Origin of the sequence: Cupriavidus sp. 2TAF22, from assembly GCF_052115045.1 — a bacterium.
Taxonomy (GTDB): Bacteria; Pseudomonadota; Gammaproteobacteria; order Burkholderiales; family Burkholderiaceae; genus Cupriavidus.
In genome coordinates, this window is sequence record NZ_JBFRFX010000011.1 from 169,169 (window position 1) to 212,535 (window position 43,367).

Sequence of the window (43,367 nt, forward strand, 5' to 3'; positions counted from 1 at the left end):
ACGGTTTCGGCACCGGGGTGGAAGTCGGGCATGCCATGGTGCACGGCGGTCCGTATCCGGCCACCTCCGATGGCGGCCGCTCCACCTCGGTGGGCAGCCTGGCCATCGCGCGCTTCCTGCGCCCGGTGTGCTACCAGGACATGCCCGCGGGGCTGCTGCCCGCCGCCTTGCGCGAGGACAATCCGCTGCAACTGAGCCGGCTGGTGGACGGCCGGCCGGCGCCCCGGCCCGCCTAAGCGCAGCCCGCAAGGCCCGCGAGCCGGGCCTTGCGAAGCCCGCGCTAGGCCGGCCTGGCGCGCAGCGCGTCGATCAGCAGGCTCATCGACGCGGTAGGCGGCCGGCCCCGCCGCGTCACGATGCCGTAGGGCCCCAGCTTGCGCGGCAGCGGCAACGGCAGCACGGCCAGCGCGCCCAGCCCCGCGTAGAACGCCGCCACCGAGGCCGGCAGCACGGCAATCAGCTCGCTGTCCGCGAGCAGGGAAGTCGTCATTAGCACCGCCGCCGTCTCGATGGTCGAGGGCGGCGGCGCCACGCCCGCGTCCTCGAACGAACGGTCGATCAGCGCCCGCATGGGGCTCGGGCGCGGCTGCATGATCCACGGAAACGTCGCCAGCTCCTCGAAACCCGGCTTGCGGCGCCCGAGCAGCGGATGCAAGGGCCCGACGACGATCGCCAGGCTCTCCTCGCCCAGTTGCTCGAACTCCAGGCCGCTACTGTCCCAGCCCTCCGGCACCCGGCCCAGCACGATGTCGAGCTGGTCGCGCTCCAGCAGCGGCACCAGCAGATCGCTGGTTTCCACCTGCACCACCACCTCCAGCCTGGGATGCTCGCGGTTCAGGCTGCGGATCACGTTGGCCAGCAGCACCGGCGTCGGCGCCATCACCGCACCCACGCGCACCCGGCCCACCTTTCCCGATTCCAGCGCCGCCAGCTCATCACGCAGGCCTGCCATATCCGCGAACACCAGCCGCGCGAACTGCGTCGCCGCCAGGCCAAACCGCGTCGGCCGCAAACCGCGCGCATGGCGCTCGAACAACGACACGCCCAGCATCGATTCCATGTCCTGCAGCATCTTGCTGACCGCCGGCTGGGTCAGCATCACCGCCTCCGCCGCCTGCCGCAGCGAACCGCGCTCCTCGATCGCCAGCAGCAGGCGCAGATGCTGCATCTTGATGCGGCTGTAGAGGGTGCTGATGGGCGGGATTAGCGAAGGGCGGGGCATGCGCGGGGGCTCGGGCCAGGCAGACGGTGACCGATGGTGTTTATCGGTTCTTGGAGAAGGCGTCAATGGGTGGATGTGGCCGGAGGGCCGCCGCGTGCGGCTCAGGCTGCGAGTCCTGCTCCAGGGCGGACGCCGATCCCGTAGCCTACTTCGCGCGCCTTGGGCCTGCCTTTCGAGCGGACGTATTGAGCGCGACCGCGGCACGGACAAGCGCCCTGAACGCGTCCGCGTCGATCTCGTCTGCCTCGAGGATGTCAATCGCGCGCCTGACGTTCCCGTCGAGGCTTGAGTTGAAGAGCCTGGCCGGGTCCTCCAGCGCAGCGCCCTTGGCGAAAGTCAGCTTCACCTTTGCCTTGTAAGACTCGCCGGTGCAGATGATCCCGTCGTGCGACCATACGGGAGTGCCCATCCACTTCCACTCCTCCACGACGTCCGGATCAGCCTCTTTGATGAGCTTGCGCATCCTGCTCAGCGTCGCCCCGCGCCAGTCCGCGAGCTCGGCGATTCTGTTGTCGATCAGCCCGGATGCCGGCAGCCCCTCGGTCGAACCCGATTTTTTCATGTTCTCCTCCTGAAACTTCCTGAAACTTCCTGACTCTTCCAGACGCTATCAGCCCATGAATTCGCCGAACAGGATGATGACATGGCAAGGGCTTGCCGGAAATCCCAGCGCGCGGCTCCATGTGGCCGCGGCGCCTCGCCCGCGGGCGGTGAAACTTCCGTCCCGTCTGCGTGTCGTTCCTTGCATAATCGCGCAAGCCGCGATGACATAGGACGACCGACCGATGAACATGGCAATCCTCCTCGCCCACCCCTGGTTCGGCACATGGGCGGCGGCCCTGATCGCCGTCGCCGTCGCGCTGCTGGCGCATCGCCTCGGCGGGCTGCTGCTCTTGCGCATTACCCGGCCGGCCCCGGTGCTGCATGCGATCGTGAAGAAGGCGCGCGCGCCGTCGACAGTGGTCTTGCCCTTGCTGGCCTTGCAGGCGGTCTGGCAGGCCGCGTCGGATGATCTGCCCTGGATCGGCAGCGTGCGCCATTTCAATGGCCTGTTGATGATCGCCGCGGCCACCTGGCTCGTGGCGCGCATCATTGCCGGCATTGCGCAGGGTATCCTGGACACACACCCGGTGGACGTGCAGGACAACATGAATGCGCGCCGCATTCACACGCAGACACGCGTGCTCTCGCGCACCGCGATGACGCTGGTGGTGGTGATGGGTGCGGCGATGGTGCTCATGACCTTTCCCGGGGCGCGGCAGGTGGGCGCCAGCCTGTTGGCCTCGGCAGGCGTGCTGGGCCTGATCGCCGGCTTTGCCGCCAAGCCCGTGTTCAGCAACCTGATCGCCGGTCTGCAGCTCGCCCTGACGCAGCCTATCCGGCTCGACGACGTGCTCATCGTCGAAGGCGAGTGGGGCCGCGTGGAGGAGATTACCGGCACGTACGTCGTGCTCCGGATATGGGACGACCGCCGTCTCATCATCCCGCTGCAGTATTTCATCGAGAAGCCCTTCCAGAACTGGACCCGCAACAATGCCGAGATCATGGGGTCGGTGTTCTTCCACGTCGACTACGGCATGCCGCTGGCGCCGCTACGCGAGGAGCTGGAACGCATCGTGCGCGCGGCGCCGGAGTGGGACCAGCGCTTCTTCAATCTGGTAGTGACCGATGCCACGGAGCGGACGATGCAACTACGCGTGCTGTGTACCGCGGCTTCCTCCGGGCTGGCGTGGGACCTGCGCTGCGTCGTGCGCGAAGGGCTGATCGACTTCATGCAGCGCGAATTCCCGCAGTTCCTGCCACGGCTGCGCATCGAGGGCGACCAAGGCGACGAAGGCGCGCCGAAGCGAAACACACCGTCGCCGCCCTGAGCGCGTATCAGGGCGTCCTGTTCCTCAGCGAAACCTGCTCGTTCAGCGTCCAGAAGTCATACAGCACGCCGATCAGGAACAGGCCGCCGGTGAGCAGGTAGATCAGGCCGGTGATCCATTTGCCGATATACATGCGATGCACGCCGAAGAAGCCGAGGAAGGTCAGCAGGATCCACGCCACGTTGTAGTCGGTCCTGCCGGCGGCGAAGCGGTAGTCCGCCTCGCGGTCCATGCCCGGGATCAGGAACACGTCGATCAGCCAGCCGATGCCGAGCAGGCCCAGCGTGCAGAACCAGATCGTGCCGGTGATGGGCTTGCCGTAGTAGAAGCGATGGGAGCCGGTAAAGCCGAAGATCCACAGCAGGTAGCCGATGACTTTGCTGTGCGTATCGCTCGGTGGAATGCTCGGTAGATTGCTCGATGGATTCATCGTTCGCCTCGTGCAGTGGTTTGGCGCGATGATGCCATAGCTTGTGGCGCCGCAGCTACCCGGCCGCCGCCGGCAGGGGGCGGCTGTCTACCTGCCACAAGGAATCCCGCCCTCCGGGTTGCGCGACCGCATGCCCGCCGGCAGCATCGCCGGCCCCACACTACAATGGCGCATCGCCCGGCCTCCCGCCGGGCCGGACCCGGGAGTCGAAGATGCGTATTCTGGTAGTCGGGGCGGGCGCCATTGGCGGCTATTTCGGCGCGCGGCTGTTGCAGGCCGGGCGCGACGTGACATTCCTGGTGCGCCCCCGGCGCGCCGCCCAACTGGCCGAGCATGGCCTGCGGGTCAAGAGCCCGCACGGCGACCTGCATTTCCCCAACCCGCCACTGGTGCAGGCCGAACAGATCACGCAACCGTATGACGTGGTGCTGCTGAGCTGCAAAGCCTACGACCTGGACAGCGCCATGGACGGCTTCGCGCCCGCCATGGGCCCCGGCACCGTCGTCATCCCCATGCTCAACGGCATGCAGCATCTCGACAAGCTCGATGCTCGCTTCGGCGCCGGGCGCGTGATGGGCGGGCGCTGCATGATCTCCAGCACGCTGGACGAACAAGGCACGATCCTCCACCTGTCCGCCTTCCATGTATTGTCCTTCGGCGAGCGCCCCGCCGGCAGCAGCGACCGCGCGCTGGCCCTGGCCGCGGCGCTCGACGGCGCCGGTTTCGATGTACAGCGCAGCGAAGCCATGCTGCAAGACATGTGGGAAAAGTGGCTGTTCCTGGCCACGCTGGCATCGTCCACCTGCCTGATGCGGGCAGCCATTGGCGACATCCTCGCCGCCCCGCGCGGACGCGAGACCATCACGGCCCTGTTCGACGAATGCGCGGCCATCGCCGCCACCAACGGCTACCCCGCCCGCGCCCCGGCACTGGAACAGGCGAAGACCACGCTATTTACCGCAGGCTCGCCGCTGATGGCCTCGATGCTGCGCGACATCGAACGCGGCGCGGCCATCGAGTCTGACCAGATCGTGGGCGACCTGCTGGCACGCCGCGGCCAGACGCCTGCGCCGACGCTGGAAATGGCACTGACAAGCCTGAAGGCCTACGAGGCACGGCGCGCACGCGGCGGCTGAGAGGGAATCTGGCAGGTAGCCGGCCTGGCGCAGCTGATCCTCGCACGCCGGCTTTCCAAGCCAAGCCGCTATAACAAAGCGAATGGAGACACAACATGGCAGGACCGACGATTGATTTCTGGCAGGCGCGCTTCGAGGCCGGCCAAACACCGTGGGACCGCGGCGCGGCCAGCCCGCAGCTCAAGGCATGGCTGGCCAGCGGCGCCATCCGTCCCGGCGAGGACGTGATCGTGCCCGGCTGCGGCAGCGGCTGGGAAGTAGCCGCGCTGGCGGAGCAGGGCGTGCGCGTGCGCGGCATCGACTACGCGCCGGCGGCGCTGGCGCGCACCGGCGAGCTGCTCGCGCAGACCGGGCTCAAGGCGACGCTGGAACAGGCCGATGTACTGGAGTGGCAGCCGCCCGCGCCCGTGGATGCGGTGTACGAGCAGACTTGCCTGTGCGCGCTGCATCCGGATCACTGGGTTCGCTACGCCGAGCAGCTTCATGCGTGGCTGCGGCCTGGCGGGCAGCTGTTCGCGCTGTTCATGCAGATGCGGCGCGAGAGTGCCGCGGAGGGCGTTGTCGAAGGGCCGCCTTATCACTGTGACATCAATGGGATGCGGGCTTTGTTTCCGGCGGACAAGTGGGAGTGGCCTAAGCCGCCGTTTGCTGCCGTTTCGCATCCTATTGGGGCGGTTGAGTTGGGGGTGGTTTTGGGGAGGTTGTGAAGTCCGGCCTTCCCACCTGCGATGGCTCTTGGCTTGGCAAGCGACAGCCATGATCAAAGCGCGGCCGGCCGGCCTCGACTGCATATTTAATCGGTCGATGCAACACACTGCACACCGCGTGAGCAGATGCCATCGGTGGGCCGATGGCATCTTGATCGCTTAAGTCGGCTCGAAGCAATAGGTACAGATCTTATTGCCATCGGGGTCCCTGACATATGCCGCATAGGCAGTAGGCGTAAAGCTGCGCGGGCCCGGCGCGCCTTCATCATTGGCGCCGAGGCTGAGTGCGGCCTCGTGGAATGCATGTACGGCATCCCGGCTAGGTGCAGCAAAGCTTACTGTGCCGCCATTGGCATAGGTCGACGGCAAGCCATTGCCGGGCTTGGTGACCATGAACTCTGGCCCGAAGGTGCCCCATAGCGATGCTGTTTCGAAGTCTAGGACACGCTGGATGCCGAGTCGGCTCAGGACGGCGTCGTAGAATGCGCGCGAGCGCTCCAGGTCATTGGTGCCGACCACGATATGTGTGAAGATTGCCACGGTGTATCTCCTTGATAGTTGGAGGTAGGAAGAAATTTGGGTCCGTGCTGTGTGCCAGCGGCGACCGAATCGGGGCCAGGAGCGTAAAGCCCTCACGAAGCCCCTCGCATCCATGAAGGCATCAGCGCCAGGGTGCAGTGTTCAGATATCAGTTCCATGGCCGCGTCCTAGTACAGCACCACGGACCGGATCGACTCGCCATGCTTCATGAGGTCGAAGCCCTCGTTGATGCGCTCCAGCGGGAAGCTATGGGTGATCAACTCGTCAATGTTGAGTTTTCCTTCCATGTACCAGTCGACAATCTTCGGTACGTCGGTGCGGCCGCGAGCCCCCCCAAAGGCCGAACCTTTCCATTCACGCCCAGTCACGAGCTGGAATGGCCGCGTCGAGATCTCCGCGCCGGCTTCGGCGACGCCGATGATGATGGATTTGCCCCAGCCCTTGTGACAGCACTCCAGCGCCTGGCGCATGACACGCGTGTTGCCGATGCACTCGAAGCTATAGTCGGCGCCGCCGTCGGTCAGTTGCACGATGTGGTCGACGACGTTGTCGGTATCGCGCGGATTGACGAAGTGCGTCATGCCGAAGCGCCTTGCCATGCCTGCACGAGCGGGATTGAGGTCGACTCCGATAATCTTGTCGGCGCCCACCATGCGCGCGGCCTGGATCACGTTCAGGCCGATTCCCCCGAGTCCGAACACGACAACATTGGCACCCGCCTCGACCCTGGCGGTAAAGATGACCGCGCCGACGCCGGTCGTCACGCCGCAGCCGATGTAGCAAATCTTGTCGAACGGCGCATCCTGCCGCACCCTGGCGACCGCGATTTCCGGCACAACGATGTGATTGGCGAAGGTCGAGGTCCCCATGTAGTGAAATAGAGGCTTGCCGCCGATGGAAAAGCGAGAGGTGCCGTCCGGCATCAGGCCGCGGCCCTGCGTCTGCCTTATCGCCTGGCACAGGTTGGTCTTGCGTGACAGGCAGAACTTGCACTGGCGGCATTCAGGCGTATATAGCGGAATCACGTGGTCGCCCGCTTTCAGGCTCGTGACGTTGGGTCCGACATCCACCACAATGCCAGCGCCCTCGTGGCCGAGGATCGCCGGGAAGATGCCTTCAGGGTCGGCGCCGGACAGCGTGTAATAGTCCGTATGGCAGATGCCGGTCGCCTTCACTTCGATCAGTACCTCGCCGGCGCGCGGCCCGTCGAGGTCAACTTCCTCGATCGCCAGCGGCGCACCGGCTTCCCATGCGACTGCGGCTTTGGTCTTCATTGCATCTCCTCCCTTTTCTCGCTGAGTTTGAATCGCCTTATCGGCCAAGATAGTGTTCAATGCGCTGTCGCAGGCCCGGCTCGGCGGCCGAGCTGACCAGTGCCGCCATGTCCGCGTCCGCGGTTGAAGGCAGCACCGCGGCGTACAGCGCGGTACGGGCGCGGGAGGAAAGCACGCGAGAGGCACCACCATCCTCGACCAGCCGGGCCGGCCAGTCGGCCTGCCCCGCCAGGCGAGAGACCAAGCCAATCCGTGCTGCCTCTTCGGCAGGAATGTCACGCGCCGTCTGCAGGATTTCGCGGGCCGGCTCGGCGCCGACCAGTGCCGCGAAGCGACGCGAGCCGAGCACCAGGTCGAACAGCAGACCGGGCATCCGGAAGTGCGAGTCGACCGTCGCATAGCGGCGCTTGCATGCGGCAAACAGGTCCACACCAGCGCCGAAGTTGCGCCCGTGCGCATATGCCGTGGTCAGGCAGGGCGAGTACGCGACCATCTGCAGCAGCGTTTCGATCCTGACCAGGCGCAGCAGCAAGTCGGCATCGGTCTGCTGGTCGAGGTCTCCCAGGTCGAACCCCGCGCAAAAATTCCGTCCTGCGCCTTGGAAGCGGATCATCGTGGCATCGTCGTCGTGTGCCTGCCGGACCGCGGCGATCAGGGCTTCCACCAGTCCCGGGCAAAGCGCATTGAGCTTGTCTGGACGGTTCAAGGTGAGCGAGACATGTCCGGCCTCGCGTTCGACGATGAGCAGATCGCTCATTGCGCTATCTCCTCACTGGAGGGGACCGCCGAGCCCAGCACTTCGGCATTGTGCTCGCCCAGCGCGGGCGGACCACGGCGGATCGGCAGATTGACCCCGGACAGGCGGATCGGCGAGGCGAAAGTGCTGGTTTCGATGCCATTGGGCAGCGTGAGGGGCTGCACCCATTGCATATGTTCCACCTGCGCGTCGGCGAGCACATCGGAATATGTATTGATTGGTGCGCAGGGCACGCCCGCTTGCCGGAACCGGCTCAGCCAGGTGGCAGCGTCTTCCCGGACGAACTCCGCTTCGAGCATCTCGCGCAGTTCGCGCTGGTGCCGCGCGCGCAGCGTCGGATTGGCGAAGCGATCGTAGGACAGCCATTCCTCGTGCGCCATGACGGCGCACACTGCCCGCCACAGGGTATTGTTGCCGGCCGCCATACCGAAGTAGCCGTCGCGGCAGGCGAACACCTGGTAGGGCGCGTTGCGTGGATGGGCGCTGCCCAACTTGACCGGATCCTTGCGGCTGCCAAAGTACTCGGAGGTCTGCAGTGCAGCGATGCCAAGGGTGGCGCCCAGCATGGAGATATCGACGTGCGTGCCCTCGCCAATGGCCTGTGCCTGCCGCAAGGCGCATACTGCAGAGAATGCCGCATAGAGTCCGGCGGAGAAGTCGGCAATCGGAACGCCGCATTTCACCGGCGCGCCGCCGGGTTCACCGGTCACGCTCATGATGCCGCTCATCGCCTGGAGCGTCAGGTCGAAGCCGCCTTCGCTAGCGCGCGGGCCTGACTGGCCGTAAGCGGAAATCGAGCAGTAGACCAGGCCGGGACTCCCGCCGCGCAGGGCGTCATAGCCGAGACCAAGGCGATCCATGACGCCCGGCCGGTTGTTCTCGATCAGCAGGTCGGCCGAAGCGATCAGGTCGCGGGCGCGGGCGGCATCGTCGGGATCCTTCAGGTTCAGGGTGACAGAGCGCTTGTTCCGGTTCAGCGATGCGAAGTTCTCGCTATAGCCCCCCGAGATCGGCGGCCAGCTCCGCAGCGTGTCGCCCGTCTCGGGATGCTCGATCTTGATGACGTCAGCGCCCATGTCGGCAAGCAGCATGCCGCAGTAGGGACCCGCAGCCACGTTGCAGATTTCGATGACGCGGGTGCCCTCGAGGGGCAGGGCCGGTTTTGCAGGAGTTTTCATTGTCTGGAGGAGAAGTGAAAGGTCGGGAAGCGGGCTGGCAGACGGGATGCGCCCGCCGGACATTGCCGTCAGGCGCCGGTGTGGGGCACGACCAGCAGGTAGAGCAGACCGAAGAAGGTCCCGGCGGTGATGAAGCTGACCAGCGTGAAGCCGAGCACCCGCTGCACTCCGACGCCAGCGATTGCGACCACCGGGATGGCCCAGAAAGGTTGAAGCAGGCTGCCCGCCAGTTCGCCAGCGGCCACTGCCATCGAGGTGCCGGCCAGGGTGGAACCGAGCTGTTGGGCGGCCGGGATAGTGAAGGGGCCTTGGACGGCCCAGTGGCCGCCGCCGCTGGGAATGAAGATGGTAATGACAATGGAGCCCAGGTAGCTCCAGAACGGCAGGGTGTCGCCGGACGCGAAGCGGATGAAGGATGCCGACGCGACTTCCGCCAGCCCGGTCGCATGCATGATGCCCATGATGCCGCCGTAGAAGGGGTACTGCAGCAGCATGGGGCCGGTCACCTTGGCGGCTTCCGTCACGGCATGAACATAGGCCCCGGCGCCGCCGTGCAGGCACAGACCGCCTAGCAGGAAGATGAAGATCACTGTGTTGATGTCCAGCCGGATACCGGTCGCGCTCCATTGCTGCACAAGGTAGGCAGCGCCCGCCACGACGAAGACCAGTGCGCACAGGCGTGACCGCTCGAGCAGGCCGGCCAAGCCGTTGCGGCGCTTCGGCTCAGTCGCCGCGGCTTCGCTGGCTTCAATGGCCTTGGGGTCGGCGGCGATGATGTCGCTGTCGGACGGACGCATCATCATGAAGACCAGCGGCAACAGCAATGTCGCAATCAGGCCAGCCGCGAGATTCCAGATGGAGAAGACCGTATGCGAGAGCGGCACCACGGCGTGCGTATGCTGCTCGACGATATTGAGCGGATTCCCTGGCGTGGCAATGGAAAGGGCAATCGAGCTCGACATGCCGGTGAACGCCCACAGGACCCAGGCCGTATAGCCAGCAGCGACGAGCCAGGCAAAGTCGACCCGTACGCGCTTGGCCACCTCCTTGGCTAGCATGGCGCCGACCACCAACCCGAAGCCCCAATTTAGGAAGGTTGCGAAAGCACCGACGATCGAGACCAGTGCAACGGCCGAGAGGGGACCGGTGGCGAGCATTGTGAGGCGTTGCAGGCCACGCTTGATCATGGGTGCGCTGGCCAGCGCGTAGCCTGTCACCAGCACCAGCACCATCTGGAAGGCGAAGGTGAAGATGCCGAAGATTCCCTTGTACCAGCCGGCCAAAATGTTCGTGACGGTGCCACCTGGGGCAAAGGCGGAGGCACAGGCGGCCGTCATCACTGTCAGGAGAATAACAATGACAAACGGGTCGGGCATCAGCCGCTCGAACAGATATACGCATGAGCTGATCGAGCGCTGCATCCACGTCTTCTGTGACAGCGGTCCGGAAAGAGCGAGTTCCTGTGCTTCCATGATTTGTCTCCACACCAGAATGTTGCGGGCCCGTCTGAGGCCTCTGTAGGCTATTTCTTGCGCGCTATGCGACGGCCGCAGTGGTGGGCAGCGGATGAATCGGGATGACGGACTTCTCCTCCAGTCGCTCCTCCCGCTGCATGGTCATCAGGATCTGGCGCGCGCGGCGCAGGGCCTTGTCGGTCTTAAGGAACAGCTCGGAATAATCGTCCTCCGGATAGGCGAACATCGCCTGCTGCCGTTCCAGTGCCCACTGGTCCTGCGCGACCACGGCGGGGAACATCTCGGCAACCTTGTGCGCAGTTGGGATATCTGGGTCGCTCAGCGTGGTATGGCCCTTCGTGCACGACACGTTCCAGCGCCAGACGAGGTTTTCCTCGTCGACCGGGTAGTGCAGGTGCAGCAGCGTGTATCCGCGTTCCATCTCGGTGCCGAGTTGGCCCTCAGGTGCTACATGCATCTCGACACGCGTCAGGCCCGGGCTGACCATACAGTGCGTATGCAGGCGCTCGACTTCCTCGTAGTGGAACCACTCACGCAGGTAGGGTGGCTGCTTGTAGCCGTGCACGTGGCGGAGCGTCTTGACGTACTCATAGCCCGCGTCGATGCCTTCCTGCAGTTGCACGGGAATGAGGCTATTCTCCTTGTCGCCGATGTTGCCGTCGTGCAAGGGATAGAAGTGCGTGATGTCGAGCAGGTTTTCGATCAGCAGCAGGTAGTTGGCCGGCACTTCTAGCGGCTGGGGCGAGCCGACCCCCACCTTGCCGGGATCAGTGACCTCCGGTGTGCGGGGGGGCTCAATGTTGGCAGCAGCCTTCTGTTCGCCTGGCCAGACCCAGACGACACCGTCCCGCTCGCACACCGGCACCCCATGCAGGCGCGCCTGGGGCGGGATCTTGCCCGGCTGGGACGGAATCTCCACGCATTGCCCGCTCGCGTCATAGCAGAGGCCGTGATACGCGCATTCGAGCCGGCCATCGTCAAGCAGCTTGCTCTGGGAGAGAGGGAAGCGCTTGTGACAGCAGCGATCGTCGAAGGCGACCACCTCTCCATCGTCCGTGCGCCACATGACGACTGGCTTGCCGGCGATCTTGAAGCCCTTGAGCTCATGGACGGGAAATTCCCGCGCGAAACCGATGGGATACCAACAATTCTTCACGTACTCGAACTTGCTCATTTCAGTTGTCTCCACGTTTTTTGGGGGGAATGACGAACGAGCGCGGCGCACGCCGGCTCAGAGGTCGAGGGTCAGGGTCTGGCTCTTAGCGCGGCTGCAGCAGATCATCACGAACTCCTGCTGATCCTCCTCGTCGAGGACGCTATCGCGATGAACGGGATCGCCGTCGAGATAGCGCGTCATGCAGGTCCCGCAGTAGCCTTCCTCGCAGGACACGTCGACTTCCACCGCGTTTTCCCGCAATACCTGGACGATGGTCTTGCCGGGCGGCACGGTGAAGGTCTTTCCGCAGCGTGAAAGCGTGACGTCGAAGGGTTGCTCTGCCTCAGCAGGTACGCTGGCCGGCTTTGACGCCGGCGCCGAGAAGCGTTCGCAATGCCGGGTGCCTGCGTGCCAATGCGCAGAATTGGCTTCCACTGCGTCCATGAAGCGTGACGGGCCGCAGTAATAGAGGTGCGCGCCGTCTGGCTGCTCCCGCAGGACGGCGCTCAGGTCGAGGCCTTTGGCGGGATCGCCGCCATCATGGTGGATGTGGGCGATGCCGGCGTGCACGAGCGGCGAGAGATCGTCGAGGAAGGCCGTCCGCCGTGGGGACCGGGTGCTGTAGTACAGCGTGAAGGTGTCGCGCCGTGCCAGTGCCGCCGACATCATGGACTTGATAGGGGTAATGCCGATGCCACCCGCTACGAATACATGGTGCGAAGCGTCATCGGCCAGCGGAAAATGATTACGCGGCCTGGAAATGGTGATGCGGTCGCCGGCGGCAAGCTGGTGGATCGCGGCGGAACCGCCTCGCCCCGCTGGTTCCCTGAGGACGGCGATGACGTAGCGGCTGGTGTCATGCGCGCTGCTGCAAATCGAATACTGGCGAATCAACCCGCCCGGCAAATGGACGTCAATATGGGCGCCTGCAGAGAATGCCGGTAGTGGCATGCCGAATAGGTCTGCCAGCTCGAACGCCCGGATATCTTCGGCGAGCTCGCTGACAGAGCGGATCGAAACGGGGATTTTTCCGGCGACCCGGTCATTTGCGGTGACGGTATCGCGTCTGCTTTCGACGATGAGGTCCATCGCGGTCTCCTGGAGGGTGCCCCGACCGCGTCGCTTGAGCAAATCGCGGCGGTCAGGTCGTCGTGGTTTGCTCAAGCATAGATTTTCGACTGTTTAATTCAAGCGATATTTTCAGGCACTATAACATCAATAAATTTGATGTGTCTGGAGAGAGAGGGACTTCACGTTTTTATGGTGAGAAACGGTGAATGATTCGGAAAAGTCGGTTGTAACGCGCTTTATCAAGCGTATTTGTGCCTTGCCCAGGGATTTCTACACGGCCGACGGTGGAAACCCTTACTTCTGAAAATCGCTGATATGTCCGGCGAGTTCGGCAATCGTGCTCGGGAGGGAATAAGTGTGTTCAGGCGAAACAGCGGCGACAAACTCGACGGGCTCAAAAGGATCTCGGACTCCGATAATCTCGAGTTGCCCACCGTCGAGTTGCCGGCGGTAATTGGGAATCGGCAAATAGGTAATTCCCATTTCGGCCATCGCGAGCGAAGCCGCGACGCCCATGCTCTTGCAGCGCGCCAGATAGCGGCAATGGGCGTGATCACGCTGAAACCAGGCGTTAATGGCGGCGCTATGGAAAGACTGGGGCTTCAAACCGATCAGCGGGTATTGCGCAAGCTCCGACGGCGCATAAGTCTTGTGTGCCATTTTCAGGCCCGGGCTCGCCATCCAGGCGAATTCGACTTTGCCGAGTGGGATTGTGGAGACGTCCTGCATGCGTGTGTGCCCGGGAGCCAGCACCAGATCCAGCTCGCCCTGCGTGAGGGCATCCATCAGGTCGCTGGTGAGTGCCTCGTCGATTTCCAGCCTCACTTGCGGATACTGCCTGGCTATGGCCTTGATCAGTGCGGGGAGCCACGTAGTGGATACGACTTCAGCAACCCCCATGCGGACGGTGCCACTCACTGCGCTCGGCGCCGCAACGCGATGCGAGAGTTCCGCTGAAAGGTTCAGGATGCGTGCGGCATAGTCGAGCACCTCGCGTCCATGCGGCGTCAGCCTTGCCTTGCGTTGCGTCCTGTCAAAAAGCTCAACCCCGAGGCTACGCTCAAGCTCGCGCAATCGCATGGAGACGGTGGACTGCGTAGCGCAAAGTCGCTCGGCTGCCGCCGCAAAACCGTCGAGCTGAACAATCCAGTAGAACGTTTCGAGTTGCTGTAGCGTCACGGCTTTCTGTCGCCTCCTGTAAGTGCATTGCAGGAGAAAGGATACAGGACGCCAGGGGCCTAACGGCTGCGCCCGTTCGATGGCGGCTCCTTGCAATTGACGGTCGTCGTCGGCTAGTTGGAGGTGGCGCGAGCGGGTCATGCGGATGCCCCCTGTGCTTGACGCTCCCACCCAAGGCATGGCTCACCATGGCTCACCCTAGAGGAGGCAGGCCGCGCCCAACGATTGGACTACTCCCGGCTATCGAATCAACGTAGAACTGCTTGGGGCCCTCATAGCAACACCTGGGGCATATTGAGACTGTTGCGCGCTTTGGGGTGTCGAACCAACGGCTCTTACGGCCCCCAGCGTAGCGACCGTCCCCCCCCTCTTCGACCTCTCATTCCGAGGCATCCCCGGCGCGTTTCGCTCAACGACGCCTCGCATGGTCACTCTGGATAACCGCATAGGCGGATCGCAGAATCGACGTTCTGCATGCCTCAGTAATCCACGGCCAGCTGCATGAGTTGACGCGGGCACTCCGGGTCCGCCCCATGCTGCAAGTGATGCCGTGACAGGGTGCCGCATCAGCCTGGCGGCTCGGTTGTTTGACCGAAGGGCGTGCTCATAGGCTGCTCGCATAAATCGCTCGCTCCCCCAGAAAACCTTGATCGTCACGCCGCTTGACGTAGCCCGTCGTCACGACTATAACCATCCATATGGATGGTACGGGGATGGTTTCAGGATGGTAAATGTGACGTGGAAAACCCGCCGAACCCTCCCCGCATGACAAACCAGGAGAAAAAGTGACGATGGAAAAGCCTACAGCACAGATCGCGACGCTCAGACCAAAGGGGGGCGAGACAGAGAAAATCACCATCAACCTCGGTCCGGTTGATCTGGGCCAGATCGATCTATTGGTGGAGGAAGGCTTCTATTCCAACCGAACCGACCTGATCCGCACCGCCATTCGCAACCAGCTCGCCGTGCATGCACAAGCGATTCAGGAAACGGCAACACGGCGGGCGCTGGTTCTGGGCCTTCAGCATTTCTCGAAGCAAGACCTCGAGGCGGCGTTGAAGGCCAACGAGAAACTGGCCATTCACGTGCTCGGTTTGGCGAGCATTGCATCGGATGTCAGTCCCGAACTGGCGTTGGCGACGATCGAGTCGATCGTGGTGCTAGGCGCCTTTCACGCGCCAGCCGCCGTCAAGGCGGCATTGGCTGGACGCATACGGTAGTAGGCGGCAATTTCGCCGCGCCTGGTTCGCCAGGCCTGCAGAGACCCCAACATGAAAATGAACGACGCCTTTCTTGCCTCGATGCATGAGGCAATGCACCTGCTGCAGACGGCGGGCCCGATGGAGGCCACTGCCGTCATCCAGCGCGCACTTCGCGGGCAGTCGCCAACCGGCAACACAGGCGAAGCGCGAGCACCGATGCCGGCGCAAGTGGTGCAATCCTTGTTGACGGACAACACGTCACAGGGCCGGGCCGATACAGCGCCATCCGTGGAACCCGCCGCGCCGCGCCGCGCGCCACCGACTGCAATGCCCGGCCACTTCAGACGGCACACCTTTGCCAACCAGGCCGGGCAACGGTCCTACAAGGTCTATATCCCCGCCGGGCATTTGCAGGAGCCGATGCCCTTGGTGGTCATGCTGCACGGCTGCACGCAGGATGCCGATGACTTTGCCGCCGGCACGCGCATGAACGCGCTGGCGGACAAACTCGGCTTTGCGGTCGTGTACCCGATCCAGGCCGCCGATGCCAACACGTCGAAATGCTGGAACTGGTTTCGCCCTGGCGACCAGCAAGCCGACCGGGGCGAGCCGTCGATCATCGCGGGCATCACTCGCGAGGTCATGGCCAGCCACAGCATCGATCCGGATCGAGTCTATGTTGCGGGGCTGTCCGCCGGTGGCGCGATGGCGGCGGTGCTGATCCAGCGCTATCCGGACCTTTTTGCCGCAGCTGGCGTCCACTCGGGGCTGCCGACAGGGTGCGCGCATGACCTGCCTTCGGCGCTGGCGGCCATGAAGGGTGGCAAGGGATCGGGCGCTTCCAGGCGCGGCATTGCGCCGCCGGCGCGGCCGGTGCGTCCACTGATCGTGTTCCACGGCGATGCGGATCACACCGTGCATGCGTCGAACGGGGCGCGACTGATCGAGCCGTACGAACAAGGCCACGATCACAAGCACACTGAGCGCGAGACCGTCCGTGCAGGCCATGCCTACACGCGCTACCGGATCTTGCCGCCTGGTGGCGTGGATGCGGAATACTGGCTGATTCACGGCGCGGGGCATGCCTGGGCCGGTGGCGGCAGCGGCGGGTCGTACACTGACGCAAAAGGGCCGGATGCCAGCGTGGAAATGCTGCGATTTTTCCTCGCCCATCCCCGGCGTTCCTGAATCAAGCAAAATATGCCGTGATACATCTCATCAGACGCGGGCGAGGGGCATGGCTAGCCGTCGCCGCGTCGCGCGCCCGCTGGGGCGAGCCCTTGGCAGCCGGCGCTATGATTGCCGAGTACTCGCCCACGATCGGCTGGCCGGCCCAGCTAGGCAAGTGCTTTGCAAACGACTTCGGCGGTTTCCTTGGAAAGGCCCGGCGTCGCCGCGACTCCCTCCAGCGCGGCGCGCATCAGCGCGCGACGCCGCGGCTCGAAGCGCCTGTAGCGCTCGAAGTTGCGCACCATACGGGAGGCCACCTGCGGATTGATTTCATCAAGCGCCACCGCTTGCTCGATCATCAGCTCGTATCCGCAGCCGTCGGCCGCGTGGAATTGGGCCTGGTTTGCGCCAAAGCTGCCCAGCAGCGCGTAGACCTTATTGGGATTCTTCAGTGTGAAGACCGGATGCGCGGTCAGTTCGCGAACCCGCGCGACCGTTCCGGGTAAGCGGGACAGTGCCTCCAGTCCGAGCCACTTGTCTACCACCAGCGGCTCGCCCTGCCACTTGGCGTAGAAGGCGTCGAGTGAATCGCGGCGCTCGGGCCAATCGCAGTTGGCGATGGCGGTGAGCGCCGCCATTGTGTCGGTCATGTTGTCGGCGGTCTGGAGTTGCACGAGGCACATTCGGTGCGAATCTTCGTCGCCGAGGTCCACCAGCATGGCCAGGCAGAGATTGCGCAACGCGCGGCGACCGATCGACGCGGCGTCGGGCTTGTAGGGACCGGGTGTGGCGAAGCTGTCGTACGAGCGGCGCAACTCGGAGCGCAGCCGATCGGCCAGGAACTTGCGCATCGCCAGCCGCACCTCGTGCACGGCCTGAGGGTCGATCTCATCGAGCTGTTCGCCGATCACTACTTCGGACGGCAGCGCGAGTGCCTCGGCAGCGAAGGCCGGATTCCGCGCGGCGCCGTCAAGCACGCGGCCGAAGGCACGGGCCAAGTGGTCCGGGAATTGCACTGGCCGGCCGGCGCGATGATCGACTACACCGGCGAGCAGCAAGTTCATCGCGAGATGCTGCCCCGCTTCCCAGCGGTTGAACGGATCGCTGTCGTAGCTCAGAAGATGTTGTAGCGCCTCATCGCTGTAGTCGTAGTCGATAACCACAGGCGCGGAAAAGTCGCGGAGCAGCGACGGCACGGGACGGGCCGGCACATCCAGGAAGCGGAATGCCGCCGTCTCCTGGCGTAGCGACAGCACTCGGCTCGTGCATTGGGCCGTCTCCTCACCTTCGAGGCGCAGTGGCATCTCCTGGCCATCGGCGTCGATCAGACCGACTGCCAGCGGGATGTGCATTGGCTGCTTGACCGGCTGCCCCGGGGTGGGCGGGCAGTGTTGTGTCACGGTCAGCTCGTAGGTACGCGTGGCCGCGTCATGGCGGTCGCGGATGGACAGGCGCGGAGTACCGGCCTGCTCGTACCATAGCTTGAACTGGGCGAGATCCACACCGCTTGCATCCTGGATCGCGCTCACCAGATCATCGGTCGTGACCGCTTGCCCATCATGACGTTCGAAGTAGAGTTCGATGCCTTTGCTGAAGGCTAACGCGCCAACCAGCGTGCGCATCATGCGCACCAGCTCTGCCCCCTTGCTGTAGACCGTGGCAGTATAGAAATTGCTGATCTGCTGGTAGGAGCGCGGTCTCACCGGGTGCGCCATCGGGCCGGCGTCCTCCGGGAACTGGCCCGCGCGCAGATTGCGCACAGCCTGGATGCGCGACACTGCGCGCGAGTATCGGTCGCCAGCGTACTGCTGCTCGCGGAAGACCGTCAGCCCCTCCTTGAGCGCAAGCTGGAACCAGTCCCGGCAGGTGACGCGGTTGCCGGTCCAGTTGTGGAAGTACTCATGGGCAACCGTGCGATCGATGAAGCTGAAGTCCCAGTCGGTGGAGATGTCCGCCCGGGCAAGCACCAGCTTGGTGTTGAAAATGTTCAGGCCTTTGTTCTCCATCGCGCCGGCGTTGAAGTCCCCCACCGCGACGACGTTGTACTGGTCAAGATCGATCTCCAGGCCGTAGGTGTCCTCCTCCCACTTCATCGCGTGCTTGAGCGACTGCAGCGCGAACTCGCACTGATCCAGCTTGCCGGGCTCAACGAAAAAGCGCAGCGGCACCGTGCGGCCTGAGCGGGTCGTGAAGCTGTCCTCGCGGCCGTCGAGCCGTGCAGCCACGACGGCGAAGAGGTAAGAGGGCTTGGGAAAGGGGTCTTCCCAGCGGGCCCAGTGACGGCCGCCAGCCTCGTCGCCTTGGCCGGTGAGGTTGCCGTTGGCCAGCAGCACGGGATACCGGGCCTTGTCGGCATGCAGCGTGACCGAATAGCGGGCCATCACGTCCGGCCGGTCGAGAAAAGGTGTGATGCGCCGGAAGCCCTCCGCCTCGCAAAGACTGAAGAAGCCGGTGCTGGAGGTATAGATCCCCATCAGCTTGGTGTTCTGGCTGGGGTTGAGGTGGCTGACGGTCGTCAGCCTGAAGGCGTCGGGGGCGTTCCGCAGGGTCAGGTGGCGCTCGTCGAGCATGTAGCGGTCCGGGCCGAGCGGGATGCCGTCGAGGGCCACCGACTCCACCACAAGCTCGTCAAGATCGAGCCGCAGCGGCGCCTCGGGTTCGACTGCCTTGGGGTTGCGGCGGACCGTGATCCGGGCGAGTACACGCGCATTGTCCTCGGCGGCGAAGTCTACGTCGAGCTCGACCTCGGGGATCAGGAAACTGGGCGGCGCGTAATCCTTCAGATAGACCGTTGCGGCTGCTGGGACGTCCATGCTGTGGCTCCCTATCGCGTCAGAGATCGGGCTTGGTGCAGGCTTCGACGACGATCATGCTGATGAACTGCAGCTTGGCCACGACCGGCTTGGACATCACGAAGGGGTAGAAATCCGGTTCGCCCATGCTGCGCGCCATCTCGTTGAGGACCATGGTTACCTCGAGCCACGCGTTGAGGAGGGATAGAAAGCGCTCGGCACCGGGGTCTTCGGGTGCGTACAGCGCATCTCGCGTGAACGGCTGGATGTCTCCATCGAGATCCTCGGCATCCAGGCCGAAGCCTAGCGCCGTGCCTAGGCTGTCGACCACGTGCAGGTAGTGAGCCCACGTTTCGGCCCAGTCCTCCCAAGGGTGCATCGTCGCGTATGAGCTGATGTAAGCGTTGGCCCAATCGGGGGGAGGTCCTTGCTCGTAGTTGCGCTTGAGCGCCTCGGCATAGCTGGCGCGCTCATCGCCAAAGAGCAGCCGGAATGGCTCTAGCCACCCGGTGTTCCAGACCAGCCGGTCCCAGTAGTAGTGGCCCACCTCGTGGCGGAAGTGCCCCAGCAGCGTACGGTAGGGCTCCCGCAGGCCATGCCTGATGTGCTCGCGCTTGGCATCATCGGCCTCCTCGACGTTGAGCGTGATCAGGCCGCTGGCATGCCCGGTCATGACGCACGGGCCTCCGGGCGGCGAGCGCAGGAAATCGAACATCAGGCCGTGCTCGGGATCTTCCTCCACCTTGGATCGCACTGGCAGGCCCAGCGCGAGCAATTGCGAAACCAGCCGGCGCTTGGCGACCTCGATTTTCGTCCAGTAGAGTACGTTGTCAGCGTCGTCGAGGTCGGGGATGGTGCGGTTGAGCCGGCAGGCGATGCAGTGTGGCTGGGGATTGTGCGCATATATCATCCAGTTGCACGCGGCAGGGGAGTCACGGTTCGCGCAGAACTTCAGCAACTCCTTGCGGCCTTCCTCGCGCCAGGTACCGGGTTCGGGGCCCGGTTCAAGTGCGCCAAGCCGGCCTTCGTCCGGCAGGAAGCCCAGGGGCGAGTTGCATGCCAGACATAGCGTGTTGCGGAAGAAGACGTGGTTGCCGCAACGGCACTTGTAGGCACGCGAGTGGCGCTCGACGCGCACGTCATGCCTCTTCCACTGCGTGTCCACCTCTTGGCTGAGCGACGCCAGCAGATTGTGCATGTCTCCCCCCAAATGATGGAGCACGGTGAGACAAGAATAGGCAACAGGCGGGGAGCTGCAAGATTAAGATTCCCGTTGACTTGAGTCATCCAGTTCGTGCCCGGCAACGCCTGAACAGCATGGGCGCGGGCGCCACAAGCGACATGCAGAGCCCTTTGGGTCCACGGTTACCAATGGATGCCGATTTGGAGGGGTCGCCGGCCTGCCTGACGTAGGAGCTTCTTGCCCGCGATGACCGGGGGCATGGGTTGAGTATCGGCACGAGGCGGGTCTGCGTTTCACGACCCTCAAGCCAGAGCAGCAGGTGAAAGACTGCCTATGAGTCAGCCGTTCAGCTTCCAGAGCAAAAAACACCGCTGATGCGATTCGGATGGAGGAAATGTTTCTACAGGAGTACCGAGATGCGCGGACGGTCTTTTCGCGGGCATTCTAGACGGATGCGGGTAGGCCGATGAGACTACTCGTCGCCGCTGGAGACGACGTCCGTTAGCCTGGCTGAAGCCGCCATCCGAATGACCGATTGAGCGTGAGTGCCAAAGGCGCTTCATGGCCGTCTCGGTCCGATAGCCGCCGCGAAACCACGGCCGTCTCTGGAACGACCGCTTCTCAAGCGAGGGCTGCCACGTGGCCGACCCCGACGTCTTGCTTTCCCGTTCACAGAACACCTGCGCAATATGTTCGGTGTTCCCACTCAAGCGGAAGCACCAAGCAATGGGTAAGACCGTCCGTGGACCAATCATTTCCCCAGTGCCAGCATCACAAGTCATCAGCGCACTCGAAAATGGAGCCACGACATGACCGCCCGCCAACGCCGCCCACGCACCGCCGCCGAAGCCAGAAAAGCCGCCAGGGAAGCCCGGCTAGTAGCCGACCCCTTGCTGCCGGAAATCCAGCCCACGCCCACCGCCCAATGGCCCCAGGAAACCATCCAGCAAAGCTGCGACGACCTCCTGCGCGTGAGCGCCGGCCTGGAATCCGTCCTGACCCTGCTGGAGTTGCAGGCCGGGGAGCAGGCCGCCAATAGCGGCCTGCATGCGCTGCTGTCTCCGCTGAAGCGACAACTGGACCAGGCAGTGGACCGGGTACAGGCCCTGTACTGACGCCAGCAAAACCCACCCGAGACCCGCCTCGACGGGTCTCGTACCGGCCATTGCGTAAGCCAACTTGCGGAAGCAACAGAAGTCCGCCGCCGAAATTTCCGAACCCCGGCGAGCAAAACCGCTCACCCCCCGCACCGCAGCACCGCCCACCCGTGGGTAATCCCCACCTCCGCATAGCCAGTCCGCACAAGAGCCGCCCCACTAGTTTTGTTACGGTGGCACAGCCAGCGAAAGCGCGGCACTTCGCCCGCGAGGCATCCCCCCCTAAGCCAGGAGACAACGTTGGAGATCCTGCAACTGACCATCTCAGGCATTGCCCTGGGCTGTATCTACGCCCTGATCGCGCTGGGTTTCGTGCTGATCTACAAGGCGACCGAGACCGTGAACTTTGCCCAGGGCGAGTTCATGATGCTGGGCGCGTTTGCCGGGGTGGTGCTGACCATGATGGGGTTGCCGCTGTGGCTGGCGGTGCCGTTGACGGTCGCGGGCATGGCGGGGTTCGGGATGCTGGTGGAGCGGCTGGCGATCCGGCCGATCCTGGGGCAGCCGCAGTTCACGGTGGTGATGCTGACCATTGGCATGGGGTATGTGATGCGCGGCGTAATCACCATGGTGCCGGGCATCGGGGCGGGTACGCATACGTTGCCGGTGCCTTACCAGGGCATGGTGTGGCGCGCGGGCGCGCTGGTGCTGAGCGTGGAGCAGGTGGCGGTGATCGGGGCGACGGCGGGCTTGTGCGTGTTGTTGTACGGGGTGTTCCGCTATAGCCGGATCGGGGTGGCGATGCAGGCGAGTTCGCAGAACCAGCTTGCCGCCTATTACATGGGCATTCCGGTGCGGCGGCTGAACGGGCTGGTGTGGGGCTTGTCGGCGGCGGTGGCGGCGCTGGCGGGGTTGTTGCTGGCGCCGATCACGTTTGTGCATGCCAGCATGGGCTTGCTGGGGCTGAAGGCGTTTCCGGCGGCGGTGGTGGGGGGCTTTGGCAGCCTGCCGGGGGCCATCGTGGGCGGGCTGGTGATCGGGGTGGTGGAGTCGCTGGCGGGGTTTTACCTGCCGGAGGGCTTCAAGGATGTGGCGGCGTATGTGGTGGTGCTGATCGTGCTGGCGGTCAGGCCTAACGGGTTGTTTGGCGAGAACCTGCGCAAGAAGGTGTAGAGACGCGATGCGATTCCTCTTCAAGACCGATTATCGCCAGGACCTGCGCCTGGCCGGAAAGCCCGGGCAGGCCTTGTGGTACGTGCTGCTGCTGGCGTGTTTGCTGGTGGCGCCGGCCTGGGCCGGCAGTTACTGGATTGCGCAGCTGGGCTTTGTGCTGATCTATGCGATTGCGGGGCTGGGGCTGATGGTGCTGGCCGGCTATACCGGGCTGCTGTCGATCGGGCATGCGGCGTTCCTGGGCGTGGGGGCGTATGCGCAGGCGTGGCTGACCGGGCATGGCGTGCCGTTCGTGCCGGCCCTGGTGGCGTCGGCTGTGTTGTCCGCGGCGACGGGTGTGGTGGTGGGACTGCCGGCGCTGCGGGTGAAGGGCATCTATCTGGCGATTGCCACGCTGGCCTTCGGTTTCATCATGGAGGAGGTGATGGCGCGCTGGGAGGGGGTGACCGGGGGCAACGCGGGGCTGCCGGTGGCGGCGCCGGAGGTGGCCGGTTATACGCTGGATAGCCCGGTGGCGTTCTATTACTTGTCGCTGGCGGTGTGCCTGCTGGCGACGCTGGGGGTGCTGAACCTGCTGCGCGGCGCGACCGGGCGGGCCTTCATCGCCATCCGGGATTCGGAGATCTCGGCGCAGAGCATGGGGATTCACCTGGCGCGCTACAAGACCTTGTCGTTCGCGTTGTCGGCGGGGCTGGTGGGGCTGGCCGGGGCGTTGTATGCGCACAAGCTGCGCTTTATCTCGCCGGAGCAGTTCGGCATCGGGCAGTCCATCGATCTGTTGTTGCTGGTCGTGGTGGGCGGGCTGGGTTCGGTGCACGGCGCGTTCCTGGGGGCGGCGTTCCTGATCGTGATGCCGCAGCTGATCGTGCTGGCCAAGGACTGGCTGCCGCCTGCGGTGGCGCAGGCGAGCGGCTTGCAGGCGCTGGTGTACGGGCTGGTGCTGATGGGTTTTGTGTTGTTCGAGCCGATGGGGCTGTACGGGCGCTGGTGCAAGATCCGCACTTACCTGGAGCTGTTTCCGTTCTACCGCCAGGGCATGTTCCGGCGGCAGAAGGCGTTCCAGCGCTCCGAGCGCCTGAAATAAGGAGGGTGCGTCATGTCGCATAGCCATTCCGAACCCTTGCTGAGCGTGCGCGACCTGACCGTGCGCTTTGGCGGCGTGCTGGCGCTCAACGGCGTGAGCTTCGACGTGCGCGCGGGCGAGGTGTTTACGCTGATCGGGCCGAACGGGGCGGGCAAGACCACGGTGTTCAACCTGATCAGCCGCATCTATCCGCCCACCGGCGGGGAAATCCTGTGGCAGGGCCAGCCACTCACGCGCATGCCGCCGCACGCGATTGCGGCGCAGGGCATTGCGCGCACGTTCCAGAACATCGAGTTGTTCGAGCACGCCACGGTGCTGCAGAACCTGCTGATCGGCCACCACACGCACCGCGCCGCTGGCTTCTGGGCAGACCTGCTGTTCACGTCGGCGGCGCGCCGCTCGGAGCTGGCGGCGCGCCGCAAGGCCGAGGAGATGATCGAGCTGCTGGACCTGCAGGCGCACCGCGATGCGTTGGTGGCGGGGCTGCCTTACGGCGTGCGCAAGGTGGTGGAGCTGGCGCGCGCGCTGTGCAGCGGGCCGCGCCTGTTGCTGCTGGACGAGCCTTCGTCCGGGCTGAATGTGGAGGAAACCGAGGACATGGCCTGGTGGATCCGCGATATCCGCAGCGAGCTGGGCATCACCGTGCTGATGGTGGAGCACGACATGAGCCTGGTGTCGCGCGTGTCTGACCGCGTGCTGGCGATGAACCAGGGCCAGGTGCTGGCGCAGGGCACGCCTGCCGAGGTGCAGGCGCACCCGGGCGTGATCGAGGCTTACCTGGGCACGGTGGACGATGTGGCTTCGCTGCGGAGGGCGGCATGAAGCTGGCCGCTACCGACAACGACGCCGCCGCGCTGCGCGGCATGCTGGCGGCGCCCGTGCTGGCGCTGGCCAATGTGGAGAGCGCCTACGGGCCGGTCAAGGCGATCCGCGGGGTGAGCCTGGCGGTGGCGCCGGGCAGCATCGCCACCGTGCTGGGCGCCAACGGGGCGGGCAAGACCACCATATTGAAGACCATATCCGGTGTACTGGATCCCACGCGCGGCAGCATCGCCTTCAAGGGCGAGAGCATTGCCGGGCTGGACCCGGCGCAGATCGTGCGGCGTGGCCTGAGCCATGTGCCGGAGGGCAGGGAGGTGTTCCCGCTGCTGTCCGTGCGCGACAACCTGCTGATGGGCGCCTACACGCGGCGCGACCGCGACGGCGTGGCGCGCGACATGGAGGCGGTGTACGGCTATTTCCCCGTGCTGCGCGAGCGCGCGGCGCAGGATGCCGGGCTGCTGTCGGGCGGGCAGCAGCAGATGCTGGCGATCTCGCGCGCGCTGATGGCCGCGCCGGAGCTGATCCTGCTGGACGAGCCGAGCCTGGGGCTGTCGCCCAAGCTGACCAAGGATATCTTCGAGATCGTGGTGCGCATCAACCGCGAGCGCGGCACCACCATCCTGCTGGTGGAGCAGAACGCCAATATGGCGCTGAACGCGGCGGACTACGGCTATGTGCTGGAGAACGGCCGCATCGTGGCCGAGGATACCTGCGCGGCGCTGCGCGAAAAGGACGATATCAAGGAGTTCTATCTCGGCATGAAGGATAGCGGCGTGCGCGGGGAGCGGCGCTGGAAGAAACGCAAGACCTGGCGCTAGCGGTTGTTTCAACAAGATCCTGGCGTCATTGCGCGGCCTTGCCGTACCGCTTTGTACTGTCCGCGGCCGCGCCCGGCAGGCGGTGTGCAGTGCGATCCGGATTTCATGCTCCGCCCTGGCCAGCACCGCTTCGCTTCATTTTGAAACAACCTCTAAGGACGTTCGGAGAACCGCCCATGGCAAAACCAGCCGCGCACACCATGCAGCCCTTGTCCGAAGCCGCGTTCCAGACCGTGCCGCAGATGTTCTGGCATGCGGTGGAGGTGCGCGGCGATGCCGTGATGATGCGGCAGAAGGATCTTGGCATCTGGCGCAGCTATGGCTGGCGCGAGGTGGGCGAGATCGTGGCGGACGTGGCCGCGGGGCTGGCGGAGCTGGGCCTGCAGCGGGGCGAGGTGGTCTCGGTGCTGTCCAACACCAACCGCGAATGGGTCTGGACCGACCTGGGCGCGCTCACGGCCGGCGCGGTGGTGAACGGGATCTACCCCACCGATGCGCCGTCGCAGGTGGAATACCTGTGCCAGGACTCGGGCTCCGTGGTGCTGTTCGTGGAGAACGAGGAGCAGCTCGACAAATACCTGGAGGTGCGCGAGCGCCTGCCGGGCCTGCGCCGCGTGGTGGTGTTCGACATGGAGGGGCTGTCCGGCTTCGATGATGCCGCCGTGATGAGCCTTGACGCGCTGCTGGCACTGGGCCGGCAGGCGCGCGCGCGGCAGCCGGGCTGGCTGCCGGCCATGCGGGCCGAGGGCAGCGCCGACGCGCTGGCGGTGCTGGTGTACACGTCCGGCACCACGGGGCGGCCCAAGGGGGCGATGCTGTCGCACCGCAATGTGCTGCGCAGTTGCCTGACGCTGCGCGAGTTCATGCCGGCCACTACCATCGGCGAGCGCATGGCCTTCCTGCCGCTGTGCCATGTGTCGGAACGGATCTTCGGCGAGTATTACGCGATCCTGTGCGGTGCGGTGGCGAACTTCGTGGAGAACCCGGACACGATTTTCGACAATATCCGCGAGATCCAGCCGGATGCCTTCCTGGCGGTGCCGCGCGTGTGGGAGAAGCTGTATTCCAGCGTGACCATCGCCGTGCGCGAGGCTACCGGCCTGCAGCGCCGCGCCTACGCCTGGGGGCTGGCGGCCGGCAGGGCACGCGTACATGGGCCCGGGCAGGCGCGGCGGCTGTCCCTAGGCGCGCGCCTCAAGCTGTGGCTGGCCGACACGCTGGTGCTGGGCAATGTGCGCCGCATGATGGGCCTGAATCGCGTGCAACTGGCGGTGACCGGCGCCGCGCCGATCTCGCCGGACCTGATCCGCTGGTATATGGCGCTGGGCATCGAGCTGCATGAGCTGTGGGGCATGACCGAGATCACCGGCGCGGCCACCTGCAACCCGCCGGGCCGCATGCGCCCGGGCAGCATCGGCATTGCCTTGCCGCATACCGAGGTAAAGATCTCGCACGAGGGCGAGCTGCTGGTGCGCGGGCCGCAGGTCTTCATGGGCTACCTGAACCTGCCCGCCAAGACGGCCGAGACGATGGTGGACGGCTGGCTGCGCACCGGCGACGTGGGCCGCGTGGACGCGGATGGCTATTTCTATATCACCGACCGCATGAAGGACCTGATCATCACGGCCGGCGGCAAGAACGTGACGCCTTCCGAATGGGAGAACCAGCTCAAGTTCAGCCCCTACGTGACGGACGCGGTGGTGATCGGCGACCGCCGGCCTTTCCTGAGCTGCCTGGTGATGATCGACCAGGACAACGTGGAGCAGTGGGCGCAGGAGCATGACGTGCATTTCTCCGACTACGGCTCGCTGTGCCGCAGCAAGGAGGTGATCGCACTGGTGGGGCAGGAGATCGACCGCGTGAACCAGCAGTTCGCGCGCGTGGAGCAGATCAAGGCGTTCCGCCTGCTGGAGACGCGCCTGGGTGCCGAGGACGAGGAACTGACCCCGACCATGAAGCTCAAGCGCAAGCTGGTCAATGACAAGTACAGCGAACTGATCGAGTCGATGTATCCGGCCAAGGTGGCTTGAAGCGCTGAAGCACTAGCCCTCACAGGAGGCGCGATGAGCAAGGCAGGCAGCATGGGAAACACCGGCATCGCGGGCCAGGCCGTCAGGCACGGCCCCGTCAGCCTGGTCCGGCATGGCCGCATCGGCCTGATGTGCATCAGCCATCCGCCGGTGAACGCGCTCTCGGTGGCCACCGTGGCGGGGCTGGATGCGTGCGTGGCTGCCTTTGAAGCGGACGCCGGGCTGGACGGCCTGCTGGTCTGGTGCGCCGGCCGGACCTTCGTTGCCGGCGGGGATATCGCGCAGTTCGACGCGCCGGATTTCGATGCCGGGCCGTATAACCGCATCCTGGCCCGCATCGAGGCCAGCCCGCGGCTGGTAGTGGCGGCGCTGCACGGCACCGCGCTGGGCGGCGGGCTGGAACTGGCGCTGGCCTGCCACTACCGCGTGGCACTGCCGGGTGCGTGCGTGGGGCTGCCGGAGATCAAACTGGGCCTGCTGCCGGGCTCGCTGGGTTCGCAGCGGCTGCCGCGTGCCTGCGGGGCGGCGCTGGCGCTGGACCTGATGTTGAGCGGGCGCATGCTGGATGCCGAAGCGGCAATGGCCGCCGGCATCGTCGATGCCGTGGTGGCCGGCGAGCCGCTGGCGGTCGGGCTGAACTACCTGGAGGCCTTGCTGGAGAGGCGGGCTCCCGCCCGGCGGCTGTCCGCGCGGCGCGCCAGTGCGGCGGGCTTGCCGGACGATTTCTTCGCACAGGCCATGCGGCGGGCGCGCGAGGAGCACGGGCGCTATCCGGCCGCCGCAGCCATCGTGCAGGCGGTGGACGCCGCCGTGAACCTGCCGTTTGCCGAGGGCGAGGCGGTTGAGGCGCGCCTGCTGGCCGCCTGCGTGGCATCGCCGCAGTCGCAGGCGCTGCGCCACCTGTTCTTCGCCGAGCGGCAGGCCGCGCGCGTGCCGGGCTTGCCGGCTGGCATGGCGCCGCGCGCCCTGCATACCGCCGGCGTGGTGGGCGCCGGCACCATGGGCAGCCGCATTGCCATGAGCCTGGCCGATGCCGGCCTGCCGGTGACGCTGGTGGAGGCCAGCGACGCTGCGCTGGCGCGTGGCCTGGCATCGGTGCGCGCGCAGTATGACGTGGCTGTCGCCGCCGGGCGGCTGCGGCCCGATCAGGTGGCCAGCCGCATGGGCCTGATCGCCGGCACGCTGGACCACGGCGCGCTGGCCGGCTGCGAGCTGGTGATCGAGGCGGTGGTGGAGGACATGGCGCTCAAGCAGCAGGTCCATGCGGGGCTTGGGCGCATCTGCCAGCCCGGCGCCATCATCGCCACCAATACCTCCACGCTGGATGTGGAGGTATTGGCCGAGGCCAGCGGGCGGCCGGCGGATTTCGTGGGGCTGCATTTCCGCAACCCGTCCAACGGCGGGCGGCTGATCGAGGTGGTACGTACCGCGGCCACGGCGCCCGATGTGCTGGCGACCGCCATGCAGCTGGCGCGCCGGCTGGGCAAGGTTGCGGTGGTGTCCGGCGTGTGTTTCGGCTTTATCGGCAACCGCATGGCCGAGGCCTACCTGCGCGAGAGCGAGTTCCTGCTGATGGAAGGCGTCAGCCCGGCGCGGCTGGATGCGGTGATGCAGGCCTACGGCATGGCGATGGGGCCATGCCGCATGCTGGACCTGGCCGGCATCGACGTGGCCGCGCGCATCGTGCTGGAGTATGGCAAGGCCGGCGGCCTGCCGCCCGATCCCGCTTACCGCGCGGTGGTGCGCACGCTCTACAGGCTGGGCCGGCTTGGCTGCAAGAGCGGCGCGGGCTTCTACCGCTACCCGGCCGGCACGCTCGTGCCGGACCCGGAGGCCGCGCGCATCTGCGCCGCGCTGGGCCGCGCGCACGGCATCGCGCCGCGCCGCACCGAGATTGCCGACGAGGAGATCGTCGAGCGCCTGATCTATCCGCTTGTCAACGAAGCGGCCAAGCTGCTGGAAGAGGGCGTGGCTTGCCGGCCCGGCGACATCGACATGGTATGGACGGCCGGCTACGGCTTCCCGGATTACCTGGGCGGGCCGGTCTGGCTGGCCGACCGCATCGGCCTGGCGCGCATCGCGGCGGGGATGGAGCGCTATGCCCGGGAGCGCGGCAACCCCTATGACTACTGGGACATTTCGCCATTGCTGGCCAGGCTGGCCAGGCTGGCCGGGGGCGGGCAGGGCGGCCCGGGCCTGTCGGGCTGGCTGCCGCCATCGTCCGCGCCGCCGCCCTTGCCGGCCGGGGTGGGGCAGTTCGCCGTGCCAGCCGCCATCCATCCGGGACCCAAGCCGCCGCAGAGCGTGCATTGAAGCGAAGAAGCGCAAGCCAACGACAACACAAGGAGACCACCATGATCTGGAAAACCACCATCGCCGCCGTGGCGCTGGCGCTCAGCGCCGGGGCCGGCGCCGAGACGCGCGGCGTGAACGACAAGGAAATCGTGCTCGGCCTGATCACCGACATGTCGGGGCCGATCGTCAACTACGGCAAGGAGTCGCGCAACGRCATGACCATGGCCGTGGAGGAAATCAATGCGCGCGGCGGCGTGCAGGGCCGCAAGATCCGTGTGGTGGTGGAGGACAACGGCTACGAGCCCAAGCGCGCCGTGCTGGCGGCGCAGAAGCTGGTCACGCAGGACGGCGTGTTCGCCGTCGTCGGCCATCTTGGCACGGCGCCCAATATGGCCACGCTGCCGTTCCTGCTGCAGAGCAAGGTCTTCAATTTCATGCCGCAGAGCGCGGCGCGCGATATGTACGAGCCAGCCAGCCCGTACAAGATCGCACTGGGGCCGTCGAACTACCTGATGTCGATGACGATCATGGACTACTTCATGAAGCAGAAGCCTTACCAGCGCATCGGCGCGCTGTATCAGGACGACGACTACGGGCGCGAATCGGTGGAAGGCGTGGCGGCCTACCTCAAGGCCAAGGGCATGACGCTGGTGGAAAAAGTCTCGTACAAGCGCGGCGCGACGGATTTTTCTTCGCAGATGGCACGGCTGAAGGCGRCCAACTGCGACCTGGTGTTCAACGCGTCCACCATGCGCGAGTACGTCGCTTCGGTGCAGGAAGCACGCAAGATCGGCTTCAACCCGGTCTTTGCCGGCACCACGGCCAATTACTCGCACCAGGTGCCGCAACTGGGCGGCAAGGCGATGGAGGGGCTGCATGCGGCGGCCTTCATCATGCTGCCTTATGCCGACGATGCAAACCCGGCGGTCCGGCAATGGGCGGCGGCCTACAAGAAGCGCTTCAATGAAGACCCGGGCGTGTATTCGATGTTCAGCTACTACGCCTACACCACCTTCGCCACCATTGCCGACAAGGCCGGGCGCAACCTGACTGCCGAAAGCTTCAACGCCGCCATGGAATCGACCAAGCTGCCGCAGGACCCGCTTGGCAACCCGGGCTTCAATGTTTCCGCCGGCAACCGCCTGAGCAACGACCGCATCCGCATCATGAAGGTCTCGGGCGACAAGTGGATCCCCGCCAGCGACCTGCTGCCGCCGCCGAAGATGTAGCGGCTCCCGGCACGCGCCGGCAGCAGAAGAAAAGAAGCCCGCCACGATGCGTGAGCGACGTGGCGGGCCTAGAGCAAATTTTGGAAAGTGCAGGCCAAGCATAGGCTGCACCCGACCCGGTGCGTAATAACACGGATGAGGTAACTGCTCCGGCCATGGCAGCTCATGGCAGGCAGCTCATGGCAGGCCGTGGGCGCGATCACGGGGCAGCCGCCGATGCACACGGGCAGTCCGGCCCCGCGGCGAGGCCGCGCGGGATGCGGCAAAGCAGACAACCGACAACAGGAGACAGGGATGAGCACGGCAACGGAACAGGCGCGCGAGCGCATCGGCCGCATTGCGCTGGGGGACGTGGTGCACCGCTCGGCGCGGCGCTTCGGCGCGCGTACCGCGCTGATCGAGGGCGAGCACAGCCTGAGCTATGCGGGGCTGGATGCGGCCTCCAACCAGTTCGCCCATTACCTGCTGGGCCAGGGCATGGGCGGCGGCGAGCGCGTGGGCATGCTGTGCAACAACTCCACCGCCATGATCGTGGCGCTGCTTGGCATCCAGAAGGCGGGCCTGGTGTGGGTGCCCGTCAACACCGCGCTGGCGCCCGACGCGATCCGCTACATCCTCGAGCATGCCGAGGTGACGCGGGTGGTGGCGGATGCCTCGGTGCTGGCGCGCCCCGGCATCGCCGAACTGGTGGCGGAACTGGGTCTTCCCGTGGTGCTGCTGGAGCCCGCCGGCGAGGTGGCAGCGCAGGCGCCAGGGATCGCCGTGACGAAATACGCGGACGCGCTGGCCGGCCAGCCGGCCACCCTGCCGACGGTGGACATCGCCAGCGGCCAGCTTGCCCAGATCATGTACACCAGCGGCACCACCGGCCCGCAGAAGGGCGTGATGCATTCGCATGCCTCGGTGCATTCGGTGCTGATGGCCAACCTGGTCGATACCGGCTGCGGCAGCGCGGCGCCCGAGGTGTTTACCTGCCTGCTGCCGATGTTCCATTGCGCCCAGCACGGCAACACCATGAGTGCCCTGCTGGGCGGCCACGCGGTGGTGGTGGCGCGCGGCTTCGAACCGGCGCGGGTGCTGGCGGACCTGGCGCGCCACCGCGTCAGCGTGGTGGTGGCGCTGCCGATGATGTACCGCGCCATGCTGGAGCATCCGCAGTTCGCCGCCACGGACCTGTCCAGCGTGCGGCTGTGCATCTACGGCATGGCGCCGCTGCCCAAGAACCTGCTGCTGCGGCTGCTGGACGCGTTCTGCCCGAATTTCATCCTGTGCTCAGGGCAGACCGAGATGTACCCGGCGGCGACCATCTTCGAAGCGGACCAGCAGCGCCGGCGCTTCGGCGCCTGGTGGGGCGTGGGCACGGTGGGCAACGAAGTGGCGGTGATGGCCGACGACGGCCGCCTGCTTGGCCCCGGCGAGCCGGGCGAGATCGTGTTCCGCGGGCCCAATGTGATGCTGGGCTACTACAAGGATCCGCAAGCCACGGCGCGCGCCCAGCGTTTCGGCTGGCACCACTCCGGCGACCTCGGCGTGCTCGATGAGGACGGCCAGCTGCTGTTCCTCGACCGCATCAAGGACATGATCAAGACCGGCGGCGAGAACGTTCCCTCGATCAAGGTCGAGGAGGTGCTGCTGCGCCATGCCGCGGTGGCCAACGCGGCGGTGGTGGGCCTGCCGCATGCGCGCTGGGGCGAGGCGGTGACGGCCTTCGTCACGCTCAAGCCGGGCGCGGCGATAGCGGAGTCCGAGCTGGATGCGCACTGCCGGGCGCATCTGGGCGGCTTCGAAGTGCCCAAGGCAGTGCTGCTGCTGGCTGCGCTGCCGGCCACGTCCACCGGCAAGATCCAGAAGTTCGAGTTGCGTCAGCGCTACCGGGAGCATTACGATGAGGCCGGCGGCGTAGCCAGCTGACGCAAGACGCGGGCGGCAGGCGCGGGCTACGCTGCCCGTTGCGCTACCGGCCATGCGGCGGCGCCACCACACACAAGCCGGCCTGGCGACGCATCCCCGGGTGCGCGGACAGCGCCGGCAGGAGACAAAAGGACATGCAGATGCAGGCAAAAGGCATTGCGTGCCCGCCGGCCACGGATACKGCGCCGCGCGCCGCGGACGTGCGCGGCAGGGTGATGTGGGTCACGGCGGAGCGGCTGTTCTACGCGGGCCTGCTTGGTTCGCCGTCGGTGCGCACCATGGGCGGGCTGCTGGTCTACGTGGCCCTGCGCGCGCCAATCCGCATCTGCCTGGACGGCACCCGGTGGGAATCCACCGATCTCGCGGTGGTGCCTGCCTACATGCCGCACTCGGTGGCGTGCGACGACCGCATGATCTGCGACCTGGGGCTGGAGGCCGAAAGCATTGACCTGGCGCGCCTGCCGTCCGTGATCCGCGGGCGGGCCGGGCCGGTGGACGACCCCGCCTTCGTGCGCCATGTGCGTCAGGCCCATGCCTGGCTCAGCCAGCATGGCCGCGAAGTGGACCTGCAGGCCGACAGCTTCGACCAGATCTTCTTCGGGCAAACGCTGGCGCGGCGCCGGCTGGACCCGCGCATCGAGGCCGTGGTGCAGCGCATCCGCGATGCGCCCTCGGCCACCGCCACGGCGGAGTCCTGCGCGGCGTCGGCGCATCTGTCGTTCTCGCGCTTCCTGCATCTGTTCAAGGAGGAGATCGGCACGCCGTTCCGCAGCTTCCGCACCTGGAAGCGCGCGCGCAGCCTGCTGCACTACGTGACGCAGGATTCCAACCTGGCCCATGTGGCGCTCGATACCGGCTACCCGGATTCCACGCACTTCAGCCACTCGATCCGGCAGGTCTATGGCCTCAAGCCGAGCGATATCTTTGCCGGCTCGCGCAAGCTCGCCCTGATCGGCGAGCGCGCTGCGCAGGGCGGCGTGCCCGGCCCCGACGGCCGGGGCCGCTAGCGGGGTTCCGCCGCGCACTCCGCGCGCAGGGCGGCCTTGTGGATCTTGCCGGCCGGCGTCATTGGCAGGATATCGCGCAGCACCACCTGGCGCGGCACCTTGTAGTCGGCCAGGCGGCTCGCGCAATAGGCGCGGATCTCCGGGCCGGTCAGGTCGCAGCCCGGCTTCGGCACGATGTAGTAGCGCCCGATCTCGCCCAGCACCGGGTCCGGCACACCAATGCCGGCCACCATCATCACGTCCGGATGGCGCGCGATCACGCCTTCGATCTCGGCGGGGTAGACGTTGAAGCCGCCCTGGATATACATATCCTTCTTGCGGCCCTTGAGCTGGATATAGCCGCGCTTGTCCACGCAGCCCAGGTCGCCGGAGCGCAGCCAGTTGTCGGCGCCGAAGCCGTCGGCACTGGCCGCGGCGCCGATATAGCCCGCGCACACGCCCGCGCCACGGAAGCAAAGCTCGCCGATCTCCCCGGGCGCGGCAATATTGCCGGCGGGGGTGACCACGCGCACCTCTGCACTGTCGAATACGCAGCCGATCGAGTCCATCAGGTCTTGCCGCGCCGCGTTCCAGGGTGTCATCACGATGGCCCCGGACGATTCGGACAGGCCATACAGGTTCATCACCGTGGCCTGCGGCATGCGCGCCTGCAGTTGTTCTAGCAGCGCGGCATCCACGGTGGCGCCGCCCACCACCACCAGCCGCACCGAGGAAAAGTCCACGCTGGCGGAGTCCGGATGCATCAGCAGCAGCGTGGCCATGGTCGGCACGCCCGAGAAAATGGTGGGCGGGTGCCTGCGCATCATGGCCAGCACGGTGTCTGCCTTGAACACCGGCACCAGTTCGCAGGTGCCGCCGCCGAGCAGGTAGTTCAGCACCCCGCAGGTGATACCGCCCACATGGTTGAAGGGCAGGGCGAGCTGGATGTGGTCGCGCTCGTCGGTGCGCACATGGCGCGCCTGCGCCCACGCGGACGCCAGCAGGCTGCGGTGCGACAACCCCGCGCCCTTGGGCCGGCCGGTGGTGCCGGAGGTATAGATCACCATGGCCAGGTCATCGGGCCCCACGCGTGCCTCGGCGGCCTGCAGCGCGGCCCCGTCAGGCGCGACGGCAAGCAGGGCCGACAGTCCTGGCATGCCGGCTTGCGCCGGCTGCGCGTCGATGGTGATGACATTGAGCAGGCCCGGCATGCGCGGCATCAGACGCGTCAGCATGGCGAGAAAATCGAAGCCATCGGCTTGCGGCACGGTGAAGACCGCCTTGATGCCGCTGTCGTTGACCATGTGCTCGATCTCGTTGTCGCGGTAGCGCACGCTCAGGCCGACCACCGCCACGCCGATACGCGTTGCCGCGTAGAACAGCTGCAGCCATTCGATCTGGTTCAGGCCGATCACCCCGATGCGGTCGCCGTGGCGCAGGCCCAGCCCGAGCAGGCCACAGGCAAGCCGGGCCGAAGCGGCCTCGACCTCGCCGAAGCTGTGTGCCTGCTCGCGGCACAAGTAGGCGGTGCGCTGGCTCCAGCGCTGGCTGGCTTCCTGCAGGGCGGTGCCGATGGTGGCGGGCGGCTGCTTGGCGATCATGCGGAATCTCCGTGGGGGAAGGCGGGCGCGGCCATGTGGCGCGCGACCAGACTTGGCTTCGAGCGCAAAGCGTAGCCAAGGCGTCCGTGCAAGGCTTGCGGAAAGTGGCTGACGGCTGGCGCGGCCATGGCTTCGGGCCTGCCTGGCTTCTCTTTTGATACGCATGACATGCGTAAATGACTAATACCCACGATATTGGTATTTGCAAATTACCCATATTGTTTGTAAAGTGACATTACGCATATCATCGCTACCCGCACCCGATCGCCAGGCAGTCATCCCATGAAACAACAGCTATCCACCGCCACGCAGTTGGGCCAGGTGCTTCAATCGGCACGGCGGGCCGCCGGGCTTTCCCAGACCGACCTGGCTGCGCGCCTGGCGGTCAGCCAGAGCCGGATCTCCCATATGGAACTGAACCCGGGCACCATCAGCGCCGACCAGCTGCTGGCGCTGGTCAGCGTGCTGGGGCTGGAGCTGGTGGTGCAGGACCGGGGCGCGCCGCACGCGCCAGGCGGCGCAACGCCCGCGGTGGAGTGGTAGCCATGGGCCGCAGAACACATGCGCGCGCGCTGTCGCTGTGGGCCAACGGCGAGCGCGTCGGGACCTGGCGCATCCCCACGCGCGGCGAGATGGAGCTGCAGTACGACCCGGACTGGATGGCATCGGACGCCGGGCGGCCCTTGTCGCTGTCGCTGCCGTTCGGCGTGGATGCCTCGCCGCTGAAAGGCGAGCGCGTGCGCAACTACTTCGATAACCTGCTGCCCGACAGCGACACCATCCGCAAGCGCCTGGCGACCCGCTTCAAGGCTGCCAGCACGGACGCCTTCGACCTGCTCGAAGCCATCGGCCGCGACTGCGTGGGCGCCGTGCAACTGCTGGCGGAGAACGGCCAGCCGTCTGGCCATGATCGCATCGAAGGCACGCCGCTGTCCGACGCCGATATCGAAGTCCTGCTGCGCCAGACCGTGGGCCCCGCCGGGCCCGGCGCGCAGGACGACGACGATTTCCGCATCTCGCTGGCCGGCGCGCAGGAGAAGACCGCGCTGCTGTGGCACGGCGGGCGCTGGATGAAACCCCACGGCGCCACGCCCACCACGCATATCCTGAAGCTGCCGCTCGGGCTGGTCGGCAACAAGCGCGCGGACCTCGGCACCTCGGTCGAGAACGAATGGCTCTGCCTGGCGATCCTGGCCGCTTTCGGGCTGCCGGCCGCGCACAGCGAGATCCGACACTTCGGCGCACAGAAGGTGCTGAGCGTGCAGCGCTTCGACCGCCAGATGCATTCCTCGGGCAACTGGATCCTGCGCCTGCCGCAGGAGGATTTCTGCCAGGTGCTGGGCGTGCCGCCGCACCTCAAGTACGAGGCGGACGGTGGCCCGGGCATGCGTGATATCGCGCAGATCCTGCGCCAGTCCGTCAATGCCGACGCCGACCTGGAAACCTTCCTCGCCACGCAGATCCTGTTCTGGATGCTGGCCGCGCCGGACGGGCACGCCAAGAACTTCAGCATCCGGCTGCTGCCGGGCGGGCGCTACCGCCTGACGCCGTTGTATGACGTGATGTCGATCTGGCCGGTGGTGGGCAACGGCGCCAACCAGTGGTCCTGGCACAAGGCCAAGCTGGCCATGGCCGTGGCCGGCAAGAACCGCCACTATCTGTTCAAGGACGTGCAGCGCCGGCATTTCAACGCGATGGCGGCGAAGTGCTTCCACGGGCCGGATGCCGAGCCCATCATCGGCCGGCTGCTGGCGCAGACGCCGGCCGTGATCGTGCAGGTGAACGCGGCCTTGCCGGCGGGATTTCCGCAGAAGGTGGCGGACGCCATCCTGGGCGGGCTGGAGGCATCGGCGCGGCTGCTCGCGGGCATGCCGGCGGCGTAGTGCAGGCATCCGGGCCGACCACTTAGCGCAAGACGAACCGCGCCGGCACGGCCTATGTTCGAGCCATCCAAGGCATTCGACCATCCAAGCCACCCGCCCCAGACCGGATCCCGCATGAGCCTCCTGACCCTGCCGCCGCTGCCGCATTACTTCACCCCCGAGCACGAACAGTTCCGCACCACGCTGCGCGAGTTCGTCGCGCGCGAGATCACGCCGTTTGCCGGCGAGTGGGACGAAGCCGGCACCTTCCCGCGCTCGCTCTACCGGCRCGCCGCCGAAATCGGCCTGCTGGGCCTGGGCTACCCCGAAGCCTTCGGCGGCACGCCCGGCGACATCTTCTACCACCTGATCCAGGCCGAGGAATTCGCCCGCAGCGGCTCCGGCGGCGTCAATGCCTCGCTCAACTCCCACACCATCGGCATGCCGCCGGTCGTCGCCGCCGGCAGCCAGGCGCTGCAGCGGCGCGTGCTGCCGCCGGTGATCGCCGGCGAGAAGATCGCCGCGCTGGCCATCACCGAGCCCGGCGGCGGCTCCGACGTGGCCAGCCTGCGCACCACCGCCGTGCGCGACGGCGACCACTATGTGCTCAACGGCGAGAAGACCTTCATCACCTCCGGCATGCGGGCCGATTTCATCACTACCGCCGTGCGCACCGACCCCGCCAACAAGGGCGCGGGCGGCATCTCGCTGCTGCTGGTGGAGGGCAACCCGCCGGGCCTGACGCGCACCGAACTCAGGAAGATGGGCTGGCTGGCCTCCGACACCGCCCACCTGCGCTTCGACAACTGCCGGATTCCGGTGGCCAACCTGATCGGCGAGGAGAACCGCGGCTTCCAGATCATCATGCGCAACTTCAATTCCGAGCGGCTGGGCATGAGCGCCAGCGCCTATGGCTATGCCGAAGCCTGCCTGCAGGAAGCGCTCGACTGGGCCCGCCAGCGCCACACCTTCGGCCAGCCGCTGGTGGATCGCCAGGTGATCCGCCACAAGCTGGTGGACATGGCCCTGCGCATCGAAGCCGCGCGCAACCTGGTCTACGACCTGGCTTACCGGGTCCAGCACCAGGCCGGCGACCCCGCCCAGCTGGTGGCGCGCACCTGCATGGCCAAGATCCAGGCCACCCAGGCCATGCAGTTCTGCGCCGACCAGGCCGTGCAGATCCTCGGCGGCATGGGCTTCATGCGCGGCACCTTGAGCGAGCGCGTCTACCGCGAGGTCAAGGTCATGATGATCGGCGGCGGTTCGGAGGAGATCATGAAGGACCTGGCGGCGCGGCAGCTGGGGTTTTGAGGGCAGGGCAGGGGCAGGGACCGTGGAGGGCGCGGGCTATTGCGCATGCGCGCCGGTTCCTTGAACCGGTTCGCATCGGCCCGGGGACAAGCAGGCCGGAGCGATTGCGGTATCTGCGGTATCTGGCGTCATCCTGGCTGCAGGCGCATGACTGCGAAGCGGCGGGCCGTCTTATAATCGGCCGCATCCACCGGCGCTGCCGCCGGGCGGGCGTCCTGGAACCGGCCGAATGCCCTCGTACCCCTTAGTCCTCTGTCTCACCTTTGCGGTAGTCGGGAGCCTGACGATGGCCCTGGTGGCCTGGACCAGGCGGGACGATCCCACCGTCAAGGCGTTCCTGGTGCTGGCCTGCGGCACGGCGCTGTGGAGCGGTGGCCGCCTGCTCGAGTTGAGTTCCACCGATCTGGAAACGCGCGTGCTGTGGGCCAAGCTGCAGTACATCGGCATCATGGCCGTGCCGATCGGCTGGTTCTGCGCCATGCTGCAACTGAGCCGGCCGAAGGCCGTCGTCCCGCACTGGCTGCTGGCGATGCACGCCGTGATCAGCGCGGTGACGCTGGGCCTGGTCTTCACCAATGAACAACACCGGCAGATCTGGTCGTCGATCGCCCTGATGCCGGGCGGGGCGCCGCCGGGCGCGGTCTTCACCCATGGCCCGGCCTACGCCGCCGTGGCGGTGTACACCTACCTGCTGTTGCTGCTCAGCCTTTATTTCCTGGTCACGGCGCGCGTGCCGGCAGGCGGGCTGACGCGCGGCGGCCGTGCCGTGCTGGCCTGCGGGCTGGCATTGCCGCTGCTGGCCAATGTGGCCTACCTGACGCGCCATACCGGTGCGCTAGGCGGCGATCTGACGCCCGCCACGTTTTCGGTGATGACCTTGCTCGTGTGGTTCTGCGCACTGCGCAGCCATCTGGAAGACGTGGGCCACTACGCCAGGCTGCGCGTGTTCGATACGCTGCACGAAGGCTGCGTGATCGCCAACGCCAACGACATCATCGTCGACTCCAACACGGCGGCGCGGGGCCTGCTGGCCGACATGGGGCGTGGCCAGCCCGTGCCGCAGGCATGGCAGCACGCCATTGCCGCCAGCCGCTCTGGCGCGCACGGCGGCGGCTCCTACCTGATCTCCGAAGCGCGGGTGGACTACGAACTGACGGTGGAATCCGTGCGCAACCTGAAAGGGCAGGCAGTGGGGATCATCGTATTCCTGCGCGACGTGACGCGCTTCCGTTCGCGCGAGCAGGCGCTGACAGTGGAGAACTCCAGCCTGGCCGAGCGGCTGGGCGAGACCGAGGAGAAGCTCTCGCGCATCGAGGCGGACCTGTACCGGGACGCCCTGACCGGTGCCTACAACCGGCGGTTTTTCGAGCGCGAGGCGGCCGCCGTGGTGGCCGGCGCATTCGAGCGCGCGGCGTCGGTCGGCATCCTGATCATCGACGTCGACTACTTCAAGCAGTACAACGACCTGCACGGCCACGTGCACGGCGACGAATGCCTGCGCCGCGTGGCCGGCGCCATCAGCGGGGCGTTGCGCGACGGCCCCGGCGGCTTCTGCGCGCGCGTGGGCGGCGAGGAGTTCGTCGCGGTGCTGCCGTCCGTGTCGTTGCCCGAGACCCGCGCCGCCGGCCTGCGCCTGCTCGAGGCGGTGCGGGCGCTGAGGCTTCCCCACGGCGGCTGGCCCGAGCACCCTTGCGTGACTGTCAGCGTGGGCGCGGTCTGCGAGATCCCTTCGTCGTCGCGGCTGGAATCGCTGCTGGAGAAGGCCGACGCCGCCATGTACGAGGCCAAGCGCAACGGCCGCGACCGCTTCGTCATGCGCGACCAGGCGGCGCTGCCGGCTTACCCCTGAAACACCGCCCGGAGCCGGCTTACTCCTCGCTGGTCCACTCCACGTGCACGCCCAGGCTGCGCAGGTTTTCCACGAAGCGCGGGTGGGCGCGGCGGATCGGCGTGGCGTTGCGGATCTCGGAGCGGCCGTCGATGCTGGCGGCCACCATGAACAGGGCGATCGCCACGCGGATGATGTACGGGCTTTCCACCACTGCCGGCGTCAGCGGGTTGCCGCCGAAGGTGATCAGGCGGTGCGGATCGGACGAGAACACGTGGGCGCCGAACTTGGACAGTTCGCCCGTCCAGCCCAGCGCGCCGTCGTAGACCTTGTTCCAGAACATGGCGTTGCCCTTGGCGCGCACGCCCAGCGCGATGAAGATCGGCAGCAGGTCCACCGGGAAGTAGGGCCACGGCGCCGCTTCCACCTTGGTCAGCACATTGCTGGTGAAAGGCGTCTGCACTTCCAGCGGGCCGGGGCAGGTGGCGCGCGACCAGCCGTCCTCGTGCGTGATCTGCACGCCGAACTTGGCGAAGGTGCGGTCGATCAGCGGGAAATTGCCCGGCGCGCTGTTGCGCACCACCACATCGCCGCCGGTGATGGCGCCCAGCGCCAGGAAGGTGGTGATCTCGTGGAAATCCTCGTCGAAGTGGAACTCGCCGCCGCGCAGGGCATTGCCACCGTGTACCGTCACGCGCGAGGTGCCCATGCCTTCGATGCGCACGCCGAGCATTTCCATGAAGCGGCAGAACTCCTGCACATGCGGCTCCGATGCCGCGTTGGTCAGGGTGGAGACGCCATCCGCCGCGGCCGCGCACAGCACGAAGTTCTCCGTGGTAGTGACCGAGGCATAGTCCAGCCAGTGGTCCGTGGGCGTGAGCCGGCCCGCGCTGCGCACCAGCAGCGAGCCGTCGGCACGTTCCACCTGGCCGCCGAAGCGGCGGAATACGTCGATGTGCGGGTCGATCTCGCGCACGCCCAGCGTGCAGCCCTTGACGTTGTCCTCCAGCCGCGCGACGCCGAAGCGCGCCAGCAGCGGCGGCACCAGCATGATGGACGAGCGCATTTCCTCCGGCAGCCGGTGGCTCGACGCGTCGAAGCGGGTATCGCGATGATGCAGCTCCAGCGTGCCGGTGGCGTGGTCCATGCGCACATCGCTGCCGAGGGTGCGGAAGATGTCGAGGATCTTGCGCACATCGGTGATATCGGGCACGCCGTGCAGGCGCAGCGGTTCAGCCGTGAGCAGCGTGGCGCAAAGCACGGGCAGCACCGCGTTCTTGTTGGCAGAAGGGATGATGCGGCCACGCAAAGGCGTACCACCGTGCACGATGAGATTGGACATGGATCGGAGCGAGGAAAAAAGGGGCTGACTGGGCTGACGGAAGCTGACGGAGGCGGAAATCGCGGACGGGCCGCAAAGGCGTCCCGCATTGTACTTGCCGGGGCGGGGCGCGGCATGACCAAACCTGCACGTGGCATCCCGGACGTGCTGGCCGTTGCACACCGGGCGGTTAGAATTTTCCCTTTGTTTCCCTTTGTTTCCGTTACCAAGCCAGGAAAATATCCCATGCTTCACTTCCAACGCCGGCGCAGCCTGTTGCTGGCCGCCGCCGCGGCGCCGCTGGCGGCGATCAGCCCGGTCCGGGCGGCAGCCGGACACGACGCAAGCGCGGCGCAAGCCACGCTCGCCGCCCTCGAAGGCGATTCGGGCGGCCGCCTCGGCGTGGCCGCGCTGAACACCTCCGACGGCAGCCGGCTGCGCTACCGCGCCGACGAGCGCTTCGCCTTCTGCAGCACCTTCAAGGTCATGCTCGCCGGTGCCATCCTGGCGCGCAGCACCCGCCAGGACGGGCTGCTGGCGCAGCGTATCCCGTATGCAAAAGACAATCTCGTGACCTACTCGCCGGTCACGGCGAAACATGCCGGCGAAGGCATGACGGTGGCCGAACTTTGCCGCGCCGCGCTCCAGTACAGCGACAACACCGCGGCCAACTTGTTGATCAGGCTTGCCGGCGGGCCGCAGGACGTGACCGCATTCGCCCGCTCGATCGGCGACGATGCCTTCCGCCTCGATCGCTGGGAGACCGAGCTCAACACGGCCATCCCCGGCGATCCGCGCGATACCTCCACGCCCGCCGCGATGGCGGACAGCCTGCACAAGCTGGCGCTGGCGGACGCGCTGCCGGCCCCCGCGCGCCAGCAATTGCAGGACTGGATGCGCGGCAATACGACCGGCGCGCGGCGGATCCAGGCCGGCATGCCCGCCGGCTGGCAGAGCGGCGACAAGACGGGCACGGGGGACTACGGCACCACCAACGATATCGCCGTACTCTGGCCGCCGGGCGGCGCGCCGGTCGTTGTCGCGGTCTACTTCACGCAACCGCAGAAGGACGCGAAGGCAAGGGAGGACGTGATCGCACAAGCCGCGCGCATCGCCCTCGGCGCTGTCGCCCGCAGCGATGTAGCGCGGGGCTGACAGCCAACGGCGGCCAGGCGCAATGGCTCGCTGGTGTGGAGGTTGGACGTGATCGCGAAAGAGACCGGCGGCTTTCGCGATCGACGCCATATGCGCGAAGCCTTCGTGCGTGGGCTCGGCCATTCTTCGCAGGCGGTGAGGCGAGAAGCGCGTTGTAGTGGGATGAACTCCTCTGGCGTCTCCATTGCATTCAACCGGGCAGGCTGAATACCATGGACAGGCCCTCAAGCGGACATTTCTGCTTTGCTAAAAGGGGGTGCGGACGAATACATGAACTACCCCCAAGTAGTCCAAGTTTTGGTCCGCACCCCCGAACCGGACATTACAACTTTGCCGCTACATCCATGTCTAGCGATCCGTGATCTCCAACCGTTCGGCGGCCACGCTGGGCCGCAATTGACCATCCACGACCGCCTGAACGGTCTTGAGCCTGTCTAACTCACGCATGCTTACTGTAATGACCTCGGGTCTAGCCATCCTCGGGCGTCTCCATTGCATTCA

General features: G+C 66.2%; 37 protein-coding genes (1 of these 37 cut by a window edge). 21 read left to right on the forward strand and 16 right to left on the reverse strand.

Annotated elements, in window-relative coordinates; genetic code table 11:
- A protein-coding gene (locus AB4Z48_RS15455) for an aldehyde dehydrogenase (NADP(+)) (protein ID WP_441615356.1) crosses the window boundary here: on the forward strand, nt 1–236 show its 3' end. 1,351 nt of this gene lie to the left of the window's left edge; only the last 236 of its 1,587 coding nucleotides appear in the window; the start codon falls outside the window, past its left edge; the stop codon is at nt 234–236.
- A gap of 44 nt (nt 237–280) precedes the next feature.
- Here the strand turns inward: AB4Z48_RS15455 and AB4Z48_RS15460 are convergent, their stop codons facing one another.
- From AB4Z48_RS15460 to AB4Z48_RS15470, 3 genes are all read right to left on the reverse strand, one after another.
- Nucleotides 281–1,222, reverse strand: coding sequence for a LysR family transcriptional regulator (locus tag AB4Z48_RS15460; RefSeq protein ID WP_441615357.1), 942 nt, complete (start codon nt 1,220–1,222; stop codon nt 281–283).
- A gap of 145 nt (nt 1,223–1,367) precedes the next feature.
- Nucleotides 1,368–1,784, reverse strand: a complete 417-nt coding sequence (locus AB4Z48_RS15465; protein ID WP_441615358.1) for a DUF1801 domain-containing protein — start codon at nt 1,782–1,784, stop codon at nt 1,368–1,370.
- A gap of 48 nt (nt 1,785–1,832) precedes the next feature.
- Nucleotides 1,833–2,015 carry a hypothetical protein gene (locus AB4Z48_RS15470; protein WP_441615442.1) on the reverse strand — a complete coding sequence of 61 codons (183 nt, stop codon included), beginning with the start codon at nt 2,013–2,015 and terminating at the stop codon, nt 1,833–1,835.
- On the opposite strand from AB4Z48_RS15470, the gene AB4Z48_RS15475 reads away from it, so the two are divergent.
- On the forward strand, nt 2,008–3,093 hold the full coding sequence (locus AB4Z48_RS15475) for a mechanosensitive ion channel family protein (RefSeq protein WP_441615360.1): 1,086 nt from the start codon (nt 2,008–2,010) through the stop codon (nt 3,091–3,093). The two genes, AB4Z48_RS15470 and AB4Z48_RS15475, sit on opposite strands and share 8 nt — an antisense overlap.
- 7 nt (nt 3,094–3,100) lie before the next feature.
- On the opposite strand, the gene AB4Z48_RS15480 is transcribed toward AB4Z48_RS15475, so the two are convergent.
- On the reverse strand, nt 3,101–3,523 hold the full coding sequence (locus tag AB4Z48_RS15480; RefSeq protein ID WP_441615362.1) for an NINE protein: 423 nt from the start codon (nt 3,521–3,523) through the stop codon (nt 3,101–3,103).
- Between the two features lie 212 nt (nt 3,524–3,735).
- Here AB4Z48_RS15480 and panE point away from each other — a divergent pair, with 212 nt between their 5' ends.
- Nucleotides 3,736–4,659: a 2-dehydropantoate 2-reductase gene (gene panE, locus AB4Z48_RS15485; protein ID WP_441615364.1), complete on the forward strand. Its 924-nt coding sequence runs from the start codon at nt 3,736–3,738 to the stop codon at nt 4,657–4,659.
- Nucleotides 4,660–4,754: 95 nt separating this feature from the next.
- On the forward strand, nt 4,755–5,366 hold the full coding sequence (locus AB4Z48_RS15490; protein ID WP_441615366.1) for a methyltransferase domain-containing protein: 612 nt from the start codon (nt 4,755–4,757) through the stop codon (nt 5,364–5,366).
- Between the two features lie 159 nt (nt 5,367–5,525).
- On the opposite strand, the gene AB4Z48_RS15495 is transcribed toward AB4Z48_RS15490, so the two are convergent.
- From AB4Z48_RS15495 to AB4Z48_RS15530, 8 genes are all read right to left on the reverse strand, one after another.
- Nucleotides 5,526–5,906 (reverse strand): VOC family protein, encoded by a 381-nt coding sequence (locus AB4Z48_RS15495; RefSeq protein WP_441615368.1) that lies wholly within the window; start codon nt 5,904–5,906, stop codon nt 5,526–5,528.
- A gap of 167 nt (nt 5,907–6,073) precedes the next feature.
- Nucleotides 6,074–7,180 (reverse strand): S-(hydroxymethyl)glutathione dehydrogenase/class III alcohol dehydrogenase, encoded by a 1,107-nt coding sequence (locus AB4Z48_RS15500; RefSeq protein WP_441615370.1) that lies wholly within the window; start codon nt 7,178–7,180, stop codon nt 6,074–6,076.
- Between the two features lie 37 nt (nt 7,181–7,217).
- Entirely contained in the window at nt 7,218–7,937 is a 720-nt protein-coding gene (locus AB4Z48_RS15505) for an enoyl-CoA hydratase/isomerase family protein (RefSeq protein ID WP_441615372.1), read from the reverse strand.
- Nucleotides 7,934–9,115 carry a CaiB/BaiF CoA transferase family protein gene (locus tag AB4Z48_RS15510; protein WP_441615438.1) on the reverse strand — a complete coding sequence of 394 codons (1,182 nt, stop codon included), beginning with the start codon at nt 9,113–9,115 and terminating at the stop codon, nt 7,934–7,936. Before AB4Z48_RS15510 ends, AB4Z48_RS15505 begins: the two co-directional genes overlap by 4 nt.
- 68 nt (nt 9,116–9,183) lie before the next feature.
- Nucleotides 9,184–10,587: a TIGR00366 family protein gene (locus tag AB4Z48_RS15515; RefSeq protein WP_441615374.1), complete on the reverse strand. Its 1,404-nt coding sequence runs from the start codon at nt 10,585–10,587 to the stop codon at nt 9,184–9,186.
- A 64-nt stretch (nt 10,588–10,651) separates the two neighbouring features.
- Nucleotides 10,652–11,764 carry a Rieske 2Fe-2S domain-containing protein gene (locus AB4Z48_RS15520; protein WP_441615376.1) on the reverse strand — a complete coding sequence of 371 codons (1,113 nt, stop codon included), beginning with the start codon at nt 11,762–11,764 and terminating at the stop codon, nt 10,652–10,654.
- A 57-nt stretch (nt 11,765–11,821) separates the two neighbouring features.
- Nucleotides 11,822–12,835, reverse strand: coding sequence for a PDR/VanB family oxidoreductase (locus AB4Z48_RS15525; protein ID WP_441615378.1), 1,014 nt, complete (start codon nt 12,833–12,835; stop codon nt 11,822–11,824).
- Between the two features lie 276 nt (nt 12,836–13,111).
- On the reverse strand, nt 13,112–13,996 hold the full coding sequence (locus AB4Z48_RS15530; protein WP_441615379.1) for a LysR family transcriptional regulator: 885 nt from the start codon (nt 13,994–13,996) through the stop codon (nt 13,112–13,114).
- A gap of 791 nt (nt 13,997–14,787) precedes the next feature.
- Between AB4Z48_RS15530 and AB4Z48_RS15535 the strand changes: the two genes are divergently transcribed.
- Nucleotides 14,788–15,216: a CopG family transcriptional regulator gene (locus AB4Z48_RS15535; RefSeq protein WP_441615440.1), complete on the forward strand. Its 429-nt coding sequence runs from the start codon at nt 14,788–14,790 to the stop codon at nt 15,214–15,216.
- A gap of 51 nt (nt 15,217–15,267) precedes the next feature.
- On the forward strand, nt 15,268–16,386 hold the full coding sequence (locus AB4Z48_RS15540; protein ID WP_441615381.1) for an extracellular catalytic domain type 1 short-chain-length polyhydroxyalkanoate depolymerase: 1,119 nt from the start codon (nt 15,268–15,270) through the stop codon (nt 16,384–16,386).
- A 149-nt stretch (nt 16,387–16,535) separates the two neighbouring features.
- Here AB4Z48_RS15540 and pepN read toward each other — a convergent pair whose 3' ends face one another.
- Both pepN and AB4Z48_RS15550 read right to left on the reverse strand, forming a co-directional pair.
- Nucleotides 16,536–19,181 carry an aminopeptidase N gene (pepN, locus tag AB4Z48_RS15545; protein ID WP_441615383.1) on the reverse strand — a complete coding sequence of 882 codons (2,646 nt, stop codon included), beginning with the start codon at nt 19,179–19,181 and terminating at the stop codon, nt 16,536–16,538.
- 19 nt (nt 19,182–19,200) lie between these two features.
- A complete protein-coding gene (locus AB4Z48_RS15550; RefSeq protein ID WP_441615385.1) occupies nt 19,201–20,358 on the reverse strand; it encodes a zinc-binding metallopeptidase family protein in 1,158 nt (385 codons plus the stop codon).
- A gap of 794 nt (nt 20,359–21,152) precedes the next feature.
- On the opposite strand from AB4Z48_RS15550, the gene AB4Z48_RS15555 reads away from it, so the two are divergent.
- The 10 genes from AB4Z48_RS15555 to AB4Z48_RS15600 all read left to right on the forward strand — a co-directional run bounded on the left by AB4Z48_RS15555 (nt 21,153) and on the right by AB4Z48_RS15600 (nt 33,809).
- On the forward strand, nt 21,153–21,458 hold the full coding sequence (locus AB4Z48_RS15555; RefSeq protein ID WP_441615387.1) for a DUF1484 family protein: 306 nt from the start codon (nt 21,153–21,155) through the stop codon (nt 21,456–21,458).
- Between the two features lie 282 nt (nt 21,459–21,740).
- On the forward strand, nt 21,741–22,613 hold the full coding sequence (locus AB4Z48_RS15560; protein ID WP_441615389.1) for a branched-chain amino acid ABC transporter permease: 873 nt from the start codon (nt 21,741–21,743) through the stop codon (nt 22,611–22,613).
- Nucleotides 22,614–22,620: 7 nt separating this feature from the next.
- A complete protein-coding gene (locus AB4Z48_RS15565) occupies nt 22,621–23,697 on the forward strand; it encodes a branched-chain amino acid ABC transporter permease (RefSeq protein ID WP_441615391.1) in 1,077 nt (358 codons plus the stop codon).
- Between the two features lie 12 nt (nt 23,698–23,709).
- Nucleotides 23,710–24,519 (forward strand): ABC transporter ATP-binding protein, encoded by an 810-nt coding sequence (locus AB4Z48_RS15570; RefSeq protein WP_441615393.1) that lies wholly within the window; start codon nt 23,710–23,712, stop codon nt 24,517–24,519.
- Nucleotides 24,516–25,337, forward strand: coding sequence for an ABC transporter ATP-binding protein (locus tag AB4Z48_RS15575; RefSeq protein ID WP_441615395.1), 822 nt, complete (start codon nt 24,516–24,518; stop codon nt 25,335–25,337). The genes AB4Z48_RS15570 and AB4Z48_RS15575 overlap by 4 nt, the downstream gene beginning before the upstream one ends.
- Before the next feature lie 176 nt (nt 25,338–25,513).
- On the forward strand, nt 25,514–27,367 hold the full coding sequence (locus tag AB4Z48_RS15580) for an AMP-dependent synthetase/ligase (protein ID WP_441615397.1): 1,854 nt from the start codon (nt 25,514–25,516) through the stop codon (nt 27,365–27,367).
- Between the two features lie 33 nt (nt 27,368–27,400).
- Nucleotides 27,401–29,680 carry a 3-hydroxyacyl-CoA dehydrogenase NAD-binding domain-containing protein gene (locus tag AB4Z48_RS15585; RefSeq protein WP_441615399.1) on the forward strand — a complete coding sequence of 760 codons (2,280 nt, stop codon included), beginning with the start codon at nt 27,401–27,403 and terminating at the stop codon, nt 29,678–29,680.
- A 41-nt stretch (nt 29,681–29,721) separates the two neighbouring features.
- Nucleotides 29,722–30,891, forward strand: a complete 1,170-nt coding sequence (locus AB4Z48_RS15590; RefSeq protein ID WP_441615401.1) for an ABC transporter substrate-binding protein — start codon at nt 29,722–29,724, stop codon at nt 30,889–30,891.
- Between the two features lie 294 nt (nt 30,892–31,185).
- Nucleotides 31,186–32,802: a class I adenylate-forming enzyme family protein gene (locus tag AB4Z48_RS15595; protein WP_441615403.1), complete on the forward strand. Its 1,617-nt coding sequence runs from the start codon at nt 31,186–31,188 to the stop codon at nt 32,800–32,802.
- A gap of 134 nt (nt 32,803–32,936) precedes the next feature.
- Nucleotides 32,937–33,809 (forward strand): helix-turn-helix domain-containing protein, encoded by an 873-nt coding sequence (locus tag AB4Z48_RS15600; RefSeq protein ID WP_441615404.1) that lies wholly within the window; start codon nt 32,937–32,939, stop codon nt 33,807–33,809.
- On the opposite strand, the gene AB4Z48_RS15605 is transcribed toward AB4Z48_RS15600, so the two are convergent.
- Nucleotides 33,806–35,389 (reverse strand): class I adenylate-forming enzyme family protein, encoded by a 1,584-nt coding sequence (locus AB4Z48_RS15605; protein ID WP_441615406.1) that lies wholly within the window; start codon nt 35,387–35,389, stop codon nt 33,806–33,808. The genes AB4Z48_RS15600 and AB4Z48_RS15605 overlap by 4 nt on opposite strands.
- Nucleotides 35,390–35,671: 282 nt before the next feature.
- Between AB4Z48_RS15605 and AB4Z48_RS15610 the strand changes: the two genes are divergently transcribed.
- The 4 genes from AB4Z48_RS15610 (at nt 35,672) to AB4Z48_RS15625 (ending at nt 40,411) form a co-directional block, all read left to right on the forward strand.
- Complete coding sequence (locus tag AB4Z48_RS15610; protein WP_441615407.1) at nt 35,672–35,932, forward strand: helix-turn-helix domain-containing protein; 261 nt, start codon at nt 35,672–35,674, stop codon at nt 35,930–35,932.
- A gap of 2 nt (nt 35,933–35,934) precedes the next feature.
- The gene (locus tag AB4Z48_RS15615) at nt 35,935–37,272 is read left to right on the forward strand and encodes a type II toxin-antitoxin system HipA family toxin (protein ID WP_441615409.1); all 1,338 of its coding nucleotides are present in this window, start codon (nt 35,935–35,937) and stop codon (nt 37,270–37,272) included.
- A gap of 114 nt (nt 37,273–37,386) precedes the next feature.
- Entirely contained in the window at nt 37,387–38,562 is a 1,176-nt protein-coding gene (locus AB4Z48_RS15620) for an acyl-CoA dehydrogenase family protein (protein WP_441615411.1), read from the forward strand.
- 229 nt (nt 38,563–38,791) lie between these two features.
- Nucleotides 38,792–40,411: a histidine kinase N-terminal 7TM domain-containing protein gene (locus AB4Z48_RS15625; protein ID WP_441615412.1), complete on the forward strand. Its 1,620-nt coding sequence runs from the start codon at nt 38,792–38,794 to the stop codon at nt 40,409–40,411.
- 19 nt (nt 40,412–40,430) lie between these two features.
- Here AB4Z48_RS15625 and AB4Z48_RS15630 read toward each other — a convergent pair whose 3' ends face one another.
- Entirely contained in the window at nt 40,431–41,732 is a 1,302-nt protein-coding gene (locus AB4Z48_RS15630) for a UDP-N-acetylglucosamine 1-carboxyvinyltransferase (protein ID WP_441615414.1), read from the reverse strand.
- 225 nt (nt 41,733–41,957) lie between these two features.
- Here AB4Z48_RS15630 and bla point away from each other — a divergent pair, with 225 nt between their 5' ends.
- On the forward strand, nt 41,958–42,866 hold the full coding sequence (gene bla, locus AB4Z48_RS15635) for a class A beta-lactamase (protein WP_441615416.1): 909 nt from the start codon (nt 41,958–41,960) through the stop codon (nt 42,864–42,866).
- Nucleotides 42,867–43,367 lie beyond the last annotated feature (501 nt).

Bases quoted from the DNA above. Each gene is read 5' to 3' on its own strand.
- AB4Z48_RS15625 (WP_441615412.1), top strand. From the start codon at position 38,792: ATGCCCTCGTACCCCTTAGTCCTCTGTCTCACCTTTGCGGTAGTCGGG.
- AB4Z48_RS15465 (WP_441615358.1), bottom strand. From the start codon at position 1,784: ATGAAAAAATCGGGTTCGACCGAGGGGCTGCCGGCATCCGGGCTGATC.
- AB4Z48_RS15540 (WP_441615381.1), top strand. From the start codon at position 15,268: ATGAAAATGAACGACGCCTTTCTTGCCTCGATGCATGAGGCAATGCAC.
- AB4Z48_RS15550 (WP_441615385.1), bottom strand. From the start codon at position 20,358: ATGCACAATCTGCTGGCGTCGCTCAGCCAAGAGGTGGACACGCAGTGG.
- AB4Z48_RS15515 (WP_441615374.1), bottom strand. From the start codon at position 10,587: ATGGAAGCACAGGAACTCGCTCTTTCCGGACCGCTGTCACAGAAGACG.
- AB4Z48_RS15480 (WP_441615362.1), bottom strand. From the start codon at position 3,523: ATGAATCCATCGAGCAATCTACCGAGCATTCCACCGAGCGATACGCAC.
- AB4Z48_RS15520 (WP_441615376.1), bottom strand. From the start codon at position 11,764: ATGAGCAAGTTCGAGTACGTGAAGAATTGTTGGTATCCCATCGGTTTC.
- AB4Z48_RS15490 (WP_441615366.1), top strand. From the start codon at position 4,755: ATGGCAGGACCGACGATTGATTTCTGGCAGGCGCGCTTCGAGGCCGGC.
- AB4Z48_RS15565 (WP_441615391.1), top strand. From the start codon at position 22,621: ATGCGATTCCTCTTCAAGACCGATTATCGCCAGGACCTGCGCCTGGCC.
- AB4Z48_RS15630 (WP_441615414.1), bottom strand. From the start codon at position 41,732: ATGTCCAATCTCATCGTGCACGGTGGTACGCCTTTGCGTGGCCGCATC.
- AB4Z48_RS15510 (WP_441615438.1), bottom strand. From the start codon at position 9,115: ATGAAAACTCCTGCAAAACCGGCCCTGCCCCTCGAGGGCACCCGCGTC.
- pepN (WP_441615383.1), bottom strand. From the start codon at position 19,181: ATGGACGTCCCAGCAGCCGCAACGGTCTATCTGAAGGATTACGCGCCG.
- AB4Z48_RS15615 (WP_441615409.1), top strand. From the start codon at position 35,935: ATGGGCCGCAGAACACATGCGCGCGCGCTGTCGCTGTGGGCCAACGGC.
- AB4Z48_RS15470 (WP_441615442.1), bottom strand. From the start codon at position 2,015: ATGTTCATCGGTCGGTCGTCCTATGTCATCGCGGCTTGCGCGATTATG.
- bla (WP_441615416.1), top strand. From the start codon at position 41,958: ATGCTTCACTTCCAACGCCGGCGCAGCCTGTTGCTGGCCGCCGCCGCG.
- AB4Z48_RS15585 (WP_441615399.1), top strand. From the start codon at position 27,401: ATGAGCAAGGCAGGCAGCATGGGAAACACCGGCATCGCGGGCCAGGCC.
- AB4Z48_RS15575 (WP_441615395.1), top strand. From the start codon at position 24,516: ATGAAGCTGGCCGCTACCGACAACGACGCCGCCGCGCTGCGCGGCATG.
- AB4Z48_RS15505 (WP_441615372.1), bottom strand. From the start codon at position 7,937: ATGAGCGATCTGCTCATCGTCGAACGCGAGGCCGGACATGTCTCGCTC.
- AB4Z48_RS15595 (WP_441615403.1), top strand. From the start codon at position 31,186: ATGAGCACGGCAACGGAACAGGCGCGCGAGCGCATCGGCCGCATTGCG.
- AB4Z48_RS15535 (WP_441615440.1), top strand. From the start codon at position 14,788: ATGGAAAAGCCTACAGCACAGATCGCGACGCTCAGACCAAAGGGGGGC.
- AB4Z48_RS15570 (WP_441615393.1), top strand. From the start codon at position 23,710: ATGTCGCATAGCCATTCCGAACCCTTGCTGAGCGTGCGCGACCTGACC.
- AB4Z48_RS15500 (WP_441615370.1), bottom strand. From the start codon at position 7,180: ATGAAGACCAAAGCCGCAGTCGCATGGGAAGCCGGTGCGCCGCTGGCG.
- AB4Z48_RS15580 (WP_441615397.1), top strand. From the start codon at position 25,514: ATGGCAAAACCAGCCGCGCACACCATGCAGCCCTTGTCCGAAGCCGCG.
- panE (WP_441615364.1), top strand. From the start codon at position 3,736: ATGCGTATTCTGGTAGTCGGGGCGGGCGCCATTGGCGGCTATTTCGGC.
- AB4Z48_RS15610 (WP_441615407.1), top strand. From the start codon at position 35,672: ATGAAACAACAGCTATCCACCGCCACGCAGTTGGGCCAGGTGCTTCAA.
- AB4Z48_RS15605 (WP_441615406.1), bottom strand. From the start codon at position 35,389: ATGATCGCCAAGCAGCCGCCCGCCACCATCGGCACCGCCCTGCAGGAA.
- AB4Z48_RS15475 (WP_441615360.1), top strand. From the start codon at position 2,008: ATGAACATGGCAATCCTCCTCGCCCACCCCTGGTTCGGCACATGGGCG.
- AB4Z48_RS15525 (WP_441615378.1), bottom strand. From the start codon at position 12,835: ATGGACCTCATCGTCGAAAGCAGACGCGATACCGTCACCGCAAATGAC.
- AB4Z48_RS15460 (WP_441615357.1), bottom strand. From the start codon at position 1,222: ATGCCCCGCCCTTCGCTAATCCCGCCCATCAGCACCCTCTACAGCCGC.
- AB4Z48_RS15555 (WP_441615387.1), top strand. From the start codon at position 21,153: ATGACCGCCCGCCAACGCCGCCCACGCACCGCCGCCGAAGCCAGAAAA.